Below are 57012 nucleotides of genomic sequence, written 5' to 3' on the forward strand. Positions count from 1 at the left end.
CATCGACGAGACCTGCGACTGCTACACCTGCGCCAACTACACCCGCGCCTACATCCATCACCTGTTCAAGGCAAAGGAGATGCTCGCGTCGACGCTGTGCACCATCCACAACGAGCGGTTCACGGTGCGGCTGGTGGATCGGGTGCGGGAGAGCATCGACGGCGGCTACTTCGACGACTACAAAACCGAGTTCCTCGGCCGCTGGCGCGGTCGCATCAAAGCCCCTGGGCTGTAAGGGAATTCGCTACGACCGCGCTGCGCGTTCCGGGCCGTGGCCCTTGGGCCCGCCTCACTCGTAGATGGCGGACCGTTCTCGCGGCCGGTACGAGGGCTCATGCTTCTTCAGGAAGGCGATGCAGCGGTAGCTGATCGGCAGCACCATCATCTCGACGAGGGTCTTCCAGATGAAACCCACCAGGGTGTAGTTGAAGTAGTCGCCCCAGGTGTGGATGCCGATGGCGGTGGCGGCGATGGAGCAGAACACGAAGGTGTCGCCGAATTCGCCCGCCACGGTGGAGCCCAGCAGCCGGGCCCACAGGTGCTTCTCCTTGGTGCGCTCCTTGATGAGCACCAGGGTGGCGGAGTTGAGGAACTGACCCACGAAGTAGCCCGCGATGCCGGCGAACGCCAGCTGCGGGGTGTGGCCGAGCACGTCCCCGAACGCCGAACCGTTCTGATCCAGGTCTCCGGTGGGCAGCTTGATGACGATCTGGAAGCAGGCGATCATCAGCAGCAGCGCGCCGAACCCGTAGTAGACGATGCGGCGGGTCGCGCGGAACCCGTAGACCTCGCTGAGGACGTCGCCGATGACGTAGGCGAGCGGGAAGAGGAAGAATGCGCCGTCCATGGTGAGCGGCAGCACGGTGATGGGGCCGAAGGACACATGGTGTCCGGTGAAGAATTGGACGCCTTTGGCGACACAGACGTTCGAGATCAGCAGGACAGCGGTGAAGGCCACCGCCACTGGCGTAAAGTATCCCCCCGCCGCGTCCGCGAATGCCGCGTGTTCGGGCGTGGGGTGCCCAGATCGGTCGGTGTCGACCTTTTCGATTTCACTCACGCCGAAAAGTATCCCTGCCTCGACCGATGGGTACGGACCGATGGGTTGCCCTAGGCTGAGCGAATGACGAATCCCGGCGATTCCGACGAGTGGTGGAAGCAGTACGGAGGTGAGGGCGTGACGCCCGAGACCCCGCCCGCAACGCCACAGCAGCCGGCCCCGCCCCCGGCCGGCTACACCTCCGCTCCGCAGTACCAGAATCCGCCGCTGACCCCGCCGCCGCAGCCGGTGTATCCGAATTATCCGCAACCGCAGGCGAATCCGACGCCGCCCTATCCGGCCGCCGGGCAGCAACCTCCGGCCTACGGGTATCCGGGCTATCAGCCCTACGGCTACGGTCCGCCGGTGCAGCAGACCAATCCGCTGGCCATCGCCTCGCTGGTGGTGTCGATCATCGGCGTGCCGACCATGTTCTTCTGCGCCTTCCTGCCGGTCGTCTCGATCGTCGGCCTGGTGCTCGGCATCGTGGCGCTGAACCAGCTCAAGAACACGCAGCAGCAGGGCCGCGGGCTGGCGCTGGGCGGCATCTGGGTGGGCGCCATCAGCATCGTGATCGGCCTCGCGCTGTTCCTGATCCTGATCATCGCGGGATCGACGGGGTCATCCTGACGGAGGGCTTTGCGCAGCGTTGAGAAAAGGCTGTGCGCAGCAATGAAAATGGGGACGCATCCGTCGGGATGCGTCCCCATTTCGCGCTCAGCGGAGCTGGGCTCAGCCCCTCAGCACCTGGGTGCCGCCCGCGAACTTGTCGTGCCAGCCCTGCTTGTTCGGGTCCTGCTCGATGGTGATCGCGATGTAGATCATCAGGCCGATGCTGACCAGGTTGCCGAGGCAGTAGACGACATCGGCCAGCACGAAGATGTTGCGCTTCAGCGAGGTCTGGATGTCCAGCGGCGCGCCACCCGGGCCGATGACCCGCAGTCCGAGCAGCTTCTTGCCGAGGGTCTGGCCACCGTTCTGGGTCTCCATCAGCACGAAATAGGCGGTGATGATCACAGCGGAGAGTGCCGCGCCCAGGATGCCCGCGCCGATTCCGCCACCCATGGCGCTCTGGAGGATCCCGACGACGATGCCGGTGGGGATACCGGCGATGAGGTAGTCGATGATGCGCGCGGCGAAGCGGATCCACAGGTCACCGGGCTGCGCGCCACCGAAACCGCCGGCGCCGAAACCGGGCTGGCCGCCGCCCGGGTAGGGCTGGTACGGCTGCTGGCCGTAGGGCTGCTGCTGGCCGTAGGCGTCGGACTGACCGAACGACTGCGGCTGCTGCCCGTACGGGTCGGGCTGCTGGCCGTAGGGCTGCTGGCCGTACGGCTGCTGGCCGTAAGGCTGCTGCGGCTGCTGGCCGTAGGGGTCGGGCTGCTGGCCGTACGGCTGCTGCGGCTGCTGGCCGTAGGGATCGGACTGCTGTCCGTAGGGCTGCTGACCGTACGGCTGCTGGGGCTGTTGCGGCTGCCCGTACGGCTGGCCACCCTGCGGATACTGGTTGGGGTCGTACCCACCGCTCGTCATTGTTTCGCCGTCCTCGTCGAATTCGTTCGGGATCTGGTCGAGTGCGTACGTTACGGATACGAACTGGGTTGCAACAACCCGTCGGGGTCGAGTGTCCACGGTTCGCGCGGCACGCTTTCCGGATCGAATTGTGCCAGCAAGGCGGACGGCGTAGTTGCGCCCGTGTAGCCCAATGACGCCGCGAGCAGCCCCAGCACGTGTTGCGGGGATTCGCCGAGGGCCAACCGATCGCGCAGGGTGACCGCGCCGTCGCGCTTCGCGAGCCGTTGCCCGGAAGTGTTGAGTACCAAGGGGACATGGGCGTATTCGGGCACGGGCAGCCCGAGCAGGGTCGCCAGATACGCCTGCCGTGGTGTGGAGGGCAGCAGGTCGTCGCCGCGCACCACCTGGTCGATGCCCTGCCCGGCGTCGTCGACCACGACCGCGAGGTTGTAGGCGGGGGTGCCGTCGCCGCGCCGCAGCACCAGATCGTCTACCGCGCCACGATATTCGCCGAGCAGGCGGTCGGTGACGGTGAATTCGCCGACCTCGGCGCGCAGCCGCAGCGCGGCGGGCCGGCCCGCGTCGCGCCGGTGCTGTTTCTCGTGCTCGCTGAGGTCGCGGCAGGTCCCCGGGTAGGCGCCCATCGGGCCGTGCGGGGCGGTCACCGCCTGCTGGATCTCCTTGCGGGTGCAGAAGCATTCATAGGTGTGGCCCGCGGCGGTCAGGCGCTCGATGGCGGCGTCGTAGAGCGGCAGCCGCTGTGACTGCCGCACCACCGGTGGATCCCAGTCCAGCCCGATGGCCGCCAGATCCTCCAGCTGTCGCTGTGCCGCACCCTTTTTCACCCGATCCAGGTCCTCCACCCGCATGAGGAATCCGCGGCCGGTGGAGCGGGCGAACAGCCAGGCCAGCAGTCCGGTGCGGAGGTTGCCCAGGTGCAGGTCGCCGGACGGACTGGGCGCGAAGCGGCCCACGCCGCGCGTGGTCGGACCGTGGCCGGGATGGGGATCCCGACCGCCGGTTGTTGCTGTGGCGGGGTCGGTGGGCACGGTTGTCGATGGTAGTTCGCATACTTTGCAGCGCCGCTGGTCCTTCGCACTCTTGCGGGCGCACACACCGGACGCGGTGTGACAGCAGGCTTGCGAATTCAGTGCGGGATTGTGAGCCGGGGCCGAAGATCGTTGTCGGAGATGGGTTTTCCCTGGTCGAGCGCGGTGAGCAGGGCGTGCGCGCGGGCCTCCAGGCCGGATGTGTCGATGTCGTAGGGCGCGGGTCCGTATGCGGCGAGACGCTGTGCCGCACGTTCGAGCAGGGTGCGCGCTCCCTTCGGATTCCCGCGCTGAATGTGGGTGAGTCCAACGGCAAATTGCGCGAGGCCCTGCCACAGCGATTTCTCGGCGAACGGACCGCTCTTCCAGGCGGCCTCGAGGACCTCGTGGGCGTTGAAGGCCAGGCCGTCGTCGAGCAGGCGCTGGGCATAGTCGAGGGTTTCGAGAGGCGGCAGGTCGAGATCATCGGGTATGCGGGCGACACCGGCGCTGCCGAATGGGAGGGGTCGCCCGAAACGGTCACGAGGTCGGGCATTCCGGGCGCGTCCGTTCTCGTCGCGGTCCCGTCCGGTGTCGTCCTGGGTCGGATTGGGCATGCTCTCCATGATTCCCCATGGCCGGTGCCGACGGTGCGCGCGGAGTTTGCCTGCGGGTGCGCGAATGGCTGGGTAACGGAATTCGGACTTCTGAAATTGAATAGCCTCAAATTAAAGCTAATTCCGTGCAAATAATTAGCTGGCTAACCTTGCTGCAAATTTGCTGGTTGAAAACGAAAGAATGCGATCTCCCTATGACGAACCCTGCTAGGGTTTAGCGCGGGAACGGCCATCGGGTATGCATTCCCATCGCGAAGTGCAGAGAACGGGTTGTACGGAGCGTTTGCGTGCGACCGGCTGCACACCTGGGATTCGTGATTCTGGATGGATCCCGAGGTCGCCAAGATCGATGCCAGCAAGATTCCAAGCTTGACGCAGAAAAGGAGCTAGTACCGTGAAGGTGGATTTCACCGGCGCCGTGTGGCGCAAGAGCAAACACAGCGGGCCCAACGGTAACTGCGTGGAGGTCGCTTTCCTCGGAGACGGAAATGTCGCGATCCGCGACAGCAAGGACCACGGTGGCGGGCCGATCCTGGCCTTCACCCCCGGCGAATGGGATGCCTTCGTGGCAGGCGTCTCCGATGGCGAGTTCAAGCGGGCCTGACCGCTGCACCACCGGGAAGAAATTGAAGCCCCCGAGTCCCGGAGACTCGGGGGCTTGTTTTTTGCTCCTCCGCTTCGCTTCGGGGCGGGTTCGCGGCCCTGAGGTCTCGATTCTTCCCTCCTCCGCTCCTCCAAGGCGCAGGTCTATGGAGCCGTTCGCTCCCCCGCTCCGAGGCGGAGGTCTATCGAGCCGCAGTCCAGAATCGAGACGGCCGCGAACCATCGGGTGCTGTTTCAGTGGGTGCGGTCCTGGGCGTCGCGCAGCACTGTCAGCTGCGCGTGCTCGGCCGCGTGATCGTTGGCGGCATTGAGTTCGCGCTCCTCGGGCGGATCGGGCCAGAAGAACGCCCCGGTGCCGGGGCGGCCGGCGATGCCGAGTTCGTTCATTTTCCGGGGTACGCGGGCGCCCTGGTATTGCAGGGGAATCGGATGGCCGTGCTCGTCCACCGGTCCCAGCGGCTGGTGCACCTCGATGTACTCACCGTGCGGAAGTCGCCGCACCACACCGGTTTCGATGCCGTGCTCGAGCACGCTGCGGTCGGCGCGCTGCAGGCCCACGCACAGCCGGTAGGCGGTGGTGTAGGCCAGCGGCGGGACGGTCAGCAGCGCGATGCGGAAGGCCCAGGTGGTGGCATTGAGCGAGATGTCGAACTTGAAGGCGATGATGTCGTTGACGCAGGCCAGGGTGAGGATCAGGTAGAAGCTCAGCGACATGGCCCCGATGGCGGTGCGCACCGGCACGTCGCGCGGTCGCTGCAGCAGGTTGTGCCGGGCCCGATCGCCGGTGAGCCGCTTCTCGATCCACGGGTAGGTGATGATCAGCGTGAAGATGAGCGGCATGAACAGTGCCACCGAGAACGCGCCCGGGACGGTGTGCCCGAAGGGATACGCCTCCCAGGCCGGGAACAGGCGCAGGAAGCCGTCGGTCCACATCATGTAGAAGTCGGGCTGGGTGCCGGCGGAGACCTGAGAGGGGTTGTAGGGCCCCAGGTTCCAGATCGGATTGATCTGCAGCAGCCCGCCCATGAGCGCCAGCACGCCGAGGGTGAAGGCGAAGTACGCGCCCTGGTCCAGGGAGAAGACCGGCACGATGCGGGTGCCGATGACGTTCTTCTCGGTGCGGCCCGGGCCCGGGTACTGGGTGTGCTTCTGGTACCAGACCAGCGCGATGTGAACCCCGATGAGCGCCAGCATGATTCCGGGCAGCAGCAGCACGTGCGCGATGTAGAGGCGCGGGATGATGATGCTGCCGGGGAAGTCTCCGCCGAACATCAGCCAGTGCAGCCAGGTGCCGATCACCGGGCTGCCCAGGGTGATTCCGGCGAAGGCGGCGCGCAGGCCGGTGCCGGAGAGCAGGTCGTCGGGCAGCGAGTAGCCGAAGAAGCCCTCGAACATGGCCATGATGAACAGCAGTGCGCCGATCACCCAATTGGCCTCGCGGGGCTTTCGGAAGGCACCGGTGAAGAAGACCCGGCACATGTGGATGATCATGGCCGCGGTGAACAGCAGTGCGGCCCAGTGGTGCACCTGCCGGACGAAGAGTCCGCCGCGGACGTCGAAGGAGATGTTCAGCGCGCTCTCGTAGGCGCGCGACATGGTGACCCCGCGCAGCGGCTGGTAGGCGCCGCTGTAGGTGACGTCCTGCATGGACGGGTCGAAATACAAGGTCAAATAGACGCCGGACAGCAGCAGGATGATGAAGCTGTACAGCGCTATTTCACCGAGCAGGAACGACCAGTGGGTCGGAAATACCTTGTTGATCGATCTTTTGAGGAAAGCGGCGCCTTTGTAGCGCTCGTCCATGCCATCGGCTTGTTGCGCAAGTCGACCGGCGAGCCTGTTGGTGGTTGCCATCGCGGTCACCCCGCCCCCGGGAGAATGGTAAGGCTTCTACTACAAACGGTAGCACCCAGAGCCGCTGCGTCGTATGGGGTTTCGCTATGGTCATCGGGTGAAATCCCTGGCTGCCCGGGACGCCACCATGTACTGGCTGTCCGCGCGTACGCGTAACGACCTGTTCCTGCTCTACTGCTTCGCCGACACCGGACGCGAGGCCGGCGAGCTGCGGGTGGCCGTCGCGAACCGAGTGGCCCGCACTCCGGATTTGCTGATACGCGTGCTGGATACTCCTGCAAACATTGCGTATCCGCTTTGGGCGACTTGTGAATTCACGAACGAGCAGTTCGTCGACCATCATCTCTCCGACGCCACGTGGGCGAATGCCACTGCCGCCATGGGTGATCTGCTCGGCGCGGACCTGAATGCGAACGACCGCCCCTGGCGGCTGCACGTGTTCCGAAATGTCCGGGACGTCCCGGGATTCGCTACCGGCGAGTCCGCCCTGGTAGTCGTGCTCCAGCTATCCCACGCCCTGGCCGACGGCCGCCGCGCCGCCGCGATCGCGCGAGCGTTGTTCTGCAGCAGTGAACTTCCGGCATCTGCCGCCGGGGTGCACTCGAGCCGACTGGTCGATCGGTTCCTCCCACGCAGCATTCGTGATGCCGTGACGAGCGTCTTCGCCGCTACTGTCGCGCTGCCCGGTATTCCGCTCGGCATGGCGCGCACCGTCGTTCGCGGTCTGGCCGCCGCCCGGGCCCAGCGCCGGCTGGCCGAGCTCACGGTCGCCGGGGAACTGCCGCCACCCGCACCCGATACCGAACCGACGGTGCTGAACGGCACCGGCGCACCCCCTGCCGCGCATATCGTGCGAATGCTGGTGTGCGACAAGAACCGGCTGCGGGTACCGGACCACTCGATAACGGTGGTGGCGCTCACCGCCATTTCCGTCGCGTTGGAGACCTATCTCTCGGAGCGTGGCGCCGCGGTCGCCGACCTGCGCGCCCAGGTCCCCATGGCGATCGCCACCGCGGCAGGCGGCCGCAACGGCTACCGCGACCTGTCGGTGGATCTGGCCGTCGCCGCACCCCTGCCGCGCACCCGCGCCGACCGCATCGCCGCCGACCTCGCCGCGCGCCGAACTCGCGCCGCACATCCGCTCCAGGACGCGCAGGATACGGTGACCGCCGTCCTCCCCGCCCCGCTGCTGCACCATGACGTGACGCATGCCCCGATAGATATGCTCCCCGAACGAGTTTCGGGTCATATCGTCGTCTCCAGCGTCGACCGGGGTCCCGCGGACCTCCGATTCGGCGGCGGCACAGCCCGATTCACGGCCGGCTTCCCGGCCCTCGGCACGGTCATGCATCTGACCCACGGCATCCACGGACTCGGCGACACGGTCACCGTCTCCATCCACGCGGACCCGGCTGTAATCCCCGACGTGGACCGTTACAGCGCCCTATTGGATTCGGCGATCGACGAGATCGCCTGCGCACTGCGGGAATCCGGCGCCACGGGCTGACCGGGCCAAGGGGGCTGGATGTGTCGCGGGGCTCGATATGCGGAAGGCTCCGGCCGGACCGAGTCCGGCCGGAGCCCCGCGGGCCCAGCAATGCTGCCTGTTTGCCCGAATCACCTCTGATGCTTTCGATCAAGCGAATGGATCGTCGAGTTCAACAGCGGGTCAGACCATACCGTTGACCAATGGATGCTCCGAGACGCCCTCGGGGACGCCCCATTGACTATGTGCGAGTGCTTCGAAAACGCAGATCAACAACAATTTTCGCGCGCGAAGCCCAGAATTGACTTCGGATTCGGCACTTGCTTCCTGGCTGCGCATAGCGACCACTGGGCTGCGCCGTGGTCCGGGCTCGGACAACATCCAGAACACTTCCGGCCCCATCAGTGTCGAGCGTCCGCCCGTCTCGCTGAACCACCGACCGGAGTATTCGATCATCAGATCGGTGAATGCTTCGACGTTGCCGACCGCGTCGGTGAACTGTGTCATCGCACCCGATCGATCCAGACTGTTCTGGATGATCGAAGCCAGTCGGCTCGCGATTTCCCGGAACTGATCTACTCCTTGGTCCTGCCACATGGTCATCGCCATTCTTCGCTCCAGAGAGGTTTCAGAGGTGACTGAGGGGCCGATCGAGCTGCATCCGCCATTACATTTGCGCGGCGGTCATCGAGACCTGGGGTCGTTCGACGGTGTCCGGCCCAGCTGACCTGTGCTGTCCGCCGATGCTTGCGGTCTGCCCTCGGGAGTGCCCGGGCCCGATGGATTCGAGCGGGTAGAGCCTGGGCTGATGCGCTGCAAAGGGTTCCGTGGAGCGCTCCGGATCCCGTGAGGCGAACGACTCGGCTTCGAGCTCGGTGGCCTCGACGTCGGCTTCGAGCTCGGTGGCCTCCAGGTCGGCCGCCGCCTCGGTGGCCTCGAGCTCGGCCGCCAGCTCGGCCGCGACCTGCTTGCCGCGTTGCCAGAGCATCAATGTGAGGTGCACCGCGAACAGCATTGTCAGCGGCATGCCGGCGTAGATGAACATGGCCACAACGCCGCCACCGATCTCGTGGGCGTACTGGATGTTCCCGGCGATCGAGAGCAGGGTCGAAAGAACGAACAACACGGTCGAGTACCACCAGCCCGCGCTCCATTGCCGGAACGAGGCGGTGGCGATGATCGAACCGACCACCAGGCCGTCGATGGCGATCGGCACATTCGAGGCAAGGTCGGGCGGTACCAGATTGCGTATCGAGAGTTGGTGCAGAGCGGCGAAAGACATTTGAAATGACTTGACTGCTACTACGCCTGCGACAATTAGCGAAGCATGTGCCAACCGGGGTCTGAACGAGCTCAGTCGTCCCATGACGCCCCCCGCCCTGTGCAGCGGGGCCGCGTGCACGTCGCCATCTGTGGATCTCGCCGATGTGATCTCCATCATGGCGGCGAGGGTACTGTGCGGCCGGTCCCGGAATTTGCACCTCACCAGTTTCAGATTCGGGGCTGTGCGGACGCGCGCAACGGAGCTCTCGTCCGTTAGCCACCTACTCACTCGAATCCCGTGGGCTGCAACACATCACGCATGACCGCACCGATCACGCGACGCAACCACTCAACCGATAGGTGTTTCATGCCAATTATCCGTTTTGGTCGGTCATCTCGTTGTGCCCTGGCGAGAACCCAACTGCAACTTGGCCAAAGCCCATCGCGTGATCTCCATCGGTGTGCCCTCGAGCGAACCGTGCCACCACCGACACCACGAAAGTCGTTGTGTCCGCGATGAACAGCGCTGAGGTGGGCGCGATCACGCTGATATGGGCACGATCAAGTAGGACACCGGCCAGTGCCGGGCCCCCGATCCGCGCGATCCGGCCGTTGCGATCCATGGGTCGCGACCAGCGCGTGCCGCTCGTCCCACCTTCACCGGATCGGGCACCGGAGCGCGGAGGGAAGGATCGAAGACCGCGGCTCATGACCACCGGGCCGGGATATGCGGAAGGCCCCGGCCGGACTGAGTCCGGCCGGGGCCTTCGAAGCGGAGGATAGGGGATTTGAACCCCTGAGGGCTGTTAACCCAACCCGCGTTCCAGGCGAGCGCCATAGGCCACTAGGCGAATCCTCCGCCGAGCAATATACCGGGTGCCCCCCTGGTGGAAGCAAATGCCGTGGTCGGCGGCTACTTCTTCTTCAGATTGTCGAGGGCTTTCCGGGCCTGGTCCTTGCAGACCTGGGCGATCTCGTCCTTGCTGACGTCCTGGCCCTTGGCCATGCGCAGGCGGATATTGACCTTGACGGAGGCGTTGTCGTCCTTGACCGCGACCGTGTAGTCGGTGGTGGTCCAGTAGGTCCAGTCGTCGACCTTGGCCGACCAGTAGCCCGCCTCGCCGATGCCGTTCACGTCGCCGGCGGTGCGGCCGCTGCCGGTGGTGCCGGTGTCGGACGTCTTCCAGGTGTCGTATTCGGGCCGGTTGTAGGCGCTCGACGAGCCGCTCAGGAAGGACACGTCGAGGGTGAGGTCGGCGGTGTTGGTGGTGTACTTGTCGGTCTTGCTGGCCTCTTCGTTGCCGGCGCGGCATTCGAAGCGCCCGCCCGAGTAGTCGGTGGGCTTGGTCTCGGAGTGCTCGGGGGTGCCCTTGGAAGTGGGCACCCACTTGCTGAGGACCGAGGTGTCGATCACGCTGCAGCCATTGGTGACGCCGTCCATCGTGTACTTGCCGGCGTTCTTCTTCTTGTCGTCGCCCAGCGGCGAGGGTCCGTCGCCGCCGGAGAGGGCGACCGCGCCGATGATGACGCCGACGATCACCACCAGGCCGATGACACCGCCCACGATCCAGCCGGTCTTGTTGCCACCCGAGCGGGGCGGCTGCGCCGGGTAGCCGTAGGCGGGCGCGATCGGCGGGGTCGGCGGCGGGGTGTACTGCTGCTGTGGGTAGCCGCCGGACATCGGTTGCTGCGCGTAACCCCCGGAGGCCGGCTGCTGCGGGTAGCCGCCCGACATAGCCTGCTGCGGGAATCCCCCCGACGCCGCCTGCTGCGGGAATCCCCCCGACGCCGCCTGCTGCGGGAATCCCCCCGACGCCGCCTGCTGCGGGTAGCCGCCGGAGGGCTGGCCGGTCGAAAGCGGCTGGGCGGGCGGCGTGTATGGCGGAATGCTGCCGGCGGTGTAGTTCAGCATGGTCGGGTCCGCGCCCTGGACCGGTTGGCCGGCGTCGGTTCCGGTGGGCGGAGTGGCCCACCACTGCGCGGTCTCCTGGGCTTTCGCCGGGTCGTGCGGCCCACCCGATCCTGGATCGGAACTCGTCATCTCGTCTTTCCCCTCCGGAATTTCGCGGGGGACCCCGCTCATCGCAGGCATCGTATCGACCCCCTGCCGCACGGGGCGCGGTGAGCCGCTACACTGGCCGACGGATCCAGCGCGGCGCGCATCCTGTGAACTCCCCCAGGGCCGGAAGGCAGCAAGGGTCAACGGGCTCTGCCGGGTGCGCTGGGTCCCCTTTCATTTTCGGGGCCCGATCGGGTGGCGGCGGAACTGTATATATCCCTGCCGAATCGGAGCGGCCGCCTAGTAACGTGGTCGGTTGGGTTCGCGGTGCGCGCAACCCTGGACAAACATCCCACGCCATTGGAAAGGCTGTCAGATGCCTCGGCAGACGCAATTCGGTTTGATGAGCCATGCGGAACGCGTGACGGAACACGAGACGCAGACCGCGAACTACGCGAAGCTCAAGACCGAGAAGCTGACGCTGGACATTACGAGGGGGAAGCCCTCGCCCGAGCAGCTGGACCTCTCGCAGGAACTCCTCGAGCTGCCGGGCACCGCCGACTACCGCGACGCCAACGGCACCGACGTGCGCAATTACGGTGGCCTGCACGGCCTGCCGGAGCTGCGTGCCATCTTCGCCGAGCTGCTCGGCATCCCGGTGTCGAACCTGCTCGCCGGCAACAACGCCAGCCTGGAGATCATGCACGATCTGCTGGTGTTCTCGATGCTGCACGGCACCGCCGATTCGGTGCGCCGCTGGGCCGACGAACCGGTGCTCAAGTTCCTGTGCCCGGTGCCGGGTTACGACCGGCACTTCGCCATCACCGAGTCGCTGGGCTTCGAGATGATCCCGATCCCGATGAGGGGCGACGGCCCGGACACCCACCTGATCGCGGAGCTGGTGGCGTCCGACCCCAGCATCAAGGGTCTGTGGGCGGTGCCGAACTACTCCAACCCGACCGGCGTCACCTTCTCCGAAGCCGTTACCCGCGAACTGGTTTCGATGCCGACGGCCGCACCGGACTTCCGCCTGTTCTGGGACAACGCCTACGCCGTGCACCCGCTCACCGACACCGCGGAGCCGGTGCTGGACGTGCTGGGCCTGGCCGCGGCGGCGGGGCACCCGAACCGCCCGTTCGTGCTGGCCTCCACCTCGAAGATCACCTTCGCGGGTGCGGGCGTGAGCTTCTTCGGCTCGTCGACCGCCAACCTGGAGTGGTACCTGAAGCACCTGGGCAAGAAGACCATCGGCCCGGACAAGGTGAACCAGCTGCGGCACCTGCGCTTCTTCGGCGACGCCGAGGGCGTGCGGGAGCACATGCAGAAGCACCGCGCCATCCTGGAGCCGAAATTCAAACTGGTGCTGCGGATTCTGGAGGACCGGCTGGGCGCCTCGAAGGTGGCGTCCTGGACCGAGCCCAAGGGCGGCTACTTCATCAGCCTGGACGTGCTGGAGGGCACCGCGAGCAAGGTGGTGGCGCTGGCCAAGGATGCGGGCATCGCGCTGACCCCCGCCGGATCGTCCTACCCGTACGGAAAGGACCCGGAGGACAAGAACATTCGCATCGCGCCCAGCTTCCCGTCCGAGCGTGAGCTGGAGCAGGCGATGGACGGCCTGGCCACCTGCGTGCTGCTGGCCGCGTCCGAGAAGCTCATGAATTTGTAAGGCGCACAACGAAACAAGCGGCGCGCACCCCGAAACGGTGCGCGCCGCTCATGTTTCCCGGGTCAGTGCGGCTTGTGGGCCAGCACCGCGAAGATGGTCACCGACAGGTGGATGTCGCCGCTGGCGGCGCCGGCCGCCAGGTCGGCGAGCAGCTGATCGCGCTGGCGCTCGGTAATGGCGCTGCGCGCGACGGCCCGATCCGCCACGCGGGCGACGAGGGCGCCCGCACCGACGCGGCCGTCCTGCACCAGCGCGTGCGAGCCGATGTCGTCGACGACCAGCCCCGCCTTGGTGAGCTGACCCGCCAGGCGGCGGCCCGCATAGGGATTGGTGGTGCCCGCGATCATGGTCTCGATGACCTCGTGCACCACGTGCCGGTCGCCCGGATGCACGATGGCCGTGCCCCAGTCGCTGTCCATGACCACCACGCGCCCACCGGGGCGCAGCACCCGGGCGATCTCCCCGGCGGCCCGGGCGGGTGCGGTGAGGTGCTGGAAGACACGCTCGCACAGCGCCACGTCGAAGCTCTCGCTGCCGACGGGCAGACCGTAGGCGTCACCGCTGACGAATTTGGCGGCGGATCCGGTTTGGGCGGCGCGACGTTCGGCGGCGCTCAGCAGGTGCGGGTCGGGTTCGACGCCGAGCGCGGTGCCGGTGGGGCCGACCAGGTCGGCGAAGGTCAGCACCTCCGACCCGGAGCCGGACCCGATGTCGACGGCGCTCTCGCCGGGCCGGGTGGCCAGGGCCTCGTGGGCCCAGGCGCGCAGGCTCCGGATGCCCGGCAGCGCTGCCTGTAGATCCTGAACATCGACGAGCTGGTCTCGTCCATCGCGGTCGAAACGGTCCGGTCGCAGTCCGGACCCAGCGGCAGGGTGCGCCGCGGCTCGCACTGAAGAATTAGCCATGGTGTCGGGCATGGCCGCAGCCTAGTCCTTTTGCGGGCACGGCGTGACCCGCGTCACCGCGACCGGGGATGAATGGGATGATCGATGCATGGTGAGCCGCACGATGTGTATTGCGCAGGAATCCGATGCCGACGAGCTGCTTTCGACCGATGATTTCGCCCTGTTGGTCGGAATGATGCTGGATCAGCAGTTTCCGATGGAGCACGCATTCCGCGGCCCGTGGAAACTCGCCGACCGTATGGGCGGGTTCGATATCCACAAGATCGCCGCCGCCGATCCCGAGGAATTCGAGGAGCTGGCCGCGACCCCGCCGGCCATCCACCGCTACGGCCGGTCCATGGGCCGGCGCGTCCAGGAGCTGGCTCGATTCATTGTGGAGAACTACGACGGCACGACCGCGGCGTTGTGGACCGAGGGTGATCCGGACGGCAAGGAAATCCTGAAGCGGCTGAAGAAGCTGCCAGGCTTCGGCGATCAGAAGGCACGGATCTTCCTGGCGCTCTTGGGCAAACAGCGCGGACTGACCGCCAAGGGCTGGCGCGAGGCCGCGGGCGCGTACGGCGAGGACGGTTCCCGCCGCTCGGTCGCCGATGTCACCGACGCCGAATCCCTCACGCAGGTGCGGGAATTCAAGAAACAGGCGAAGGCCGCCGCCAAGGCGAAGTAACCGGTGTCCGGTTCGCCTGGATCGAATCAAGCTGGTTTTTAATCTCCAGAAACCTTGGAGGTTGCTTAATGCTTGCCGCCGACAGTTCAGTTCGCGGCAGTGGGAAGCAGTACCAGCATGAAGATGAGGAAATTCGCCGGAATCGCGGCATTGACGATCGCGGCGACCGGCGTGACCGCCGGAACCGCCTATGCCGGTCCGGCCTCGGCCGACGACGGCGCGATCAACTACACGGCCCAGACCACCGATGCCGGCACGGTCATTCGGACCGACGCCGGTTCGATCGCGGTCGAGGACGGCGCGCTGAAGATCAAGGCCGCCAATGGAACCATCGTCGCGGGCACGGAATTGAAATTCCGCGTCGACGAATTCGAGTTCCCGATCGCGGCGCAGGTCAGCGACCGCACCGCCACCCTGACGCCGCAGCTCGACGTGGACCACGCGGTCTACAAGCCGGTCGCGCTGCCCTACGAGGACCAGGCTCCCTGGAAGACCCAGTACGACCGTGAGCAGGCCGCCTGGAACCGCCTGCGCGACACCATCAGCCTGGGCGCGACCGTGGGCACGCTGGTCGGCGGCCTCGGCGGCGCGGCGCTGGGCTGCATCGCGGGCATCGGCGTCGGCCTGGTAGCCACCGGTGCGCTGGCCACGCTGTTCGGCGCGGGTCCGCTCGCGGGCTGCGTGGTGGGCGCGGCGACAGTCGGTTTCCTGGGCACCATTGCCGGTCAATTGTTCGTCACGGCTCCGGTCGCGATTGCCGCTGCGGTGCAATACTTTACGACTATCAATCAGCCGTTTACCGCCCCTAAGTAGGCAATTTCGGCAACCGATGGGCAAAGATTCACCCGGGTGGAACCAACGTGCCACATTGCGTTTGTAAAGGCCGGTTTCCATCAACGCGTCCCAGGGGCTACACCTGACCTTGTTCCCCTGGGGCGCATCCGCTCATCTGAAGAGGAATCTCGAAACACATGCGTCTCAAGAAATTCGGCGCGGTTTCCGCGCTCGTCGTCGCCGCTCTGGGCGTCACCGCCGGCACCGTGAACGCGGCTCCGGCCGCTGACAACGGCGTCATCGACTACGCCGCCACCGCCACCGACACCAACGCCACCATCCGCACGGATGCCGGTTCCATGGTGGTCGAGGACAACACCCTCAAGATCAAGGCCGCCAATGGCACCGTGGTCGCCGGTACCCCGCTCACCTTCCGGGTCGACGACTTCGAGTTCCCGATCGCCGCGGAGATCTCCGATCACGCCGCGACCCTGACCCCGCAGTACGACATGGACCACGCGGTCTACAAGCCGGTCGCGAAGGACGTCGCCCTCCCCTACGAGGACCAGGCTCCCTGGAAGACGGACTACGACCGTGAGCAGGCCGCCTGGAACCGCATGAAGGACACCATCTCCCTGGGTGCCACCATCGGCACTACGGTCGGTGCCCTCGGCGGCGCGGCCCTGGGCTGCATCGCGGGTGCGGCTCTCGGCCTCGCGGTGACCGGTCCGCTGGCCACCCTGTTCGGTGCGGGCCCGCTGCTCGGCTGCGTTGTCGGTGCGTCCACCGTCGGCTTCCTGGGCACTCTGGCCGGTCAGCTGTTCGTGACCGCGCCGGTCGCGATCGCCGCCGCGGTCCAGTACTTCACCACCATCAACCAGCCGCACGTCACCGCTCCGGCTCCGGCCAAGTAAGAGCGCGGTTCTATCAGAGCGAGGGGCTCTATAGGCATCAGCAAATACCTCATCGGGACAGCCCGCTCGGCCGTATGGCCGGGCGGGTTTCCCATTTCAACTGTTCACCGGGCCAGCACCCCGGATACATATCTCGTTCGCGTCGGCCCGTTTCGATCATTCGGTCCATATCTGCGGACTGCCTGATGAGGAAACAAAGGAAAATGCGCTTCGAGAATTTCGCCGCGACCGCGGCGTTGGTCATCGCTGCCATGGGCGTCACCGCCGGCACCGTCAACGCGGCCCCCGCCGCCGACAATGGCGTGATCGACTACGCCGCAACGACTTCCGACACCAATACCGTCATCCGCACGGATGCAGGTTCCATGGTTGTCGAGAACGGCAACTTCGAGATCAAGGCCGCCAACGGCACTGTTGTCGCGAGCACGCCGCTGTCCTTCCGGGTGGATGAATTCGAGTTCCCCATCGCGGCGGACATCGCCGACCACACCGCGACTCTGACCCCGCAGTTCGATATGGACCACGCGGTCTACAAGCCGGTCGACCAGGCCAAGGATGTCAACCTGCCCTACGAGGATCAGGCTCCCTGGAAGTCGGACTACGACCGTGAGCAGGCCGCCTGGAACCGTATGAAGGACACCATCGCCACCGGTGCCACCATCGGCACCCTGGTCGGCGGTATCGGTGGCGCGGCCATCGGCTGTGTCGCGGGTGCGGTCCTCGGTCTCGCGGTGACCGGTGCGCTGGCCACCCTGTTCGGTGCGGGCCCGCTGCTCGGTTGCGTCGTCGGCATTACGACTGTCGGCTTCCTGGGCACCCTGGCGGGTCAGCTGTTCGTGACCGCACCGGTCGCCATCGCCGCGGCCTACAACTACTTCGTCACCATCAACCAGCCGCACATCGAGGCGCCGAAGTAACCATCGCGAGGATCCCCGACCCCCGTCCGGCGCCTGCCGGGCGGGGGTTTCGCATTGTCCCGCGGCGGGACCACGGCCGCCGACTTGCAATCGAGGTGAATGCAATCCTGTCGCGGCGTGTACAGCGGTGCTGGAGTGGGGTGATGGGCGAGCTGACCTCGATTCACGGCGCGGCTGCCGCGCTCACTCCGGTCGACGGGACCGATCTGCGGCGGACCTTTTCGCACTTTCCCAGCGGGGTGGTGGCCGTGTGCGCACGCATCGGTGGGACACCGTACGGCCTGGTGGCGAGCACCTTCGTGCCGGTGTCCCTGGACCCGCCGCTGGTGTCGATCTGCATTCAGTATTCGTCGGAGACCTGGCCGCGGCTGGAACAGGCGAGCCGTTTGGGCCTGAGCCTGCTCAGCAGCGAGCAGGAGCCGGCGGCGCGCGGGCTGAGCTCGCGGCGGGGAGACCGCTTCCGCAACGTCGACCTGCACGCCGGGAACGGGAACGCGGCCTTCGTCGCCGGGGCCACGGCGTGGCTGGAAACCTCGGTGTACGAACAGGTTCCGGCCGGTGATCACGCGGTGGTTCTGCTGCGGGTGCACCGGCTCGGCACGCACCCCGATTCCGAGCCGCTGGTCTTCCACCGCAGCGGCTTCCGCGCCCTCTACGACCCGTCCCCCGATCGCGACGAGGCCGCGGGCTGATTTCCCCGTTTCCACCGGAATTCCGGAAAACGACTGTCATGCAATTGAATTCACGTTGATCGGGACCGGCGACATGCGCCGCCGGAATTCGTAGTGTCGTCTACACCATCCAGAGCGATCGAGAGACCCGGCTCGCAGACATCGCAGCAACCCCCGCGCACGTGGTGCGGGTGCTTCCGCCGGGACCGATGGAGGACGAATCCATGAGTACGCTGGCGGCGCCCACGCAGACGGAGCCCGAAGCCGAACACCACGGCGGGGATCTGCCCGTCGTCCGCGCCCGCCACCCGTGGCGCTGGGTCACCGCGGTGATCGCGCTGGTGCTGGTCGCGCAGTTCGCGCACGGGCTGATCACCAATCCGGGCTGGGACTGGGGAACCTTCGCGCAGTATGTCACCGCGAAGTCGGTGTTGTCGGCGCTGAAGGTGACGCTGGAGCTGACCTTCTGGGGCACGCTGCTGGGATTCTTCCTCGGTGTCTGGCTGGCCGTGGGCCGGTTGTCGAAGAACCCGGTGCTGCAGGCGATCGCGTGGACCTATGTCTGGGCTTTCCGGTCGATCCCGCTGATCGTGCAGTTGCTTTTCTGGTTCAATCTGGCCTACCTGTACAAGACGCTGTCGCTGGGCATTCCGTTCGGGCCGGAGTTCGCGCGGTTCCAGACCAATGGCGTGATCAGCGGATTCACGGCGGCCGTCGTCGGTTTGGCGCTGCATCAGGCCGCGTATTCGGCGGAGATCATCCGGGCCGGGATCATCTCGGTGGATGAGGGCCAGTGGGAGGCGGCCCGGTCGCTGGGCCTGCCGTGGCGGCGGCAGTTCTTCACGATCGTTGCGCCCCAGGCGATGCGCGGAATTCTGCCGAATGCCGCCAATGAGGTGATCAGCCTCTTCAAGGGCACCTCGATCGTGTCGACGATGGCGATTGCCGAACTGTTCTATCAGGTGCAGGTCATCTACGGCCGAAATGGCCGGGTGGTGCCACTGCTCATGGTGGCCACGGTCTGGTACATCCTGCTGACCACCGTGCTGAGCGTCATTCAGTTCTATATCGAGCGGCACTTCTCTAAGGGCCGTCGTTCGAAGGCCGGTGATCGGCGATGACCGAGTTCGCGATCGAATTGCGTGGCATCCGAAAGTCCTTCGGCCGCAATGAAGTGCTCTCGGGCATCGACTTGGCGGTGCGTCCCGGCGAGGTGACGGTGATCCTGGGCCCGTCGGGTTCGGGCAAATCGACGCTGCTGCGCACCATCAACCACCTCGAGCAGGTGGACGGTGGCACCGTCCGGGTCGGCGGCGAGCTGGTCGGCTATCGGCGCAAGGGCGGCAAGCTGTACGAGCTGCACGAGCGCGAGATCCTGAAGCAGCGGGCGCGCATCGGATTCGTGTTCCAGAACTTCAATCTCTTTCCGCACCTGACGGTTCGGGAGAATGTGGCGCTCGCGCCCGTGGCCGCCCAGCGGCGCTCCAGGGCCGAGGTGAACGCCGAGGCGCTGGAACTGCTGGCGCGGGTCGGCCTGGCGGACAAGGCGGACGAGTATCCGAGCCGGCTGTCGGGTGGGCAGCAGCAGCGCGTGGCCATCGCGCGGGCGCTGGCTCTGCGGCCGGAGGTGGTGTTGTTCGACGAGCCCACCTCCGCGCTGGATCCGGAGCTGGTCGGTGAAGTTCTCGATGTCCTCGAGGATCTGGCGCGCGGCGGTTCGACCCTGGTGATCGTCACCCACGAGGTCGGGTTCGCCCGCGAGGTCGCCGACACCGTGGTGCTGATGGACGCCGGCCGCATCGTCGAGCAGGGTCCGCCCGCGCAGGTGCTGGACAACCCGTCGCACCCGCGCACCAAAGCCTTTCTCGCGCACGTCCTCTGACGTGTTCCCACTAGGTAAGGAAAAGCCCATGTCCCTGGCGAGCCGCCGCAGACGGACCCGAACCCTGATCGCCGTCACCCTGCTGAGTCTGCTGGTGGGCGGCTGTGGCAAGGGTGATGGCGGCACCAGCGACACGCGCAGTGTGAACGGCCTGACCTATGACCTGTCACCGGAGCAGAAGGGGCGCATTCACGCCGACAAGGTGGATTCGATTGCCGCACAGGTCCCGCAGACCATTCGCGACCGCGGCACGCTGGTGGTCACCGGCACTGTCGGCGCGACGCCGCCGCTGGGCTTCTATGCCACCGACGATCGCACCGTCATCGGCTCCGAGGTGGATGTCGCCACGCTGATCGCCGACATTCTCGGCCTGAAGGTGGAGCGCCGGAACGCGGACTGGGCACAGAACTTCGTGAAGATCGACTCCGGCGAGGTCGACCTGTTCGTCAGCAATGTCACGGTCACCGAGGAACGCAAGGAGAAGTACGACTTCGCCACCTACCGCAAGGACGATATCGCCCTGGAGGTGCCCAAGGATTCGACCTGGACCTATCAGGACCCGAAGTCACTGGCGGGCAAGAAGATCGGCGTCACCTCCGGTACCAATCAGGAGCAGTTGCTGGTGGCCTGGAACGACCAGAACGTGGCCGAGGGCCTGCCCAGGCTGGAACTCGCCTACTACCAGCAGCCCTCGGATTACTACCTGGCGCTGTCCTCCGGCCGGATCGACGGCTACGTGGGTCCCAACCCGGCGGCGCAGTATCACTCCGCGACGACCGGCAACAAGGTGCTCACCACCTGGTCCGGCGCGGGAGACGCACTGCAGGCCGAGATCGCGGCACTCACCCGCAAGGACAACGGGCTGATCGGCCCCGTGCGGCAGGCCATCCAGTACGCCATCGACCACGGGACCTACAAACAGGTCCTCGACCGCTGGGGCCTCGGTAACGAGGCCGTGCAGCAGTCGCGGATCAATCCGCCCGGACTACCCAAGAAGAAGGGATGAGCGTGTCGCGCACCGTATTCCACGTCGCACAGCACGATCCGCTGGCCGCGCCGCTGCTGGCGGAGCTGGCCATCGAATACAGCAGCCGCTACGGCCGTACCCCGGGTGAGGTGCACGCGGATCTGACCGGCTATTCGGCCGGCCATTTCGCGCCGCCGCACGGCGATCTGCTGATCGTGGTGGAGGACGGCGAACCGGTGGCGGGCGGCGCCTTCCAGCGCTTCGACGCGGAAACCGCGGAGCTGAAACGGATCTGGACATCGAGCGCGCACCGCCGCCGGGGGCTGGGCCGGTTCGTGCTGGAGCAGCTGGAGGCCGAGATCGCCCGGCGCGGTTACCGGCGCATCTACCTGACCACCGGTCCGCGTCAGCCGGAGGCCGTCGCGCTGTACACGGCCGCGGGCTACACCGCGCTGCCGCGCGACATCGTGAAGGAGGTCGGGCACGTGCACCCGTTCGAGAAGTACGTCGTCGCCGGCGAGCGCTCCGGCGACACCGAGGCGGTCCCGGCATGAAATTCCTGCTCCTGACCCTGATCACGCACACCCCCGATCCGGTGACGGGCACTGCCGAGACGCCCCGCCAGCGGTTGCGCCGCGTGGTCGACAGCGCCCGGCTGGCCGAGGACCTCGGCTACGACGGCTTCGCGGTGGGGGAGCGGCACGAGGATCCGTTCATCTCCGCCGCGCCGCCGGTGGTGCTGAGCCATATCGCCGCGGTCACCTCGCGCCTTGCCCTGTTCACCGGTGTCACCACGCTGAGCCTGCTGGATCCGGTGCGCGCGTTCGAGGACTACTCCACCCTGGACAACCTTTCCGACGGGCGCCTGGAACTGATCATCGGCAAAGGCAATGGCGCGGCGCAGGCCAAGCTGTTCCACGTCACCACCGACGACCAGTGGGATCGCAATCGCGAGGGCTACGAGCTGTTCCGCAAGCTGTGGGACAGCGACAGTGTCTCCTGGTCCGGCCGCTTCCGGCCGGCGCTGACCGAGGCCAAGGCGCTGCCCCGGCCGCTGCAGCCGCGCCTGCGCATCTGGCACGGCAGCGCGACCAGCCGGGAATCCGCGGATTACGCGGCGCTCCACGGGGATCCGCTGTTCTCGGCCAATGTCACCTATCCGATCGAGCCGTATGCCGAACTGGTGGACCACTACCGGGAACGCTGGGCGGCCTATGGGCACGATCCGGCCGAGGCGCTGGTGGGCGCGGGTACGGCGGGCTTTCTGGTGACCCGGACCTCGCAGCAGGCGGTGGACCTGTATCGCCCGGTCTTCGAGGCCCGTCAGGCCGTGGCCCGGAAATTCGGCGTGCCCATCGTCTTCGAAACGGTGGAGGATTTCGCCGAACGCTCCTCGGCGCTCATCGGCAGCCCGGAACAGGTGCTGGACAAGATGAGCCGCTACCACGAGCGGTTCGGCCACGAGGTGATCCACCTGAGCGCCGACGCCGACGGCCGCACCGAGGCCCAGCATCGCGAGAGCCTCGAGCTGTTCCAGGCCGAGGTCGCATCCGAACTGCGCCACCGCATTCCGAGCCGCCCGCTGGGCGGCGATCGCTACCCGTCCGGAGACCCCGCATGAATCACCCCCTCGCCGCCCGCGCGACCCGTCCCCTGGCGCTCGCGGGCGCGCTGGCCGCCACCCTCGCGCTGACCGCGTGCGGTGGCGGCGGTACCGCCGGCGGCAACGGCGAGCCGTCGGGCCCGCCGCAGTCCGGCGGCACCCTGCGCTACGGTCTGTCGTCGGCCCCGACCTGCTCGGATCCCGCGCAGTCCGGGACGAATCAGACCATCTACGTTACCCGGCAGATTGTCGACTCACTGGTCGATCAGGACCCGGAAACCGGTGCGCTGAAGCCGTGGCTGGCCGACAGCTGGACGGTTTCCCCGGACGCCAAGTCGTTCACGTTCCACCTGAAGGACGGCATTACCTTCAGCGACGGCACCCCGCTCACCGCGGACTCGGTGCGCAAGAACTTCGATTCCATCGTCGCGCTCGGTGGGGTGAAAGCGCAGCTGGGCGCGAGCTATCTGGTCGGATACACCGGCAGCACGGTGGTGGATCCGCACACGGTCCGGGTGGATTTCACCGCACCGAACGCCCAGTTCCTGCAGGCGACTTCGACACCGCAGCTGGGCATCCAGTCCGACGCCACCGTCGCGAAGTCCGCGGAGGACCGCTGCCTGGGCGCCAATATCGGCAGCGGCCCGTTCACCTACGCCGAATGGAAGCAGAACGCCTCCGCGACCCTGGTCAAGCGCGCCGGATACGCCTGGGGCTCCGCGGTTTTCGCCACTCAGGGCGAGGCCCACCTGGACAAGATCGTATTCACGGTGGTCCCCGAATCCGGGGTCCGGACCGGTAGTCTGGCCTCCGGCCAGCTCGATGCGATCAGTGACGCGCTGCCACAGGACGTCTCGCAGATCGAGGCGGGCGGCGGCCGGGTGCAGTTCACCGCGAATCCGGGTGTCCCGTTCGGTCTCCAGGCGAATGTCACCCGCGGCCCGCTGCGCGATCCCGCGGTACGGGCGGCGCTGGTGCCCGCCATCAATCGCAAGGAACTGGTGGACACCGTGCTGGGGCCGCAGTTCAAGGTCGCCAGCAGCGTCCTGGCCTCCAAAACACCCGGCTATGTGGATCTTTCGGCGCGCGTGAAGTTCGACCCGGACTCGGCGAAGAAGTTGCTCGACCAGGCGGGCTGGGTACCCGGTGCGGACGGCATCCGAGTCAAGGACGGTCAGCGGCTCGCCGCGGGCGTCATCTTCTCCGCGGTCTTCGCGGGCAATCAGGCCATTCTCGAACTGACCCAGCAGCAGTTGCGGGCCGTCGGTTTCGACCTCCGCCTGGAGCCGCTGTCGGTGGCGGAATCGAATGCGCGCCAGAACAACAGGGACTTCGACTTCACCTATTACAACTCCACCCGTGCCGACGGCGACATCCTGCGCACCGCCTTCGCGGTGGACCAGCGCAACCTGAACTTCCGCGGCCCGGCCGAACCGCTGGACTCCCTGCTGGCCCAGCAGCTGTCGGCGACCGACCCGGGCGTGCGGGCCCGCATCATCGGCGACGCCCAGACCGCGGTGCTCGACCAGGGCCTGTGGATTCCGACCATCGAGCTGTCCCAGGCTATCGGCGTGGGCAAGGGCGTGGCCGGGGTGAAGTTCGAGGCGTCGGCCCGGTTGCAGTTCCACGACACCTGGCTGCAGCGGTAATTCCATGGGCCGCTACGTGATCGGACGGGTGCTCCAGGCGGTAGGCGTGCTGTGGGCGGCGTTCACGCTGTCGTTCGTGGTGCTGTACCTGCTGCCGGGCGATCCGGTGGAGATAGCCGCCAATACCGCCACCGGCACCCCCGTGGACGCGGCGGCAATAGCGGAGATGCGGGCCAGATACGGCCTGGACCAACCGCTCTGGGCGCAGTACTGGACGGCGCTCACCCACGGGGTGCGCGGTGACCTGGGCCATTCCATCTTCAGCGGCCAGACCGTCGCCCGCGCCGTGGCCGAGGCGCTGCCCTCGACCCTCGCGCTGGCCGGGCTCGGCCTGCTGCTGGCGGCGCTCGGTGGTACCGGTCTCGCCTTGGCCGCCGCCTACACCGAGCGGCCCTGGCTGCGCGGATTGCTCACCGCGCTGCCGCCGATCGGGGCTTCCATGCCCGGCTTCTGGGTGGGATTGCTTTTGCTGCAGCTGTTCTCGTTCCGGCTGCGGTTGGTGCCCGCGCTCGGCGGAACCGGATTCAGCGGCACCATCCTGCCCGCGGTCACCATCGCCATCCCGGTCGGCGCGGTGATCGCCCAGGTGCTCTACAGCAGCCTGGTCGCCACCTGGCGGCAGCCGTTCGTGGTGGTCGCCTTCGCCAAGGGCGCGTCGCGCTGGTGGGTGCAGCTGCGTCACGTGCTGCGGCCCGCCGCGACCCCCGCGTTCACGGTGGCGGGCCTGTGGGTCGGCCAGGTGCTGGCGGGCTCGGTCGTCACCGAGACCGTGTTCTCCCGGCCGGGACTGGGCCGCCTCACCCAGGAATCGGTGCTGAACCAGGACATTCCGGTGGTGCAGGGCATCGTCGTGTTCGCCGCGCTGGTCTTCGTCACGGTCAACCTCCTCATCGACCTCGCCTATCCACTCTTGGATCCCCGTGTGGCGCACCGGGATACCCGCAAGGAGCGCGCCCATGTCTGACCTCCTGCCCGCTCACCTGATCCGGAACCTGCGGGACCACCTGCGCGTTCCCTCCGGCCCGCGCTCCCGGCTGCGCGTCATCACCCTGACCCACCCGCTCCTCGATCCCGGCATCGCCTACTGGGTCGGAGAAGAGGAGGCGTCCGATGCGTGAGGACCTGCTCCAGCGGCCGGCGCCTGCCGCGTGGTTGCGTGGGCATCTCGGGCTGCTGGCGGCGAGTGCCGTGGTGCTCCTGGTGCTGGCGTGGGCGGTCGCGCCGGCGGTATTCGCCGGTAGCGATCCCCTGCACGGCGTGCCGGCACAGAAGCTGCGCGGGCCCAGCGCGGGGCACTGGTTCGGCACCGACAATCTCGGACGGGACCTGTACGCCCGCGTGGTGCACGGAACCGGTCTCTCGGTGAGCGCGACCGTGTTCGCGGTGCTGCTCGGGCTGATCGTGGGCTCGCTACTGGGGTTGGTGGCGGGCACGGCGGGCGGCGCGGTGGACACGGCGATCATGCGGGTGGTCGACGTGTTGCTGTCCATACCGGATCTGCTGGTCGCGCTGGCCATGATCACCGTGCTGGGGCTGGGCACCCGCAATGTGGCCATCGCCGTGGGTGTTTCGCTCATCGCCCGGTTCGCGCGGGTGATGCGGGGCGAGGTGCTGCGGGTACGGCGGGCCCCGTATGTGGAGGCGGCCTTCGCCTCCGGGGTGCGGTGGCACACGGTGCTGTTCCGTCATGTGCTGCGCAATGCCTACGGTCCGGTGGCGGCGCTGGCGGCGGTGGACTTCGGGGTCGCGGTGCTGTTCGTGGCCTCGCTGAGCTTCCTCGGTTACGGCGCGGTGCCGCCGACGCCGGAATGGGGGTCGCTGGTGTCCGACGGCCGCGGTTTCCTGGCCACCGCGTGGTGGCTGACGACCATGCCCGGGCTGGTGATCGTCGTGCTGGTGCTGTCCACCCAGCGCATTGCCCGGGCACTGCAGAAGGACGGTGTCCGATGACCGATCTGCTGTTGAGTATCGAGGGGCTGCAGGTCGAATACCGCGGCAGCACCGGGACGACGGCTGCCGTGCGCGGTGTCTCGCTGGAGGTGCGGCGCGGTGAGACGGTCGCGCTGGTGGGCGAATCCGGTTCGGGCAAGTCGACTCTCGCGCACGCGGTGATCGGGCTGCTGAGCGGCGGCCGGATCACGGCGGGTGCGATCGGCTTCGCCGGCGAGCGCCTCGAGCACGCCTCGCAGCGGGCGCTGCAGCGAATCCGGGGTGCGCGCATCGGCCTGGTCCCCCAGGACCCGGGCACCTCGCTGAATCCGGTGCTGCGCATCGGCGATCAGGTGGGGGAGGTGCTGCGCATTCACGGCCGGGCGGATCGCCGCACCGCCCGGATCGAGGCGGTGCGGATTCTGGAGCAGGCCGGGCTGGATCGGCCGGAGGTGCGGGCCGGGCAATATCCCCAGGACCTGTCCGGCGGCCAGCGCCAGCGCGTGCTGATCGGCATCGCCCTGGCCTGTGGCCCCGAACTGGTGATCGCCGACGAGCCGACCAGCGCTCTCGACGTCACCGTGCAGCGCCGCATTCTCGACCACCTCGCGCAGCGCACCGCGGAATCCGGTACGGCGGTCCTGCTCATCACCCATGACCTGGCGGTGGCCGCCGAACGCGCGGACCGCATCGCGGTCATGCAGAACGGACTGATCGTCGAAACGGGCACGGCGGCAGAGGTACTGGGCAATCCACAGCACGAATACACGAAGCGGTTGATCGCCGCCGCCCCCACCCTCGATCGCGATCAGCATCCGCGCCCCGCCCGCGAGCACGCGACGCCGCTGGTGTCGGCGACCGGGCTGCGCAAATCTTTCCGCGTCACCAGGGATTTCACGGTCACCGCGGTCGACGACGTCTCCTTGGAGATCAATCGCGGCGAAACCCTGGCCGTGGTCGGCGAATCCGGTTCGGGCAAGTCCACCACCGCCCGCATCATCGCCCGGCTGGCCGCACCGGACGCGGGCACCGTCACCTTCGACGGACAGGACATCACCGCGCTGAAAGGGGCCGGGCTGCGTGCGCTGCGCCGCCGCGTCCAGGTCGTCTATCAGAACCCGTACGTGTCGTTGAACCCCAAGCTGAGCATCGGCACGATCGTGTCGGAGCCCTTGCAGGCGTTCGGAATCGGCGATCGCCGGTCCCGCCGTGCGACGGCCGCCGAACTCCTGGACCAGGTCGCGCTGCCGGGCGCCTACCTGGATCGCCGCCCCGCCGAACTCTCCGGCGGCCAGCGGCAGCGCGTGGCCATCGCCCGCGCCCTGGCCCTGCGCCCGGACCTGCTCGTCCTCGACGAACCGGTGTCGGCACTGGACGTCTCGGTGCAGGCCCAGATCCTGGATCTGCTCGAACGGCTGCAAACCGACCTGGACCTGGCCTACCTGTTCATCTCCCATGACCTGGCCGTGGTCCGCCGCCTGGCCGACCGTGTTGCCGTCATGCGCCAGGGGTGCGTGGTCGAAACCGGCACCGCGGCCGAGCTTTTCGGCAATCCGCAGAACGATTACACCCGCGAGCTGCTCGCGGCCGTCCCCCGGGCGACCCCGCCCGAGGTTCCCCTTCCGCTCGAAAGGACAGCCTGATGCCGCATCTCACTCCGCTGCTGCTGGGCCTGGAACTGTCCGGCACCGGCGTGCACCCGGCCTCCTGGCGGCGCGCCGACTCCCACGCCGAGGACCTCTTCGATGCCCGCTACTGGGTGGGCGCGCTGCGGGCCGCCGAGGACGCGGGCCTCGATCTCGCATTCCTGCCCGATGGATTCAGCCTGCAACCGGCGGGTGCGATCGGCCGCCTGGACGCCGTGGCGGTGGCCGCGCGCGCCGCCGCGCAGACCCGGCGCATCGGCCTGATCCCGCAGGCGTCGGTCACCCACACCGAGCCCTTCCACCTCTCCAAAGCCATTGCCAGCCTGGACTTCGCCACGAAGGGCCGGGCGGGCTGGGAGGTCACCGTGTCGGCGGGGGAGGCGGCCCTGTTCGGCCGCGAGCCGGAGCAGGACGACCGCTCCCGCTGGCGCGAGGCGGACGAGGCCGTCGAGGTGGTGTCGCGGCTGTGGGACAGCTGGGAGGACGACGCCGAGATCCGCGATACCTCCACCGGCCGCTTCATCGACCGCGACAAACTGCACTACATCGACTTCGCCGGTGAGCACTTCTCGGTGAAGGGCCCGTCCATCACCCCGCGTCCGCCGCAGGGGCAGCCGCCGGTGGCGGTGCGCGCGGCTGATCCGCACAGCACCCGGGTGGCCGTGCACCGCGCCGACCTGATCCGCATTGCCGTACCGGATCTCGCGACCGCCGCCGCCACCCGCGCCGAACTGCGCTCCGCGGTCGCCGCCGCCGGGCGCGACCCCAACCGGGTCCGGGTGCTGCTCGATATCGACATCCAGCTGGCGGACACCGTGGACGCGGCCGCCGCCGACGTCGCCCAGCTGGAGGACTGGATCTCCACCCCGGCCCCGGCGACGGTGTTCCACATCGGCACCACCGCCGAACTCCGCGACCTGCTGCGCGGCATCGAAAGCGACTGCGCGGCAGACGGTGTGGTGCTGCGCCCGCTGGCGCTGGCCGCCGCCCTGCCGCACCTGTCCGCTCTCGCCCCGTCCCTGCGCGAGCGTCTGGGCCTGCCGCGTCCGGCCGGCCGCTACGCCGGTGGCGCGCACGTCACCGCCCACGCCTGAGGAGCCATCATGCCGGATCAGCGGATACGCAAGCAGATTCACCTGGCCGCCCACTTCCCGGGCGTCAACCACCACACCGTCTGGACCGACCCGGACTCGGGCAGCCAGATCGATTTCGACTCCTTCGTGCACCTGGCGCGCACCGCCGAGCGCGGGCTGTTCGACTTCTTCTTCCTGGCCGAGGGCCTGCGCCTGCGCGAACACCGCGACCGCATCCACGACCTGGATGTGGTGGGCCGCCCCGACACCTTCACGGTGCTCAATGCGCTGGCCGCGGTCACCGACCGGCTCGGCCTGGCCGGAACCATCAACACCACGTACAACGAACCCTTCGAGCTGGCGAAGCAATTCGGGACGCTGGACCACCTGTCCGGCGGCCGCGCCGCCTGGAATGCGGTGACCTCCTCGGATGCCTTCACCGGCGAGAACTTCCGGCGCGGCGGCTATCTGGAACACGCCAAGCGGTACACCCGCGCGCACGAGGTGGTCGACGCCACCCGCGCGCTGTGGGACAGCTGGCCCGCCGACGCCCTCGTGATCGACCGGGAGCGCGGGTTTTTCGCCCGGCCCGTGCCCGAGGTGCACTTCAGCAGCGATCAGTTCGAGATCGACGGCCGGTTCGTGCTGCCACGCAGTCCGCAGGGCTATCCGGTGCAGATCCAGGCCGGCGACTCCGACGAGGGCCGCGAGTTCGCCGCCGCCAAGGCCGATGTCATCTTCAGCGCGCACGGCGAGCTCGAGGACGGGCAGCTGTTCTACCGGGATGTGAAGGACCGGCTCGCCAAGTACGGCCGCGGTCGCGACGATCTGAAGATCCTGCCCGCGGCCGGGTTCGTGCTGGGTGACACCGCGGCCGACGCGGCCGAACGCGCCGACCACATCCGCCGGCAGCAGGTGACACCGCAGACCGCCATCGCCTTCCTCGAACAGGTCTGGGGCCGTGACCTTTCCGCCTACGATCCGGACGGCCCGCTGCCGGACCTCGATCCGGTCGAGGATGTGAACATCACCCGCGGCCGGGTCCGGCACGCTCGCGATCCGCGCGCCATCGCCGAGGCGTGGCGGGCCAGGGCCGAGGCCGAGAAGCTCTCCATTCGCGAGCTCATCATCGCCACCAGCGCCCGGCAGCAGTTCGTGGGCACGCCCCGGCAGGTGGCCGCCGAGATCGACCACTACGTCCAGTCCGATGCCGCCGACGGTTTCGTGCTGGTCCCACATCTCACACCGACCGGTCTCGACGAGTTCGTCGAGAAGGTCGTCCCGGAACTGCAGTCCCTGGGCAGCTTCCGCACCGAGTACACCGGCGCGACCCTGCGTGACCACCTGGGTCTGCGCCACCCCCCACCACGGCACCGAAGGAGTCCGCGCCTCATGACCGCCACCGCCACCGAATTCGACCAGCAGTGGGCCACGTTCCGCGCCGAACGCGCCGCCTGGGCCCGCCAACCGCTGGGCTGGCTCAGTCTGACCGGCCTGCACTGGCTCGGGGAACACGACGAGACCGTCGACGGCCTGCCCGGTCGCTGGCGCGCCGACGGCGAAAACGTCCATGTGACAGTGCAATCCGAGGAGGCCGGGCAGCTGCTGCTGAACGGCGCGGCACTCGCCGGTTCGGCGGTGCTCACCCCCGGCGAGGGCGCCCCGGGCCTCGAGGTCCGCACCGGTGACCGCGTCATCGAGGTGATCCGCCGGACCGGGCAGTTAGCGCTGCGCGTCCACGATCCCGCGTCGCCGGCTCTGGCGGCCTTCACCGAGATCCCGGTCTACCGGCCGGATCCGGGCTGGGTCGTGACCGGCCGGTTCGAACCCTTCGAGGTGGCCCGGGTGGTCACCACGGGTGCGGTGGTCGAGGGCCTCGAACACCACCACACCGCCACCGGAACCGTGACCGTCGAACTGGACGGCGAGCAGCGGCAGCTCGTCGTTTTCGGCAACCAGACGCGCGGCCTGCACGTGCTCTTCACCGACGCCACCAGCGGCGTCACCACCTACGGCGGCGTGCGGCGGCTGGATCTGTCCCGGCCCGCCGCCGACGGCACCGTGGTCCTCGATTTCAATCGCGCGGTCAATCTGCCCTGCGCGTTCACCGACTACGCCACCTGCCCGGTCGCCCCGGCCGAGAATCGGCTCCCGCTGGCTGTCGAAGCGGGCGAACAGGATCCGCGGAAGGAGCACACCGCATGACCATTCCGCTATCCGTCCTGGATCTGGCCCCGATCAGCGCGGGCTCCACACCGCAGCAGGCGGTACGCAACAGCATCGATCTGGCCCGGCAGGCCGAACGCCTCGGCTATCACCGGTTCTGGGTCGCCGAGCACCACTTCGTGAAGGTGGCCGGTGCCGCGCCGACCACCCTCATCGGATTGATCGCCGCCGCAACCGAATCCATTCGCGTCGGGTCGGCGGCCGTGCAGCTCGGGCACCACACCTCGATCTCGGTGGTGGAGGCCTTCGGCACCATCGACGCCCTCTACCCGGGCCGGCTGGATCTGGGGCTGGGGCGCTCCGGTCACCGTGCGGACCAGGTACGGTCGGCGGGTGTGCCGCCGGTGCCCGCGCCGGATCGCCCCACCGAGGTACGCGACGGCGTGGTCATCCCGCCCCCGTTCTTCCCCGGCCAGCTGCTCGACTTCTCGAGGGTGCGAGCGGGTTTGGGCGCGCTGCACCTGCCGGGCGCGCAACCGCTGCCCTACACCGAGCAGATCGCGGAGATTCTCGCGCTGCTCGACGGCACCCATGTCACGCCCGACGGCGTCGAGCTGCACGCCGTCCCCGGCGAGGGAGCCGACGTGCAGCCCTGGCTGTTCGGCAGCAGCGGTGGTGAAAGTGCGCAGCTGGCAGGGCGATTGGGCCTGCCGTTCGCGGCGAACTATCACGTCTCGCCGGGCACCGTCGTGGAGACCGTCGAGGCCTACCGCGCGGCCTTCCGCCCGTCCGCCCGCTTCCCGCGCCCGTACCTGGTGGTCTCCGCCGATGTGGTGGTCGCCGCGGACGACGCGACCGCCCAGCGCCTGGCCGCCACCTACGGCCACTGGGTCTACAGCATTCGCAGCGGTGCGGGCGCGGCGGAATACCTCGATCCCGACACCGCGCCGCCGCTGTCCGACCAGCAGCGCCGCCTGGTCGACGACCGGGTCACCACCCAGTTCGTCGGCTCCCCGGCCACCGTCGTCGAGCGCCTGCGCGCTCTCCAGCGGCTCACCGGAGCGGACGAAATCCTGGTCACCAGCGTGACTTTCGACCACGAAGACCGGGTGAACTCGCACCGTCTGCTGGCTCGCGAGTGGGGATTGTCCCCGCAGGCGCGCGCCGCCTGAGACCACCGCTGCCCGCCCGGAAGGGGACTCCGGGGCGGGCGGCGGGGAAACCCGCAGCGCGCGCAAGGGCCTCGCGTGCGTGCGGGACCGGGGGCCGGGCCGGACCGTGGACCGTCCGGCCCGACCCCCTTCGGACACAAGGAAATCCCCGCCGGATGCACCGGCGGGGATTTCGTCGTATCGGGCTAGCGGGTCCGAGTGGCCCGGCGCATGGCCGACAGCGGATCGGCGTAGAACACGCTCACCGAGGTCACCGCCGCCGCGAATTCCTGCACCCGTCCGCCGAATCGGCTGATCCGCAGATCCGCCGCGGGCAGGGTGGTCGACTCCGCGAAGGACTTGGCGACCCGTTCCATGCCGGGCCGCCAGCCGGTGAACGCCTGACCGCCCAGCACCACCCGGTCCGGATTGAACATGTCGCGCACCAGAGCCGCTGTACGGCCCAGGATTTCGGCCCGCTCGATGAGCAGGTCACGGGCGGCGGCATTGCCCGAGTCCGCGGCCCGGTACAGATCGGTGATCGCCGGGCGGCGCGGGGCCTCCGGCTTGGGCAGCACGCCCTTGCGCACCGCGCGCTCCAGCAGGGCACGCTCACCGATGGCGGCCTCCAAGCAGCCGCGCCGGCCGCAGGTGCAATCCACCTCCGAACCGGTCGGCAGGTGCGCGATCGAGCCGGGTCCGTTGGCGGGCGTGTGCACCCGATCGTGCAATGTCACTGCCACACCCGCGGTTTCGCGGGCGTAGACGAACAGGCTGCTGCCCGGTCGCGTCTCCTCGCCCGGCTCGCGCGGGGTGAGCAGCAGCTCCGCCGCCGCCATCGCCTCGACGTGCGCGGAGACCGAGACCGGCAGATCCAGCACGCTGCTGAAGACCGCCGCCACCGGCGCGGCCTGCCAGCCCAGGCGGGGATGGTCCACCACGCCCGCGGCGGGATCCACCCGCCCGGCCAGTGCCACGCCGGTCCACAGCGGCCGCCGCCGCGGCAGCCGGTCCAGGAACGCCTTGGCGCTGCGGGCCACTATGGTCAGCGCCGCGTCCTGACCAGTTTGGGGCGTGGCGATTTCGAGTCCGCCCAGAATGCGGCCGGACAGGTCCGCGGCCACGATGCGGGTGACGGTGAAGCCGATGTGCACACCCAGCGTCACGTAGGTGTCGGTGTCGACCTCGAACGGCACCCGCGGCCGGCCCACCGCGCCGGACGCGGTCAGATCGGCGCGCTCGCGCAGCAGTCCGGCCGAAAGCAGCGCGGACACTTGGCGATTCACGGTGGCGATGCTCAGACCCGTGGCCTGTGCGGCGATATCGCGGAAGATGGGTCCGCGGGTGGCGGCGCGCAGCACGGCGGCCGCCGGATTGTCGGTGATGCGCAGCTCCGGCGGCACCGCCGGGCGGGCCGGAGCCAGCCGTGCGGTCGCGGTGGAGACGGCGGTATGGGGACGTTCGAGCGTGGGGCTGGACATTTTTCGCAATCCTTGCTGCGGTCCCGCCTGCCGACAGGGGGACGAATGCCTACATGGAGGAATCAGCGGTGCAGCGAGGAACCCGGATCCGGGTGGGCGGTGATGCTCGAACGATCCGGGTCAGAACTCGACTGCGCGACGGCAGGGACAACACAGTTCCCGTTGCCGCGGCAGCCGAACGCCCAGCGCGATGGTCACGTACGTGACCCGCGGCGCGGAGAGAGGGCGACTGGCAGACATAGGATCAAAGTATCATTCAGATCACGACGAACGGAAGGTGCGCGCGTCCGTCCCGGCAGCCTCCGGCCTGTCGGCCCGCCTCGGCTGCAAACCATCCGAACCACCGCCCGTGTGACCGAATCTTTTGTACCGGTTGATATTTCACGCCACCGACCCGGTCGTGCGGAGCCGACGGAAAATGTGGTGCACGCCACGTCGCCGTCCCGCATCTCGAGAAAAGCGGGCCTGTCCCGACCCCACTCCGGACCCGGGTCCGGTGCACGCATTCCGCTCAGCGTGATTCCAAGTCCCCCACCGCGGGTCGCGGTGGCGCAATAGCTCGAATCACCGGCATTTCGGCAGGCCGCGCGCACGGCCGGGCGGCGTAGAAACGCACCGCCCGCGCGTCCACCCGGTGAGTGCCCCGGTGACCTCCCGCATCGCCTCTACAGTTCTGAAACCACAGGTCAAAGGCGTTGAGAGGAGTCGAGGTGTCGCCGGAACCGGTACCGCTGCGCGCACCCCTGCGCCGCGCCGATCGTGCCCGTCAGGTGGCGGATGTGCTGCGTCAGCAGATTCACGCGGGCGCGTTCGAAGGCGCGCTGTCCCCGGAGCAGGAGCTGGCCGCCGAATTCGCGGTGTCGCGGAACACGATCCGCGACGCTCTCGCCCTGCTCAAGGACGAGGGCCTGATCGAACGCGCCCCCAAGATCGGAACCCATGTCGCCCAGCGCAAGTACGACCACGGGCTCGACGCCCTGCTCGGTCTGAAGGAGACGCTGCGCGGGCACGGCGAGGTCCGCAACGAGGTGCGCGTGGCCCGGCGGCTCCTACCGCCGCCCGCGGTCGCCCGCAAGCTGCGGCTCGAACCCGGCGAACAGGCCGTCTACATCGAGCGCCTGCGATACCTCGGCGACCTGCCGCTGAGCCTGGACCTCACCTATCTGGCCCCCGACATCGGCGACGAGGTCGTCACCCGCGATCTCGAGACCAATGACGTCTTCGCCCTCATCGAGCAGATCAGCGGCGGACCGCTCGGATCCGCCGATCTCGCGCTCGAGGCCATTACCGCCGATGCCCATTCGGCCATGACCCTGCAGATGCCGGAGGGCGGCGCGCTGCTGCTGCTCGAGCGGCTCACCAAACTCGAGGACGGCCGCCCGGTCGACCTGGAATACATCCGCATGCGCGGAGACCGGATCACCATGCGCGGCAGCCTGATCCGGCCACCGGAGCGCTCACCGGGTGCCGAAGCGGGCACCGACTGGAGGTTGATCTAGATGGCTGTGGTCGAGCACCGGGCCGACGTGCCCGTGACCATCGACGAATCACTGTGCATCCAGGGCTGCACGCTGTGCGTGGAGATCTGCCCGCTGGACTCGCTGGCGATCAACCCGGACAACGGCAAGGCGTACATGCACGTCGACGAGTGCTGGTACTGCGGCCCCTGCGCGGCCCGCTGTCCCACCGGTGCCGTCACCGTCAATATGCCCTACCTGCTGCGTTGAGGAAAACCCATGCTGTCGACCCTTCGTGAGAACCGCCCCGCCCGACTCGCCACGGCCGCCCTGGCCGCCGCACTCGCCCTGACCGCATCCGGCTGCTCGCTCGAGAGCACCGGCGGCGGTGACACCGTCAAGGTCGTCATCGGCTATCAGTCCAAGACCATCAATACCGTCACCGCCGGAACCCTGTTGAAGGCCAAGGGCTTTCTGGAGCAGCGCCTGAACGGCCTGAGCGCCGCGGGCGGCAAGAAGTACGCGGTGGAGTGGCAGGACTACGACACCGGCGCGCCCATCACCGCGCAGATGGTGGCGGAGAAGATCGACATCGGCTCGATGGGCGACTATCCGCTGCTCATCAATGGCTCCCGCACCCAGGCGAGCGAGCGATCGAAGACCGAGCTGGTCTCGATCACCGGCTACAACCCCAAGGGCGCGCTCAACATGGTGGTGGTCGCGCCCGACTCCAAGGCGCAATCCCTGAACGACCTGGCCGGACAGAAGATCTCGGCCAGCGTGGGCTCCGCCGGGCACGGCACCCTGGTGCAGGCGCTGACCCGCGCGGGTATCGACCCGAAGTCCGGGGTCGAGGTGCTCAATCAGCAGCCCCAGATCGGTTCCTCCGCACTGGAATCCGGGCAGGTGGCGGCGCTGTCGCAGTTCGTGGCCTGGCCCGGGCTGCTGGTCTTCCAGAACAAGGCCAGGCTGCTCTACGACGGCGCGGAGCTGAACGTCCCGACCTTCCACGGCGTGGTCGCCCGGCGCGACTACGCCGCGCAGCATCCCGAGGTGCTCGATGCCTTCCTGCAGGCCCAGCTGGACGCCACCGATTTCATCCACCAGCACCCCCTGGACGCGGCGCAGGTGGTCGCCGACAACGCCGGGCTGGCCCCGGAGGTCGTGTACCTCTACAACGGGCCGGGCGGAACCTCCTTCGACACGACGCTGAAGCCCTCGCTCATCGCCGCGTTCAAAGGTGATGTGCCGTACCTGAAGTCGATCGGCGACTTCGCCGACCTCGACATCGACAGGTTCGTCGATCCGGCCGCGTTGAAGCAGGTCTACCAGGAACGCGGCCTGAACTACGACGCCGAGCTGGCCAACACCGCCAACCCGGCGCCCATCACCGGCACCGACCCGGTCGCCGGGCGGTCCGTCACGAATCCCGCACTGGCGAGCGAGATCTGGTTCGCCGGCCAGGACACCACCCAGCCCGCCGCGGACCCCACCAGCCTGCTGCGCGCGGTGAAACAGGCGCGCGCACAGGGCAGGACGGTGCGTGCCGCCTACGTTCCCGACGCCGAGCTCGGCACCCGCTGGTTCGCGGACAAGGCGCTGTGGGTGCACGACGGCGACACCTACCTGCCGTTCTCCACGCCCGCGGCCGTGCAGCGCTACCTGGCACAGCACCCCAGCGGCAAGACCATCGGCTACGACGACGCGGTGAACGAGGTACGGCAGTGAGCGCGCCGGGCACGGCCGGGGCGGTGCGGTCATGAGTGCCACCGCCGTCGCTCCCCTCGAAGCGGTACGCACCGTTCCCGAGCCGGCGGGCGCCCCCGCTCGGGCGCGCGCCGGACGGGCGTTGTGGTCCTCGCGGCTGATCCGCATCCTGTCGGTCCTGGTCGCGATCGGGGTCTGGCAGTTCCTGACCTCGCAGCACATCCGGCTCTGGGTGCGGTTCGACACCCTGCCCACCGTCACCCGGATCGTGCACGCGTTCCGGCACCAGCTGGGCACCGACACCTACTACCTCGACCTCGGCCAGTCACTCATCCGTATCCTCACCGGCTTCGGCCTGGCCGCCGTGCTCGGGGTGAGCAGCGGTGTGGCGCTGGGCCGTTCGCGCTGGTTCGCCGACATCCTCGGCCCGCTCACCGAACTCGCGCGGCCCATCCCGGCCATCGCCATCGTGCCCGTCGCCATCCTGCTGTTCCCGGACGACGAGGCTGGCATCGTGTTCATCACCTTCCTGGCCGCCTACTTCCCGGTAATGGTCGCCACCCGGCACGCGGTGCGCGCGCTGCCGACCATCTGGGAGGAATCGGTGCGCACCCAGGGCGGCACCCGCTGGGACGTGCTGTGGCGGGTGGTGCTGCCCGGCAGCCTGCCTGGCGTATTCAGCGGCCTCTCGGTCGGCATCGGCGTGGCCTGGATCTGCGTCGTCTCCGCCGAGATGATCTCGGGCCGGCTCGGAGTCGGCTACCGGACGTGGCAGGCGTACACCATCGTCGACTACCCGGGCGTCTTCGTCGGCATCATCACCATCGGCGTGCTCGGCTACACCACCTCCGCCGCCCTGGAACTGCTCGGACGGCGCGTCACCCACTGGCTGCCGCGCGGACAGGAGACGGCGAAATGAGCACCGCTGGAATCGGTTTGACGCTGGACCGGCTGCGCCTGTCCTACACCGGCGCCCCGGTCATCACCGACTTGTCGCTGCAGGTGCGCCCCGGCGAGATCCTGATCCTCACCGGTCCCTCCGGCTGCGGCAAGTCCACGGTGCTGCGCGCCCTGGCCGGGCTGCTGCGCCCCGACGCCGGCCGGGTGCTGGCCGACGACGTCGAGGTGGCCGGCACCGATCGCGACCGCGCCGTCGTCTTCCAGGACAATGCCCTGCTGCCCTGGAAGAGCGTGCGCGCCAATATCGAACTGGCGCTGAAACTCCGGGGCGAACCCCGCGCCGGCCGACGCGCCCTGGCCGACCGCTGGATCGAGGAGATCGGCCTCACCGACTTCGCCGGCTTCCTGCCCAAGTCACTGTCCGGCGGCATGCGCCAGCGCGTGCAACTCGCCCGCGGCCTGGCCGGTGCGCCCCGCGCGGTCATGATGGACGAACCGTTCGGCGCCCTCGACGCCCAGACGCGGAACACCATGCAGCGCCTGCTGATCGACACCTCGCGCACGCACCCCACCACCATCGTCTTCGTCACCCACGACGTGGACGAGGCGCTGCTGCTCGGCGACCGGATCGCCGTCCTGGGCCGCGCCGGGGAACCGCTGCGCGCCGTCCTCGACGTCCCCCGCCCGCGCGAACTCGGTGTGGACCGCACCGCCCTGCGAGCCGAAATCATTACCGCCCTGGACCATTCGGGCGTTCTCACGGAGGTACCCGTCTGATGGACATCCCCGATCTCGCCGACACCACCCGCCTCGACTGCGACGTGCTGGTGATCGGCGGCGGCACCGCCGGCACCATGGCCGCGCTCACCGCCGCCGAAGCGGGCGCGAACGTACTGCTGCTGGAGAAGGCGCACGTCCGTCACTCCGGCGCGCTGGCCATGGGCATGGACGGCGTCAACAATGCCGTCATCCCCGGCAAGGCCGAACCCGAGAACTACGTCGCCGAGATCACCCGCGCCAATGACGGCATCGTCAACCAGCGCACCATCTATCAGACCGCCACCCGCGGCTTCGCCATGGTGCAACGGCTGGAGCGCTACGGCGTGAAGTTCGAGAAGGACGCCTACGGCGAATACGCCGTGCGCCGGGTGCACCGGTCCGGGTCGTACGTGCTGCCCATGCCGGAGGGCAAGGACGTGAAGAAGGCGCTGTACCGCGTGCTGAGGCAGCGGAAGATGCGCGAGCGCATCAGAATCGAGAACCGGCTGATGCCCGTGCGGGTGCTCACCGAGCACGGGCGTGCCGTCGGCGCGGCCGCCTTGCACACGCGCACCGGTGAATTCGTCGCGGTCGGCGCGAAGGCCGTCATTCTGGCCACCGGCCCGTGCGGCCGCCTCGGGCTGCCCGCCTCCGGGTACCTCTACGGCACCTACGAGAACCCCACCAATGCCGGCGACGGCTACGCCATGGCCTACCACGCGGGCGCGGAGCTCTCGGGCATCGAGTGCTTCCAGATCAACCCGCTCATCAAGGATTACAACGGCCCGGCCTGCGCATATGTGGCCAATCCGTTCGGCGGATACCAGGTGAACGCGCTCGGTGAGCGCTTCGTGGACTCCGACTACTGGTCGGGTCAGATGATGTCCGAGGTGAAGCGGGAGATCGAATCCGCCCGCGGCCCCATCTATCTCAAGGTCTCACACCTGCCCGAGGAGACCCTGGACGCCCTCGAAGGCATCCTGCACACCACCGAACGCCCTACCCGCGGCACCTTCCACGCCAATCGCGGCCACGACTACCGCACCCACGACATCGAGATGCACATTTCCGAAATCGGTTTGTGCAGCGGGCATTCCGCCTCCGGCGTCTGGGTCGACGAACACGCCCGCACCACCGTGCCCGGCCTCTACGCCGCCGGTGACCTGGCCTGCGTCCCGCACAACTACATGATCGGCGCGTTCGTCTACGGTGACCTGGCCGGCGCGCACGCCGCATCCACCGTGAGCGAGGTCACCGCTCCCGGCGAGTTGCCCGCCGACCAGCTCGCGGCCGCGCACGAACTCGTCTACCGCCCGCTGCGCAATCCCGACGGGCCACCACAGCAGCAGGTCGAATACAAACTGCGGCGGTTCGTGAACGACTATGTGGCCCCGCCCAAGACGGCCACCAAGCTCTCGCTCGCCATCGAGACCTTCGACCGCATGCGCGACGACCTCACCGCCATGGGCGCGCGCACCCCGCACGAGCTCATGCGCTGCGCCGAGGTCACCTTCATTCGCGACTGCGCCGACATGGCCGCCCGCTCCTCGCTCACCCGCACCGAATCGCGCTGGGGTCTCTACCACGAGCGCGCCGACCTACCGGAACGCGACGACGTCGAATGGCGGTACCATCTCAACCTGCGCAAGACCGCCGACGGCCGGATGGAATTCCTGAAGCGGCCGGTCGCACCGTATTTCGTTCCGGTGCCCGGGTTGGACGACCTCCCCGGCACCGGCGACACCGTCGTCCCGGTGGACCAGCCCGCCCTCATCGGCACCCCGCCCAACCTCGGGGCGCAGGTGCGCTCCCACGCACCGGCCGCGGGCGTGGTGACGAAAGACGTTGTGGCACCCCGGATCGCGCTACTGCTGAGCCTGGACGCGCCCGGTATCCCGGAGTTGCTGCCCTTCCTGTCCGATGTGGATCCCCGGGTCCGCGCCACCGCCCTGGCGGTCCTCACCGAGCACACGCCCGACGGATTCGCCGACCAACTGATCGCGGCGCTCGCGGACGAGGACGCGGAAGTACGCTCGGCCGCCGTGTCCGGCCTGCGGGAACTCGCCGAAATCCTGCCCGCCGCAACCGGTCTCGCACGGCACCGTGATTCCCCGGACCCGATCGTGCGCGCCGCGGTGGTCGACCTGCTGCGCGCCCTGCGATCCGGTTCCGTGGAGCTCTTCGCCAAGGCCGCCGTCGACGCCGACCACCGCGTCCGCATCCAGGCCGTGCACGCCCTGGTCTCCCTGGACGACTGGACCGCCCTGACCGCCGCCGCGCACGACGACAATCGCGAGGTCAGAATTGCCGCCGCGCGCGGTCTGGCCACCATCGGACTCGGCGGCGCCGACACCGTCCGCGCCCTCACCACGGACCGCGACCCACTGGTCCGTGCGGCCGCGTTCACCGCGCTGTCGCGACTGGGCGCCGACTCCGACGCCACGGCACTGACCGCCGCACTGAGTGATTCGGCATGGCAGATCCGGGAGGGGGCAGCGCGCGGCCTGGCCGCGGTCGGACCGGATCGAGCGGTCGAACCACTCAGCCGGGCCCTCGCCGATATCCACCCCGACATCCGTAAGGCCGCGGTGCTGACCCTCAGCACCTGGCCCGAATCCGCCGCCGCCCTGGCCGCCCTCGAATCCGCTCGCGCGGACAGCGATGCCGATGTGCGCGCCTACGCCCGACGTGCGCTGGCGGTGCATGCCGGCGGCTAGGCCGTTACCACGCGACCCGGTGCAGCAGACCGACGGGCAGATATCCGGTGCTGATGCCGGGCCGCACACCCCGATCCACCGCCACACAGGCGACCGCCAGCAGCGGCCAGGCGATGAGGCCCTCCGGGTCCAGCCATCGCTGCGGGGTATCCCAGAAGCGCCGGTGGAACTCCAGGCCCTCCACCAGCGCAGTGTCGAATTCGGCTGCGTCGCCGCGTAATACGGCGTCCAGCAGGCACAGTGCCGAGTAGGCGATGGTGAGCGCGTAGTCGTCGCCCGCGACGGGCTGGGCGTCCACGGCGGCTTCGATACCGTCCACGATGACGGTCTCGGCCGCCGGATCGCCGGTCCACACCCGTTGCCAGGCCTCGGCCCACAGGTACAGGCACTGCTCCAGCGGATGCCCGGCCCGGGTGGTCGCGGACAGTGGATAACCCGGTCCGCCGGGCGCGCCCAGCAGAAACGCGAGCAGCTCGCGGTCACGGCCGATCAGTGCGGGCCACAGGCCGTTCAGTAGATCCGCCACCGTGGGCGGTGCGACCATGCCGCCTCCGGCCGCGACCGTCCACTGCGACCCGGCGAGCGTCACCGCGAAGGGCCCCTGCCCAGCGGGGAGCGCGACCGATCGCAACCGCGCCGCCTGCGCCACCGCCGAATCCGACACCGCCTGCCGCAGCGCGGCGGACTCGCCGCGCTCATCGTCCAGGCTCAGATAACCGGCGATGGCACGTGAACACCAGGCCACGTCGGCAAGCACCGTCTGCGGCTGCCCCGCAAGAAATTCGGCGCGCAGCGCGGTCGTCCGCACTCGGACGGCCCGGCCGAAACCGGCATCGGTATTGCGGATAGCTGTTGGATAGCCGACGTACTGGGTGCTGAGCGCGATATGGCGATCGATCATCGGACTGCGGAGACGATCGGGGCGACCAGCAGTTTTGCCGAATGATTGCTCACGGCGTGACAATAGCGAACTCCGCAACCTCGTACATCGGTTGGCATATCGGTCGTGCCGAGCGGGTCAGCGCTGGTCGGCGGTCCGGAACAACCCTTCGACGGCCGTGATGAAATACGGGAAATGCGCGCCGAAACGCTGCAGCGCGCGATCGCCCTCGAAGCCGCCGAACCAGTACAGGCCAGGGCTCCCGTCCGCCGTCGGATCCAGCTCGCGGAAGGTACGCACCCACTGGTCCCCGCGGCGCGCGGCCACCAGGAACGGCAGCGCCCGGGAGAACACCAGCTCCTGATCGGCGGCCGGAATGCGCTGCGGCGCAATCACGTCCAGCCCGCGCTGCATGGCCTGGACCCGATCGGTCAGCTCCCGGCCCAGCGCCGTGCGGGCGGGCAGATAGCGCGGCAGCAGCAGCGCCGCCACCCCGCCGAGCGCGATGGCCACCCCGACCAGGGCGTGCCGCTGCGGGCCGAAGGCCAGCGCCACGGTCGCGATGACCCCGAGCAGGATCAGCCCGACCCCGAGCCAGAACTCGAAACCCCTGCGGGTCCGGTCGATGAACACTCCGGCGGCCACGGCGTCCCCGATCAGTGCCGCCCGCACCGCGCTCGCATCCACCCGGCCCTTGCGCTCGGACAGCAGCACCGACTCGACGCCCTCCGGAATCAGCGCCGCGTACACCGCGCGCTCGTAGGCGGTCAGCTGCTCGTCGGGCAGATTCACCCGGGAGAAACGCCAATCCGAATCGCCGACGGCGCTCACCCACAGATAGTTGCGCACCGCCAGATCCACCACGGTCGACGCCATATCGGGCACATCGGCGTGGCCGTCGAGCAGCAGCCCGGCCGTGCTCGGCAGCATCCCGTCGGGCGAGGTGAACTGCACGTGGTCGCCCACGCGCACCAGCGGATCGAGCACCTCGGTGCCCGCCGGCACCGAGCGCCGCGACCACACCACATACCCGGCCGCCGCCGCCAGCGCCGCCAGCAGCACGCCGAACGCGGCGAACACCGGACCGGTCAGCGAGAAGGCGCCGGGCGCATTGTCGTCGCGCACATCGGCATTCGCCTTGACCGTGCTCGGCGGCAGCTGCAAGGTCACATCCAGGATGTCGCCCTTGTGCAGATCCGTCTTCTCCAGATGCGCGAACCCGTCCGGCTCCACACGAATATCCGTGCAGTCCTGCGGATTTCCGGGCGGGCCCACCGTGCACCTGGTGATGCCCATGCGGAAGCTCGGGCTCGACACCGTCACATTGATCGACGCCACATCGGTATTCAGCACCCCGGTCCACTGGAACACCTGCGCGCCCGAAGCGTCACTGACGGTGTTGTGCACCGTGTACTTGAAGGTGGCCGAACCCGGCCGGGCCTCGATGGTGAACCGGTCGTCGGCGACCTTGGCATCGCCGTCCCCGTCGGCGGACACGTCGGTCACCTGAAAATTGCGCTGCACGCCCGAGCCCACCTGCACCCGCAGCGGCAGCACCTGCCGAAACTCACCGCCTTCGGGCACTTTCACGGTTTCGGTGACCCGCAGCAGACCGTCGTCGCCCAGATTCACCTCGGCGGTGATATCCACACCGGCCGGCTGCGCCACCGCGGCCGGCGCCGCCACACCCGCCACCGCGAGCAGCAGCGCGACCAGGGCGGCCCCCCGAAAAATCTGCATGACTGGCTACTCTAGCCAGCTTGCTATCCTTCCTCAGCGGCAAGTCACAGGTCTATGGAGCCGGCAGGTTATCTCTGAGGAACGAGGGGGTGCGGGGGAGATGACTCGCCCACCGTCCGAACACGGACCGACACCCCAGGGCCAGCGTCCCGTGCCACCACGCGGAACCCCACCGCTGCAGGGCAATCCACCGCAGCCCGCCGCGCCGCAGGGCTTCCCCGTCGTCCCGCGGCAACAGCCGGCCGGTGGCCCGCCACCGGGCGGCACACCCCCGCCGGGCGGGTCGAAGCAGCCGCCCGGATACCAACGGCCGCCGGGATATTCACCGCAGCCGGGCCGGCCCACTCCGCCGCCGCCCGGGTATCCATCACCGCGCCCGGGATATCCGCCCCCGCCCGCTGCGAGTGCGCCCCGGCCGGGATATCCACCGCACCAAGGCTTTCCGTCGCCCGCCTACGGCCAGCCGCCTGGTTACCCGGCCCGGCCCGCCTACCGCGCGCCCATGCCGCCGCCCACCGCCGCCCCGCCTACCGGTGCGATCCCGATGACCCGGCCGGCGCCGCCGCGCCGCGGTCGGATCGGTGTGCTGGTGGTGATCCTGGTCCTGCTGGTGACCGGCGTGCTGCTGCGCACCGCCATCACCACCGGCCTGAATTCCATCAATGCCGGCTCGACCGTCAAGACCAGCTACTCGGGGGATACCGGCGAGAACCACGGCGTCGCGGCCACGGCGGACAACCCGCTGCTCACCGATGCCGATTACACGCTGCTACCCGCCAAGTGCGCCTACACGCCGTGGGGCACCCAGGTCGAGGTGGCGCGCAAGTTCTTCGAAACCGCGGCGGACTGCCTGCACTCCACGTGGAAACCGTTGTTCGACAAGATCAATCTGCCGTTCCAGGCGCCCAAGCTGAACGTGTCCGCCGACACCACCGGAATCACCACACTGTGCACCGGGAACAGCACCAATTTCGCGGCCTTCTACTGCTCGGCGGACATGACCATCTACATGCCCATCAGTCAGCTGCAAACCGATCTCTTCGGCAGCAACTGGGTCGTCTACCTGTCCGTGTTCGCCCATGAATACGGCCATCACGTCCAGGCCCAGTCCGGCATTCTCGGCAAGGTGCACCAGCAGCGCCGCGACGCCGGTTCCCGCAGCGACACCGGCCTGGAACTGTCCCGCCGCACCGAATTGCAGGCCCAGTGCTTCGACGGCATGTACCTGTCGTCCTCCAGCAATGGCGGCTCGCTGACCAGCGCCCAGATCGGCGTGGCCCGCAATGACGCCTACCACCGCGGCGACGGACCCGGCGACATGCGCGACCACGGCACCGCCCAGAACATGGGCGGCTGGTTCGAGATCGGATACGACAAGGACCGCACCCTCCAGTGCAATACCTTCAGCGTCCCCGCGAGCAAGGTGAACTGAACCGGACCGCAAAAGCATTCGAGCCCCACTGCGAGACGCAGCGGGGCTCGAAATATCGCGCAGCTCAGTGCCCGTGCGGCTTACCGATCCGGCTCGGCGCGTACCCGTGCACGCCCTCGGCGTAGGCGGTCTCCGCGTGCAGCGCGAAGTCGATGCCGCCGATCTCGTCCTCCTTCGTGATCCGGAAGCCGATCAGCTTGTCCAGCACCTTGCCCAGCAGGAAGGTCACCCCGAAGGCGAAGGCCGCCACGGTCAGCACGCCCACGGCCTGCTTACCCAGCTGACCCAGTCCGCCGCCGTAGAACAGGCCCTTCTCGCCGTTGGGGGTCATGACCGCCGTGGCCAGGAATCCGATGAGCAGCGTGCCCACGATGCCGCCCACGAAATGCACGCCCACCACGTCCAGCGAATCGTCGTAGTTGCCCTTGAACTTCCAGCTCACCGCGAACGAACACACCACGCCCGCAACCAGACCCACGATCACCGCGCCGATGGTGTTCACCTCGCCGCAGGACGGCGTGATGGCGACCAGACCGGCCACCGCGCCCGAGGCCGCGCCGAAGGTGGTCGGCTTGCCGTCGCGCCGCGCCTCGACCACCAGCCAGCCCAGCATGCCCAGACAGCCCGCCACCAGCGTGTTCAGGAACACCGCGGAGGCAATGCCATTGGCCGCCAGGGCCGAACCCGCATTGAAGCCGAACCAGCCGAACCACAGCAGGCCCGCACCCAGCAGGACGAACGGCAGATTGTGCGGCCGCATGGCATCGGTCTTGAAGCCCACCCGCGGTCCCAGCACCAGTGCCATGGCCAGTGCCGAAGCGCCCGAGGCGATCTCGACCACCAGGCCGCCCGCGTAATCCAGCGCGCCCAGCTTGGCCAGCCAGCCGTCCGGCGTCCACACCCAGTGCGCGATCGGCGCGTACACGATCAGCGCCCAGGCCGGAACGAAGATCATCCACGCCGAGAACTTGGCGCGGTCGGCGATCGCGCCGCTGATCAGCGCCACGGTCAGGATCGCGAAGGTCAGCTGGAAGGTGACGAACAACAGCTCCGGCACCGCCGCCCCGCTCTTGTCCACCACGTGCAGCGTGTTCGGATCGATTCCGGCCAGCCCGAAATGCCCGAGATTGCCGATGATCCCGCTGCCCGCGTCATCCCCGAAGGCCAGGCTGTACCCGAACAGCAGCCAGGCCACCGCCACCAGCGGAATCGAGATGAAGCTCATCATCAGCATGTTGAGCACACCGCTGGACCGCACCATTCCGCCGTAGAAGATCGCCAGTCCGGGTGTCATCAGCAGCACCAGCGCCGTGGCGGCCAGCAGCCAGGCCGTCGCCGCCGGGTCGAGGTGGGGTGTCATGCGGTAACTCCTTCCACGCGGTGATCGCGTTGCGTGGAAGTTACCGAATCCTCACGTTAAGGCGCTGTTACAAAAATGAGGCCTTGGATACCTGCCGTTAACAGCCCTAGCTGCGACGATCCTTGACCTTTTTGGTCAGCGCGCGCAATCCGCGCGGGCCGGGGACCGGATTGCCGTCGTCGAGCGCCATCCATTCGGCGGTCACGAGCCACTGCTGCTGGACCCGGGCGTCGGCTGTGTCGTTGAACACGCGCCGCCCTCGATCGTCGCGCAATTCGTAGGCCAGCACCGACCAGCGCGGCGGGCGGCCGTGCTCGGCCACCTGGTCCCGCAGATACGCCGCCACCAGCGTGCCGATGGTGTTGACCGGTCGCAGCGACACCCGGTTACCGTACCGGGCGGCATGGAAACGCCTTCCGGCGCACAGGGATCGGGGCGCGGCGTTGTAGGCGATCCAGCCCGCGCGCTGGGCGCGCTCGATCAGCCACAGATGCTTGATGGCGGTCGGCGGGATATCGCCCACTCGCTCGCGGATCAGGGCGATCGCCGGTTCGGAGAGCAGAATGTCGCGCCGGGTCGGACCGGTGCCGTGCACGAGCCAATAGTTGTCGGTGAGTTTCGCCAGCACCCGTCCGAAATCGTCGATGCTGCGCTGCGCTCGGCGGCCCAGCCGCTCGATGCGGTCGGCCTCGGCCCGCATGTCGTTCTGCACGATGAGGGTGTGGATCGCGGCCAGGGTCGGCACCTGGCCGCGCTGTAGCAGTTCCAGAATCGCGCCCGCGGTGGCCGGATCGGCGGCGGCGGACACGGGTAGGGATTCGCGTCGGATGTCGTAATCGTGCGGGCTGATGGCCCGGCTTAGCAGTCCGACCGCGGCGGAATCGCCGGCGAATTCGGTACTGGAGAGCCAGGCTGCGGCGATGTCGTCACGCGACTGCACGAGGCATGTCCTCCGGGAGATTTGGTTGTGCTCCGGCCGGGATGAGGGACCGGCCGGGGCGACCAACCTGATGAAGGTTTGGCTACCGAAGTTGCCGTCGTCCACGGTAGCCAAGCGATTGCGATCTTGCCGCATCGTTTGACTGGATCGTTATGTCCGCTCTGTGGAGCTGAAACAGAACGTAAGTTTGTATCTGGTGAAGTAGCAGGTCCAGGGTCTTGGACAAATGGCCGCTATGGAAGCGCTGACAATTTGCTGTCGGACTTGTCGAGATATCCGTTCGGGTCGGTCGGTTCTGACCGGGCCTCAGGAATGAGTGTGATTTACGCCATAGTTCGAGCGGGCGGCCGGACGGATGCGACGTACGGGACGACCGGACCGGCGGCGCGGCACCGCCTGTCGGTGCGCCCCGGTAACCTCTCCCCGTGGCTCTGTACCGGAAGTACCGACCGGCAACGTTCGCTGAAGTGGTGGGTCAGGAGCACGTCACCGATCCCCTGAGTATCGCGCTCGACACCGGGCGGATCAGCCATGCCTATCTCTTCTCGGGACCACGCGGTTGTGGCAAGACCTCCTCCGCGCGCATCCTCGCGCGCTCGCTGAACTGCGTACAGGGCCCGACCTCCAAGCCGTGCGGCATCTGCTCGTCCTGCGTGGCGCTCGGCCCGGGCGGCTCCGGCAATCTCGACGTCATCGAGCTCGACGCCGCCAGCCACGGCGGTGTGGACGACACCCGCGAACTGCGCGACCGCGCCTTCTACGCCCCGGCCGAATCCCGGTACCGCGTCTTCATCGTCGACGAGGCGCACATGGTCACCACCGCGGGCTTCAACGCGCTGCTCAAGATCGTGGAGGAGCCGCCCGCCCACCTGATCTTCGTCTTCGCCACCACCGAGCCGGACAAGGTGCTGCCCACCATCCGCTCGCGCACCCACCACTACCCCTTCCGGCTGCTCCCGCCCGCCACCATGCGCGGACTGCTCGGCAAGATCTGCGACCAGGAGGGGGTGCGGGTCGAAGAGTCGGTGTACCCCTTGGTGATTCGCGCCGGCGGCGGCTCCCCGCGTGACAGCCTCAGCGTGCTGGACCAGCTGCTGGCGGGCGCGGGCCCCGACGGCGTCACCTATCCGCGCGCGGTCTCGCTGCTCGGCGTCACCGACGTCGCCCTGATCGACGACGCCGTCGAGGCGCTGGCCGTCTCCGACGGCGCGGCCCTGTTCGGCACCATCGACCGCGTGGTGGAGGCGGGCCACGACCCCCGCCGCTTCGCCACCGACCTGCTCGAGCGGCTGCGCGACCTGATCCTGCTCCGCGCCGTCCCCGACGCCACCGACCGCAACCTGGTCACCGGCCCCGGCGACGTCATCGACCGCATGCGCTCGCAGGCCGAGCGCCTCGGCGCCGCCACCCTGGCCCGGCACGCCGAACTCCTGCACGAGGGCCTCGGCGACATGCGCGGCGCCACCAATCCCCGCCTGCTGCTCGAGGTCATCGGCGCCCGCATGCTTCTTCCGGCGGCTTCGGATGCCGAAACCGCCACCCTCCAGCGCCTCGAGCTGCTGGAGCGCCGAATGGCAAGCGGCGCAATCCCCGCCGCCCCGCAGCAGGGGCAGGCCGCCCCGGCTGCACAGGCCGCAGCCTCGTCCGCCGCTCCCGCTGTGCCGCCGGCCGGTGGCGACAACCGCCGGCGCGGAGCCGAGGCCCTGGCCGCGCTGCGCGCCGAAAAGTCCGGCACGCCGGCAGTTCCCGCCGCCGAGACCGGGTCCGCGCCTGTCGCTCCCGCGCCGGCGGCCGATCCCGCATCGCAGGCCGTCACCGGCGGCACCGCGGTCCGGCCGCCTGAACTGAGCCCGGTGGGCAGCGCCGCAGCGCAGGTTGCGGCGACCCGGGTAGCGGAAAGCCCTGCGCCGCAGCCGGTTCCGGTCGCCGCGGAACCCGTGACCGCACCGGCGGCCCCCGAGCCGGAGCCGGTGTCGGCCGAATCCGTTGCGCCGGTTGCCGATCCGATCGCGGCCACACCGGTCGCGGGGCCGGTGGCCGCGCCCGCGCCGGTCGTGACTCCCGAGCCCGAGCCTGTCCCCGCGCCCGAGCCGGTTGCCGTGCCTCGGCAGGCCGCCTCAGCCGAGCCGGTCGCGGCACCGTCTCAGGTCGCTGCTCCGGCGGACGCCGCGCCCGTGGGCGACGCGGTGCTGCAGGAGATCGAGGCGGCATGGGCGGACATCCGGGCCAAGGTGCGGGACTTCGGTGCCGCGGTGCAGGCCCTGCTGACCGGCGCCAGTGTCGCTCGGGTCGAAGGGGAGACGATCGTTTTCGCACATCTGCACGCGCCGCTGGCGCAGCGGTTGTCGCAGCCGCAGAACCTGGACGCGGTGCGGTCGGCGGTCCGGGCCGTGCTGGGGCGCGACCACGATGTGCGGTGGGAGGTCGGGGGACCGGCCGCCGGTGGCGGATCGGCGGCCAAGGCAGCGGCGGGGCGGGCCCCGGCGGGCGGGCAGCCCGCGCCCAAGAAGGCCGCACCGAGGTTCTCACGCCCGAGTCAGGCCAAGGCGGCCGCGGCCGCACCGGTCGCCGAGCCTGCGGCGGCCGCTGGGTGGGGGAGCACCTCCGCACCCGCCGCGCCCGCCGCTCCGGCGCCGGCGGATCCGGGTCCGGCGGGCGGTGATCCGTTCGATGCGAACAGTGCCCGGTTCGCGCCGCCGGACGAGGATATTCCGCTGCCTGACGGGCCGGATCTTCCGGACGATCCGGGGCTGGGGGACTACTCACCGGTAGGTTATGACGGCGTCCCACCTGCTACTACGCCGGAGGAGGAGCGGGAGATGCTGGAGGAGTCGGCGAAGCCGGTGCCTCCGGAGGAGCGCCGCGACCCGGATGAGGTGGCGCTAGCGCTGCTGCGGTCGGAGTTGGGGGCCACACCTCTCGAGGGTTGACAGTTCCCCTGAGGGCCGACTTAAGTTAACCGGAGTTCGCATAGTTCGGTACTATGATCGGGTGGCCGTGAGTATCGGTTTCGCGAGGTTCTAAGGTATGCCCAGGCGTACGGGTTACTGAAGCGTCAAGAAACCTGCTCGTGACGATGTTTGTACACCGTCAGGCGGTCGGTTGTAAGGCCGGTCGGCGAGGTTATGGCCATGGCACTGCCCGCACAACGCGGTGACGGCGCACCCAAGAGAGGAAAACTCCGATATGACCACAGAGGCCTACATTTACGAGGCCATCCGCACCCCGCGCGGCAAGAACCGCGGCGGTGCGCTGCACTCGGTCAAGCCGATCGACCTGACCACCGGTCTGGTCCAGGAGCTGCGGAACCGGTTCCCGAACCTGGACGAGGATCGCATCTCGGACATCATCCTGGGTGTCGTCTCGCCGGTCGGTGACCAGGGCGCGGATATCGCCCGTACCACCGTCCTCACCGCGGGTCTGCCCGACACCGTCGGCGGCTTCCAGATCAACCGCTTCTGCGCCTCCGGCCTCGAGGCCGTCAACCTGGCCGCCCAGAAGGTCCGCTCCGGCTTCGACGACCTGGTCCTCGCCGGTGGCGTGGAGTCCATGTCCCGCGTGCCGATGGGTTCCGACGGCGGCGCCATGTTCATGGACCCGAAGACCAGCTACGACAGCTACATTGTGCCGCAGGGCATTTCGGCCGACCTCATCGCCACCATCGAGGGCTTCACCCGTGATGACGTGGACGCCTACGCCGTCCGCTCGCAGGAGCTGTCCGCCAAGGCCTGGGACAACGGCTACTTCTCCCGCTCGGTCGTCCCGGTCAAGGACATCAACGGCCTGACCGTCCTGGACAACGACGAGCACATGCGCCGCGGCACCACCACCGCCGACCTCGGCAAGCTGAAGTCCGCCTTCGCCGGCATCGGTGAGATGGGTGGCTTCGACGCCGTCGCCATGCAGCGCTACACCTACGTCGAGAAGATCGACCACGTCCACACCGGCGGTAACTCCTCCGGCATCGTCGACGGCGCCGCCATGGTGCTGGTCGGCTCCGAAGAGGCCGGCGCCGCGTCGGGCCTGACCCCGCGCGCCCGCATCGTCGCCACCGCCACCTCCGGCGCCGACGCCACCATCATGCTCACCGGTCCGACCCCGGCTGCCGAGAAGGCGCTGGCCAAGGCCGGTCTGAAGCGTGAGGACATCGACCTCTACGAGATCAACGAGGCCTTCGCCTCCGTCGTCCTGAAGTTCCAGAAGGATCTGCAGATCCCGGACGAGAAGCTCAACGTCAACGGCGGCGCCATCGCCATGGGCCACCCGCTCGGCGCCACCGGCGCCATGATCACCGGCACCATGGTCGACGAGCTGCACCGTCGCAACGCGCGCTACGCGCTGGTCACCCTCTGCATCGGCGGCGGCATGGGTGTCGCCACCATCATCGAGCGCGTCTGACGCCCACCGACTTTCATCTTCAGGAGACACAAACACAATGACCGAGAACATGATCGGCTGGGAAAAGGACGCCGACGGCATCGTCGTGCTGACCATGGACGACCCGAACCAGGGCGCCAACACCATGAACCAGCTCTACAAGGACTCCATGCGGGCCACGGTGGACCGCCTGGTCGCCGAGAAGGACGACATCACCGGTGTCGTCATCACCTCCGCGAAGAAGACCTTCTTCGCCGGCGGTGACCTCAAGAACATGATGCAGACCACCCCGGCGGACGCCGCGGCCATCATGGAAGAGCTGACCTTCATCAAGGACGACCTGCGTCGTCTGGAAACCCTTGGCAAGCCGGTGGTTTCGGCCATCAACGGCGCTGCCCTGGGCGGCGGCCTGGAGATCACCCTGGCCACCCACCACCGCATCGCGGCCGACATCAAGGCCGTGCAGCTGGGCCTGCCCGAGGTCTCCCTCGGCCTGCTCCCCGCCGGTGGTGGCGTCACCCGCATCACCCGCATGCTCGGCATCGCGAACGGCCTGATGGGCGTGCTGCTGCAGGGCCAGAAGTTCACCGCGCAGAAGGCCAAGGCCACCGGCCTCATTCACGAGACCGTCGCCACCATCGAGGAGCTGGTCCCGGCGGCCAAGGCGTGGATCAAGGCGAACCCCGAGGGCGGCGTGCAGCCGTGGGACGTCAAAGGCTACAAGATCCCGGGCGGCACCCCGTCCAGCCCGGCGCTGGCCGCCAACCTCCCGGCCTTCCCGGCCAACCTGCGCAAGCAGCTCAAGGGCCAGAACATGCCGGCCCCGCAGGCCATCATGGCCGCCGCGGTCGAGGGCGCCCAGGTCGACTTCGACAACGCCTCGCTGATCGAGTCGCGCTACTTCGTGTCCCTGCTGACCGGTCCGGTCGCCAAGAACATGATCCAGGCGTTCTTCTTCGACCTGCAGCACATCAACAACGGCGGTTCGCGTCCGAAGGACGTGCCGAAGCGTGAGATCAAGAAGGTCGGCGTGATCGGCGCGGGCATGATGGGCGCGGGCATCGCGTACGTCACCGCCAAGGCCGGCATCGACGTCGTCCTCAAGGACGTCACCATCGAGGCCGCCGACAAGGGCAAGGACTACTCGGTCAAGCTCGAGCAGAAGGCGCTCTCGCGTGGCAAGACCACCGAGGAGAAGTCCAAGACCCTGCTCGACCGCATCAAGCCGACCGCCGACGCGGCCGACTTCGCGGGCGTGGACTTCGTCATCGAGGCCGTGTTCGAGAACCCGGAGCTCAAGGCGAAGGTCTTCGGCGAGATCGAGGACATCGTGGACGCCGACGCGCTGCTCGGCTCCAACACCTCGACCCTGCCGATCACCCTGCTGGCCAATGGCGTGAAGCGGGCCGAGGACTTCATCGGCATCCACTTCTTCTCACCGGTCGACAAGATGCCGCTGGTCGAGATCATCAAGGGCGAGAAGACCTCCGACGAGGCGCTGGCCCGGGTGTACGACTACACCCTCGCGATCCGCAAGACCCCGATCGTGGTGAACGACTCGCGCGGCTTCTACACCTCGCGCGTGATCGGCAAGTTCATCAACGAGGCCATCATGATGCTCGGTGAGGGCGTCGACCCGCAGACCATCGAGCAGGCCGGTCTGCAGGCGGGCTACCCGGCGGCGCCGCTGAAGCTGTCGGACGAGCTGAACTTCACCACCATGCAGAAGATCTACAAGGAGACCGCCGAGGCCGTCGTGGCCGCGGGTGGCGAGATCGACGCCGCCTCCGGCGCGACCGCGCAGATCCTCGACAAGCTGGTGGGCGAGTTCGACCGCAAGGGCAAGGCCGGCGGCGCGGGCTTCTACGACTACGTCGACGGCAAGGCCACCGGTCTGTGGTCGGAGCTGCGCTCCACCTTCGAGACCTCGACCGAGCTCCCCGAGGGCGTCACGCTGCAGGACCTCGAGGACCGCATGCTGTTCGCCGAGGCCATCGAGACCCAGAAGTGCTTCGACGAGAACGTGCTGACCTCGACCGCCGACGCCAACATCGGCTCGATCTTCGGCATCGGCTTCCCGGCCTGGACCGGTGGCACCCACCAGTTCATCGTGGGCTACCCGGGTGGACAGGAAGCCTTCGTGGCCCGCGCCGACGAGCTGGCCGCCAAGTTCGGCAGCCGCTTCGAGGTTCCGGCTTCGCTGCGCAAGTAGTACCGGCGCTCCAGCGCTGAAATACCCGGCCCGGGTCGCGAATACGCGCCCCGGGCCGGTTGTTTTACAGGTTGCGGGGCGAGGATCGACCGGGACGCCGCGGCTGGGTGAAAGGGTCCACATGCCCGTGCGGTCCGCGCTACGTTGGAAGTTGCGCGTGAGAACACCGGAGGCAGATCCAGATGAATCCACAGGCGCGCCCGGGCGGCTCGCGGAGTGAGCAGGCCCCTCCCGAAAACTCCACGCAGTCCTACCTTCCCGTGACCATCGACGACGAGCTCGAGGCCATGGGCCTGTTCGACGCGGAGGAGATCGGGCGGGGCGGTTTCGGGGTGGTCTATCGCTGTGCGCAGCGCGCCCTGGACCGGGTGGTGGCGGTGAAGGTGCTGTCCACCGAGATCGACGACGAGAGCCGGGAGCGGTTCCTGCGTGAGGAACACGCCATGGGCCGGCTGTCCGGGCATCCGAACATCGTCGACATCCTGCAGGTGGACGTGACGCCCAGCGGGCAGCCGTTCATCGTGATGCCCTACGCCACCCGCGGCTCCCTGGAGCAGGTGGTGCGCGACAGCGGACCGCTGTCCTGGACGGATTCGCTGCGGGTCGGGGTGAAGCTGGCGGGGGCCATCGAGACCGCGCACCGGGCCGAGGTGCTGCACCGGGATGTGAAGCCGGCCAACGTGCTGCTGAGCCGGTACGGGGAGCCGCAGCTCACCGACTTCGGAATCGCCCGTATCCCAGGGGGTTTCCGCACCTCGACCAGTCTGATCACCGGTTCGCCCGCGTTCACCGCGCCCGAGGTGCTCAAGGGCGACGAGCCGACCGTGCGCTCGGATGTGTACGGGCTCGGTTCCACCCTGTTCGCGCTGCTGACCGGTCACGCCGCCTTCGAGCGGCAGGCCGGGGAGAAGATCGTGGCGCAGTTCCTGCGCATCACCAGCCAGCCGGTGCCGGATCTGCGGGAGCTCGAGATCCCGGCCGACGTGGCCGCGGCCATCGAGGCGGCCATGTCGCCCGATCCGCGCGAAAGGCCCAGCAGCGCAGTGGAATTCGGTGAGCTGTTGCGCACCGTGCAGGGCGAGCACGGGCAGACGCCGGACGAGATGGCATTGATCGACGGTAACGAGACCGGAGTCGACGGCGCGGATTCCGCTGCCACCGGGACGTATTCGCGCCGGCGCTCACGCACCGTGATCACCCCTCCGCCCACCCGCTCGCTGACCTTGCGCCCGCAGGGCAATCCCAGCGCCGTCTTCGGACCCGGCGCTACCGCGGTCGTCGGCAATACGCTGCCGCCCACGGCCACAACGAAATTCCTGCCCCCGACCCCGCCGCGCGAGCCGATTCCGCGGCCCCGGCTGCTGGAACCGCTGCGTGCCGGCGGTCGCCGCCGGCTGGCGGTCATCCACGCCCCGGCCGGATTCGGCAAGCGGACGCTCGCCGCGCAGTGGTGCGCCGAGCTCACCGATCGCGGGGTGACGGTGGCCTGGATCGGGATCGACCGTGACGACGACAACGAGGTGTGGCTGCTGGCCCACATCATCGCCGCCATCCGCAAGGTGCGGCCGGAGATCGGTGTGGGGCTCGAGCAGCTGCTGGAGGAGCGGCCCGCCGAGGCGGTGCCGTACGCGGTGTCGGCGCTGATCGACGAAGTGCACGCGAGCGGCAGCCCGGTGGTCGTGGTGGTGGACGACTGGGATCGGATCACTGACGCGGGGGCGCAGCGGGTGATGGAGTCGCTGCTCGACAACTGTTCGCACGACCTGCGTTTCGTCATTACCAGCCGGGAGCGGGCGGGGCTGCCGCTGAGCCGCCTGCAGGTGGCCGACGAACTGGTGGAGATCGGATCCGGCGAGCTGCGGCTGACCGCGGCGGAGACCCGGCAGATCCTGGTCGAGCACCTGGGGCTGGAGCTGAGCGACAAGCAGGTGGAGCAGATCCACACCGCCACCGACGGCTGGCCCGCCGCGATCCAGCTGGCGGGGCTGTCGCTGCGCTCGGCCGATCACGACGTGGACCGCCTGATCACCGGACTCTCCGGCGACAACCAGGCGATTCGCGAATATCTCGCCGAGAACGTGCTCGGCGCCATCGAGCCGCGCATGCTCGAATTCCTCACCGCCATAGCGGTTCCCGAGCGCGTGAACGCCTCGCTGGCCGAGGCGCTGTCCGGTGCGAGAGACGCCGCCGATCTGCTGGATCAGGCCGAGCGGCGAGAACTGTTCGTGCACCGCGTCACCGACGATCCGAGCTGGTACCGGATGCAGCCGATGGTGGCCGAGCATCTGCGCGCCCGCCTGGACCGGGCTCGGCCCGGGCAGCTGAAGAAGTTGCATGGCAAGGCTTCTCGCTGGTTCGCCGAGCACAATCTGATCAAGCAGTCGGTGGATCACGCGCTGGCCGCCACCGATCTGAAGTACGCGCTCGACCTGGTCGAGAAGGGCGGCATGGACCTGATCGACAGCTCCCGGCTGGCGACCCTGTTCGGCACCGTGTCGAAACTGCCGGTGCAGCAGGTGACTTCGCGTTCCAAGCTGCTGATGGCGCTGGCCCGGGCGAATGTGAACCTGCAGCAGTCCGGCGCGGCCCGGACCGCGCTGGGGCGGTTGTCGAACATGCTGGCGCGCAGTGGCACCGACGACGCCGAGGCAGTGAACCAGCGCTGTCAGGCCGCGGTGCTGGCCGCGGCCGATCAGGTGGCGCGCGACCGCACCGAGGGCGTGCTGGAGAAGATCACCGAATGCCTGAAGCTGGCCGACGACCTCCCGGCGTGGACGGTGTCGACGGCCGCGAACCTGGCCTCCTTCGTGCGCCTGTGCGACTTCGACTTCGAGGGCGCCCGGAACATGCAGGAGTGGGCCGCGCCCTATCACGTGCGGTCGGCCGATCCGCTGGGCGAGGTGTTCGGCCGCTGCGCGCAGGGCGACGCCGCCTACGAGCAGCTCGATATCGATACCGCCACCCGGTGTTTCGAGCAGGCGTGGCAGATCGCCCGCGACCGCGCGGGGTCCCGCTCGAACTCGGCGCGGGTGGCGGCCGCGCTGCTGGGCGAGGTGGCCTACCGGC

49 protein-coding genes, 1 tRNA gene, 1 other RNA gene, 1 pseudogene and 1 riboswitch (2 of these 53 running past the window's edge) are annotated in these 57012 nt (G+C 68.5%); of the genes and pseudogenes, 36 read left to right on the forward strand and 16 right to left on the reverse strand.

What is annotated here, in order from left to right; translation table 11 throughout:
• Positions 1-235, forward strand: the final stretch of a protein-coding gene (tgt, locus tag ACQP1O_RS00980) for a tRNA guanosine(34) transglycosylase Tgt (RefSeq protein WP_433564060.1). Its footprint begins 1016 nt before the window's first position; 235 of the gene's 1251 nt are visible here — the last part of the coding sequence; its start codon lies off the left edge, out of view; its stop codon occupies positions 233-235.
• Between the two features lie 54 nt (positions 236-289).
• Here the strand turns inward: tgt and ACQP1O_RS00985 are convergent, their stop codons facing one another.
• Complete coding sequence (locus ACQP1O_RS00985; protein ID WP_433564061.1) at positions 290-1060, reverse strand: queuosine precursor transporter; 771 nt, start codon at positions 1058-1060, stop codon at positions 290-292.
• A 63-nt stretch (positions 1061-1123) separates the two neighbouring features.
• Between ACQP1O_RS00985 and ACQP1O_RS00990 the strand changes: the two genes are divergently transcribed.
• Entirely contained in the window at positions 1124-1669 is a 546-nt protein-coding gene (locus ACQP1O_RS00990; RefSeq protein WP_433564062.1) for a DUF4190 domain-containing protein, read from the forward strand.
• 102 nt (positions 1670-1771) lie between these two features.
• Here ACQP1O_RS00990 and ACQP1O_RS00995 read toward each other — a convergent pair whose 3' ends face one another.
• The 3 genes from ACQP1O_RS00995 to ACQP1O_RS01005 form a co-directional block, all read right to left on the reverse strand.
• A complete protein-coding gene (locus tag ACQP1O_RS00995) occupies positions 1772-2572 on the reverse strand; it encodes an RDD family protein (RefSeq protein WP_433564063.1) in 801 nt (266 codons plus the stop codon).
• A gap of 50 nt (positions 2573-2622) precedes the next feature.
• On the reverse strand, positions 2623-3528 hold the full coding sequence (gene gluQRS, locus ACQP1O_RS01000) for a tRNA glutamyl-Q(34) synthetase GluQRS (protein WP_433568014.1): 906 nt from the start codon (positions 3526-3528) through the stop codon (positions 2623-2625).
• 173 nt (positions 3529-3701) lie between these two features.
• Complete coding sequence (locus ACQP1O_RS01005; protein ID WP_433564064.1) at positions 3702-4199, reverse strand: DUF309 domain-containing protein; 498 nt, start codon at positions 4197-4199, stop codon at positions 3702-3704.
• 394 nt (positions 4200-4593) lie between these two features.
• Between ACQP1O_RS01005 and ACQP1O_RS01010 the strand changes: the two genes are divergently transcribed.
• Entirely contained in the window at positions 4594-4803 is a 210-nt protein-coding gene (locus ACQP1O_RS01010; RefSeq protein ID WP_433564065.1) for a DUF397 domain-containing protein, read from the forward strand.
• A gap of 233 nt (positions 4804-5036) precedes the next feature.
• Here ACQP1O_RS01010 and qcrB read toward each other — a convergent pair whose 3' ends face one another.
• Positions 5037-6656 carry a cytochrome bc1 complex cytochrome b subunit gene (qcrB, locus tag ACQP1O_RS01015; RefSeq protein ID WP_433564066.1) on the reverse strand — a complete coding sequence of 540 codons (1620 nt, stop codon included), beginning with the start codon at positions 6654-6656 and terminating at the stop codon, positions 5037-5039.
• A 97-nt stretch (positions 6657-6753) separates the two neighbouring features.
• Between qcrB and ACQP1O_RS01020 the strand changes: the two genes are divergently transcribed.
• Positions 6754-8163, forward strand: a complete 1410-nt coding sequence (locus ACQP1O_RS01020) for a wax ester/triacylglycerol synthase domain-containing protein (RefSeq protein WP_433564067.1) — start codon at positions 6754-6756, stop codon at positions 8161-8163.
• Between the two features lie 162 nt (positions 8164-8325).
• Here ACQP1O_RS01020 and ACQP1O_RS01025 read toward each other — a convergent pair whose 3' ends face one another.
• The 5 genes from ACQP1O_RS01025 to ACQP1O_RS01045 form a co-directional block, all read right to left on the reverse strand.
• Positions 8326-8751 (reverse strand): hypothetical protein, encoded by a 426-nt coding sequence (locus ACQP1O_RS01025; RefSeq protein WP_433564068.1) that lies wholly within the window; start codon positions 8749-8751, stop codon positions 8326-8328.
• A 58-nt stretch (positions 8752-8809) separates the two neighbouring features.
• Complete coding sequence (locus ACQP1O_RS01030; RefSeq protein ID WP_433564069.1) at positions 8810-9583, reverse strand: DUF2637 domain-containing protein; 774 nt, start codon at positions 9581-9583, stop codon at positions 8810-8812.
• 196 nt (positions 9584-9779) lie between these two features.
• A complete protein-coding gene (locus tag ACQP1O_RS01035) occupies positions 9780-10028 on the reverse strand; it encodes a hypothetical protein (RefSeq protein WP_433564070.1) in 249 nt (82 codons plus the stop codon).
• Between the two features lie 150 nt (positions 10029-10178).
• A tRNA-Ser gene (locus ACQP1O_RS01040) sits at positions 10179-10264 on the reverse strand.
• A gap of 54 nt (positions 10265-10318) precedes the next feature.
• Entirely contained in the window at positions 10319-11488 is a 1170-nt protein-coding gene (locus ACQP1O_RS01045) for a hypothetical protein (protein WP_433564071.1), read from the reverse strand.
• A gap of 57 nt (positions 11489-11545) precedes the next feature.
• Here ACQP1O_RS01045 and ffs point away from each other — a divergent pair.
• An RNA gene (gene ffs, locus ACQP1O_RS01050) (signal recognition particle sRNA small type) lies at positions 11546-11640 on the forward strand.
• Between the two features lie 140 nt (positions 11641-11780).
• Positions 11781-13070, forward strand: coding sequence for an aminotransferase class I/II-fold pyridoxal phosphate-dependent enzyme (locus tag ACQP1O_RS01055; protein ID WP_433564072.1), 1290 nt, complete (start codon positions 11781-11783; stop codon positions 13068-13070).
• A 62-nt stretch (positions 13071-13132) separates the two neighbouring features.
• On the opposite strand, the gene ACQP1O_RS01060 is transcribed toward ACQP1O_RS01055, so the two are convergent.
• The gene (locus ACQP1O_RS01060; RefSeq protein WP_433564073.1) at positions 13133-13987 is read right to left on the reverse strand and encodes a methyltransferase domain-containing protein; all 855 of its coding nucleotides are present in this window, start codon (positions 13985-13987) and stop codon (positions 13133-13135) included.
• 76 nt (positions 13988-14063) lie between these two features.
• Here ACQP1O_RS01060 and ACQP1O_RS01065 point away from each other — a divergent pair, with 76 nt between their 5' ends.
• From ACQP1O_RS01065 to ACQP1O_RS01155, 19 genes and pseudogenes are all read left to right on the forward strand, one after another.
• Positions 14064-14642 carry an HhH-GPD-type base excision DNA repair protein gene (locus ACQP1O_RS01065; protein ID WP_433564074.1) on the forward strand — a complete coding sequence of 193 codons (579 nt, stop codon included), beginning with the start codon at positions 14064-14066 and terminating at the stop codon, positions 14640-14642.
• A gap of 117 nt (positions 14643-14759) precedes the next feature.
• On the forward strand, positions 14760-15455 hold the full coding sequence (locus ACQP1O_RS01070) for a hypothetical protein (RefSeq protein ID WP_433564075.1): 696 nt from the start codon (positions 14760-14762) through the stop codon (positions 15453-15455).
• Positions 15456-15613: 158 nt separating this feature from the next.
• Positions 15614-16330 (forward strand): hypothetical protein, encoded by a 717-nt coding sequence (locus tag ACQP1O_RS01075; protein WP_433564076.1) that lies wholly within the window; start codon positions 15614-15616, stop codon positions 16328-16330.
• A gap of 203 nt (positions 16331-16533) precedes the next feature.
• A complete protein-coding gene (locus tag ACQP1O_RS01080) occupies positions 16534-17247 on the forward strand; it encodes a hypothetical protein (RefSeq protein WP_433564077.1) in 714 nt (237 codons plus the stop codon).
• A 143-nt stretch (positions 17248-17390) separates the two neighbouring features.
• Positions 17391-17939 carry a flavin reductase family protein gene (locus tag ACQP1O_RS01085; RefSeq protein WP_433564078.1) on the forward strand — a complete coding sequence of 183 codons (549 nt, stop codon included), beginning with the start codon at positions 17391-17393 and terminating at the stop codon, positions 17937-17939.
• Between the two features lie 102 nt (positions 17940-18041).
• Positions 18042-18134: riboswitch (SAM riboswitch) on the forward strand.
• Between the two features lie 8 nt (positions 18135-18142).
• On the forward strand, positions 18143-19039 hold the full coding sequence (locus ACQP1O_RS01090; protein ID WP_433564079.1) for an amino acid ABC transporter permease: 897 nt from the start codon (positions 18143-18145) through the stop codon (positions 19037-19039).
• A complete protein-coding gene (locus ACQP1O_RS01095; protein WP_433564080.1) occupies positions 19036-19800 on the forward strand; it encodes an amino acid ABC transporter ATP-binding protein in 765 nt (254 codons plus the stop codon). The genes ACQP1O_RS01090 and ACQP1O_RS01095 overlap by 4 nt, the downstream gene beginning before the upstream one ends.
• 28 nt (positions 19801-19828) lie before the next feature.
• Positions 19829-20806 (forward strand): ABC transporter substrate-binding protein, encoded by a 978-nt coding sequence (locus ACQP1O_RS01100; RefSeq protein ID WP_433564081.1) that lies wholly within the window; start codon positions 19829-19831, stop codon positions 20804-20806.
• A complete protein-coding gene (locus tag ACQP1O_RS01105) occupies positions 20803-21321 on the forward strand; it encodes a GNAT family N-acetyltransferase (RefSeq protein ID WP_433564082.1) in 519 nt (172 codons plus the stop codon). The genes ACQP1O_RS01100 and ACQP1O_RS01105 overlap by 4 nt, the downstream gene beginning before the upstream one ends.
• Positions 21318-22388 (forward strand): LLM class flavin-dependent oxidoreductase, encoded by a 1071-nt coding sequence (locus tag ACQP1O_RS01110; protein WP_433564083.1) that lies wholly within the window; start codon positions 21318-21320, stop codon positions 22386-22388. The genes ACQP1O_RS01105 and ACQP1O_RS01110 overlap by 4 nt, the downstream gene beginning before the upstream one ends.
• Complete coding sequence (locus tag ACQP1O_RS01115; protein WP_433564084.1) at positions 22385-24019, forward strand: ABC transporter substrate-binding protein; 1635 nt, start codon at positions 22385-22387, stop codon at positions 24017-24019. The genes ACQP1O_RS01110 and ACQP1O_RS01115 overlap by 4 nt, the downstream gene beginning before the upstream one ends.
• A 4-nt stretch (positions 24020-24023) precedes the next feature.
• Entirely contained in the window at positions 24024-24983 is a 960-nt protein-coding gene (locus ACQP1O_RS01120) for an ABC transporter permease (protein WP_433564085.1), read from the forward strand.
• Positions 24976-25137, forward strand: coding sequence for a hypothetical protein (locus ACQP1O_RS01125; RefSeq protein ID WP_379393250.1), 162 nt, complete (start codon positions 24976-24978; stop codon positions 25135-25137). Before ACQP1O_RS01120 ends, ACQP1O_RS01125 begins: the two co-directional genes overlap by 8 nt.
• Positions 25130-25969 (forward strand): ABC transporter permease, encoded by an 840-nt coding sequence (locus ACQP1O_RS01130; protein WP_433564086.1) that lies wholly within the window; start codon positions 25130-25132, stop codon positions 25967-25969. The genes ACQP1O_RS01125 and ACQP1O_RS01130 overlap by 8 nt, the downstream gene beginning before the upstream one ends.
• The gene (locus ACQP1O_RS01135) at positions 25966-27591 is read left to right on the forward strand and encodes a dipeptide ABC transporter ATP-binding protein (protein WP_433564087.1); all 1626 of its coding nucleotides are present in this window, start codon (positions 25966-25968) and stop codon (positions 27589-27591) included. The genes ACQP1O_RS01130 and ACQP1O_RS01135 overlap by 4 nt, the downstream gene beginning before the upstream one ends.
• On the forward strand, positions 27591-28688 hold the full coding sequence (locus ACQP1O_RS01140; RefSeq protein ID WP_433564088.1) for an LLM class flavin-dependent oxidoreductase: 1098 nt from the start codon (positions 27591-27593) through the stop codon (positions 28686-28688). The genes ACQP1O_RS01135 and ACQP1O_RS01140 overlap by 1 nt, the downstream gene beginning before the upstream one ends.
• Positions 28689-28697: 9 nt before the next feature.
• Positions 28698-30063, forward strand: a pseudogene (locus ACQP1O_RS01145) (NtaA/DmoA family FMN-dependent monooxygenase).
• On the forward strand, positions 30060-30872 hold the full coding sequence (locus ACQP1O_RS01150) for a DUF1684 domain-containing protein (protein WP_433564089.1): 813 nt from the start codon (positions 30060-30062) through the stop codon (positions 30870-30872). The pseudogene ACQP1O_RS01145 and the gene ACQP1O_RS01150 overlap by 4 nt, the downstream one beginning before the upstream one ends.
• Positions 30869-32005: an LLM class flavin-dependent oxidoreductase gene (locus ACQP1O_RS01155; RefSeq protein ID WP_433564090.1), complete on the forward strand. Its 1137-nt coding sequence runs from the start codon at positions 30869-30871 to the stop codon at positions 32003-32005. Before ACQP1O_RS01150 ends, ACQP1O_RS01155 begins: the two co-directional genes overlap by 4 nt.
• A 185-nt stretch (positions 32006-32190) precedes the next feature.
• On the opposite strand, the gene ACQP1O_RS01160 is transcribed toward ACQP1O_RS01155, so the two are convergent.
• Positions 32191-33465: an ROK family protein gene (locus ACQP1O_RS01160; protein WP_433564091.1), complete on the reverse strand. Its 1275-nt coding sequence runs from the start codon at positions 33463-33465 to the stop codon at positions 32191-32193.
• A 710-nt stretch (positions 33466-34175) separates the two neighbouring features.
• On the opposite strand from ACQP1O_RS01160, the gene ACQP1O_RS01165 reads away from it, so the two are divergent.
• Genes ACQP1O_RS01165 through ACQP1O_RS01190 form a run of 6 tightly spaced genes read left to right on the forward strand, consistent with a single transcriptional unit; the run spans position 34176 to position 41005 of the window.
• The gene (locus ACQP1O_RS01165; protein ID WP_433564092.1) at positions 34176-34964 is read left to right on the forward strand and encodes a GntR family transcriptional regulator; all 789 of its coding nucleotides are present in this window, start codon (positions 34176-34178) and stop codon (positions 34962-34964) included.
• Positions 34965-35192: a 4Fe-4S dicluster domain-containing protein gene (locus ACQP1O_RS01170; protein ID WP_040853885.1), complete on the forward strand. Its 228-nt coding sequence runs from the start codon at positions 34965-34967 to the stop codon at positions 35190-35192.
• Positions 35193-35201: 9 nt separating this feature from the next.
• Positions 35202-36650, forward strand: coding sequence for an ABC transporter substrate-binding protein (locus ACQP1O_RS01175; RefSeq protein ID WP_433564093.1), 1449 nt, complete (start codon positions 35202-35204; stop codon positions 36648-36650).
• A gap of 31 nt (positions 36651-36681) precedes the next feature.
• Entirely contained in the window at positions 36682-37548 is an 867-nt protein-coding gene (locus ACQP1O_RS01180; RefSeq protein WP_433564094.1) for an ABC transporter permease, read from the forward strand.
• Positions 37545-38306: an ABC transporter ATP-binding protein gene (locus ACQP1O_RS01185; protein ID WP_433564095.1), complete on the forward strand. Its 762-nt coding sequence runs from the start codon at positions 37545-37547 to the stop codon at positions 38304-38306. Before ACQP1O_RS01180 ends, ACQP1O_RS01185 begins: the two co-directional genes overlap by 4 nt.
• Complete coding sequence (locus ACQP1O_RS01190; RefSeq protein ID WP_433564096.1) at positions 38306-41005, forward strand: fumarate reductase/succinate dehydrogenase flavoprotein subunit; 2700 nt, start codon at positions 38306-38308, stop codon at positions 41003-41005. The genes ACQP1O_RS01185 and ACQP1O_RS01190 overlap by 1 nt, the downstream gene beginning before the upstream one ends.
• Positions 41006-41009: 4 nt before the next feature.
• Here the strand turns inward: ACQP1O_RS01190 and ACQP1O_RS01195 are convergent, their stop codons facing one another.
• Positions 41010-41906: an immunity 49 family protein gene (locus ACQP1O_RS01195; RefSeq protein ID WP_433564097.1), complete on the reverse strand. Its 897-nt coding sequence runs from the start codon at positions 41904-41906 to the stop codon at positions 41010-41012.
• 117 nt (positions 41907-42023) lie between these two features.
• Entirely contained in the window at positions 42024-43625 is a 1602-nt protein-coding gene (locus ACQP1O_RS01200; protein WP_433564098.1) for a DUF2207 family protein, read from the reverse strand.
• Positions 43626-44127: 502 nt separating this feature from the next.
• Here ACQP1O_RS01200 and ACQP1O_RS01205 point away from each other — a divergent pair.
• Positions 44128-45057 carry a neutral zinc metallopeptidase gene (locus ACQP1O_RS01205; RefSeq protein ID WP_433564099.1) on the forward strand — a complete coding sequence of 310 codons (930 nt, stop codon included), beginning with the start codon at positions 44128-44130 and terminating at the stop codon, positions 45055-45057.
• A gap of 64 nt (positions 45058-45121) precedes the next feature.
• Here the strand turns inward: ACQP1O_RS01205 and ACQP1O_RS01210 are convergent, their stop codons facing one another.
• Positions 45122-46417 carry an ammonium transporter gene (locus ACQP1O_RS01210; protein WP_433564100.1) on the reverse strand — a complete coding sequence of 432 codons (1296 nt, stop codon included), beginning with the start codon at positions 46415-46417 and terminating at the stop codon, positions 45122-45124.
• 106 nt (positions 46418-46523) lie between these two features.
• Positions 46524-47357, reverse strand: coding sequence for a hypothetical protein (locus ACQP1O_RS01215; protein WP_433564101.1), 834 nt, complete (start codon positions 47355-47357; stop codon positions 46524-46526).
• Positions 47358-47782: 425 nt separating this feature from the next.
• On the opposite strand from ACQP1O_RS01215, the gene ACQP1O_RS01220 reads away from it, so the two are divergent.
• From ACQP1O_RS01220 to ACQP1O_RS01235, 4 genes are all read left to right on the forward strand, one after another.
• Positions 47783-50287, forward strand: a complete 2505-nt coding sequence (locus ACQP1O_RS01220; protein WP_433564102.1) for a DNA polymerase III subunit gamma and tau — start codon at positions 47783-47785, stop codon at positions 50285-50287.
• A 256-nt stretch (positions 50288-50543) separates the two neighbouring features.
• Positions 50544-51755, forward strand: coding sequence for an acetyl-CoA C-acetyltransferase (locus ACQP1O_RS01225; RefSeq protein WP_433564103.1), 1212 nt, complete (start codon positions 50544-50546; stop codon positions 51753-51755).
• 37 nt (positions 51756-51792) lie between these two features.
• Positions 51793-53946, forward strand: a complete 2154-nt coding sequence (locus ACQP1O_RS01230; RefSeq protein WP_433564104.1) for a 3-hydroxyacyl-CoA dehydrogenase NAD-binding domain-containing protein — start codon at positions 51793-51795, stop codon at positions 53944-53946.
• A 260-nt stretch (positions 53947-54206) separates the two neighbouring features.
• A protein-coding gene (locus ACQP1O_RS01235) for a protein kinase domain-containing protein (RefSeq protein ID WP_433564105.1) crosses the window boundary here: on the forward strand, positions 54207-57012 show its 5' portion. The gene runs 725 nt beyond the window's last position; the window shows 2806 of its 3531 coding nt (coding positions 1-2806); it begins with the start codon at positions 54207-54209; its stop codon lies off the right edge, out of view.

Source organism: Nocardia sp. CA-151230, from assembly GCF_050942175.1.
Classification (GTDB): Bacteria; Actinomycetota; Actinomycetes; order Mycobacteriales; family Mycobacteriaceae; genus Nocardia.

What these genes read in the sequence shown, in the direction of transcription:
- ACQP1O_RS01085 (WP_433564078.1), top strand. Translation starts at nt 17,391, where the DNA reads ATGGGCGAGCTGACCTCGATTCACGGCGCGGCTGCCGCGCTCACTCCG.
- ACQP1O_RS01155 (WP_433564090.1), top strand. Translation starts at nt 30,869, where the DNA reads ATGACCATTCCGCTATCCGTCCTGGATCTGGCCCCGATCAGCGCGGGC.
- ACQP1O_RS00995 (WP_433564063.1), bottom strand. Translation starts at nt 2,572, where the DNA reads ATGACGAGCGGTGGGTACGACCCCAACCAGTATCCGCAGGGTGGCCAG.
- ACQP1O_RS01175 (WP_433564093.1), top strand. Translation starts at nt 35,202, where the DNA reads ATGCTGTCGACCCTTCGTGAGAACCGCCCCGCCCGACTCGCCACGGCC.
- ACQP1O_RS01140 (WP_433564088.1), top strand. Translation starts at nt 27,591, where the DNA reads ATGCCGCATCTCACTCCGCTGCTGCTGGGCCTGGAACTGTCCGGCACC.
- ACQP1O_RS01060 (WP_433564073.1), bottom strand. Translation starts at nt 13,987, where the DNA reads ATGCCCGACACCATGGCTAATTCTTCAGTGCGAGCCGCGGCGCACCCT.
- ACQP1O_RS01075 (WP_433564076.1), top strand. Translation starts at nt 15,614, where the DNA reads ATGCGTCTCAAGAAATTCGGCGCGGTTTCCGCGCTCGTCGTCGCCGCT.
- ACQP1O_RS01110 (WP_433564083.1), top strand. Translation starts at nt 21,318, where the DNA reads ATGAAATTCCTGCTCCTGACCCTGATCACGCACACCCCCGATCCGGTG.
- ACQP1O_RS01170 (WP_040853885.1), top strand. Translation starts at nt 34,965, where the DNA reads ATGGCTGTGGTCGAGCACCGGGCCGACGTGCCCGTGACCATCGACGAA.
- ACQP1O_RS01035 (WP_433564070.1), bottom strand. Translation starts at nt 10,028, where the DNA reads ATGGATCGCAACGGCCGGATCGCGCGGATCGGGGGCCCGGCACTGGCC.
- ACQP1O_RS01190 (WP_433564096.1), top strand. Translation starts at nt 38,306, where the DNA reads ATGGACATCCCCGATCTCGCCGACACCACCCGCCTCGACTGCGACGTG.
- ACQP1O_RS01030 (WP_433564069.1), bottom strand. Translation starts at nt 9,583, where the DNA reads ATGATGGAGATCACATCGGCGAGATCCACAGATGGCGACGTGCACGCG.
- ACQP1O_RS01205 (WP_433564099.1), top strand. Translation starts at nt 44,128, where the DNA reads ATGCCGCCGCCCACCGCCGCCCCGCCTACCGGTGCGATCCCGATGACC.
- ACQP1O_RS01210 (WP_433564100.1), bottom strand. Translation starts at nt 46,417, where the DNA reads ATGACACCCCACCTCGACCCGGCGGCGACGGCCTGGCTGCTGGCCGCC.
- ACQP1O_RS01025 (WP_433564068.1), bottom strand. Translation starts at nt 8,751, where the DNA reads ATGGCGATGACCATGTGGCAGGACCAAGGAGTAGATCAGTTCCGGGAA.
- ACQP1O_RS01055 (WP_433564072.1), top strand. Translation starts at nt 11,781, where the DNA reads ATGCCTCGGCAGACGCAATTCGGTTTGATGAGCCATGCGGAACGCGTG.
- ACQP1O_RS01115 (WP_433564084.1), top strand. Translation starts at nt 22,385, where the DNA reads ATGAATCACCCCCTCGCCGCCCGCGCGACCCGTCCCCTGGCGCTCGCG.
- ACQP1O_RS01200 (WP_433564098.1), bottom strand. Translation starts at nt 43,625, where the DNA reads ATGCAGATTTTTCGGGGGGCCGCCCTGGTCGCGCTGCTGCTCGCGGTG.
- ACQP1O_RS01065 (WP_433564074.1), top strand. Translation starts at nt 14,064, where the DNA reads ATGGTGAGCCGCACGATGTGTATTGCGCAGGAATCCGATGCCGACGAG.
- ACQP1O_RS01225 (WP_433564103.1), top strand. Translation starts at nt 50,544, where the DNA reads ATGACCACAGAGGCCTACATTTACGAGGCCATCCGCACCCCGCGCGGC.
- ACQP1O_RS01005 (WP_433564064.1), bottom strand. Translation starts at nt 4,199, where the DNA reads ATGCCCAATCCGACCCAGGACGACACCGGACGGGACCGCGACGAGAAC.
- ACQP1O_RS01130 (WP_433564086.1), top strand. Translation starts at nt 25,130, where the DNA reads ATGCGTGAGGACCTGCTCCAGCGGCCGGCGCCTGCCGCGTGGTTGCGT.
- ACQP1O_RS01150 (WP_433564089.1), top strand. Translation starts at nt 30,060, where the DNA reads ATGACCGCCACCGCCACCGAATTCGACCAGCAGTGGGCCACGTTCCGC.
- ACQP1O_RS01080 (WP_433564077.1), top strand. Translation starts at nt 16,534, where the DNA reads ATGCGCTTCGAGAATTTCGCCGCGACCGCGGCGTTGGTCATCGCTGCC.
- ACQP1O_RS01230 (WP_433564104.1), top strand. Translation starts at nt 51,793, where the DNA reads ATGACCGAGAACATGATCGGCTGGGAAAAGGACGCCGACGGCATCGTC.
- ACQP1O_RS01090 (WP_433564079.1), top strand. Translation starts at nt 18,143, where the DNA reads ATGAGTACGCTGGCGGCGCCCACGCAGACGGAGCCCGAAGCCGAACAC.
- ACQP1O_RS01185 (WP_433564095.1), top strand. Translation starts at nt 37,545, where the DNA reads ATGAGCACCGCTGGAATCGGTTTGACGCTGGACCGGCTGCGCCTGTCC.
- ACQP1O_RS01095 (WP_433564080.1), top strand. Translation starts at nt 19,036, where the DNA reads ATGACCGAGTTCGCGATCGAATTGCGTGGCATCCGAAAGTCCTTCGGC.
- ACQP1O_RS01100 (WP_433564081.1), top strand. Translation starts at nt 19,829, where the DNA reads ATGTCCCTGGCGAGCCGCCGCAGACGGACCCGAACCCTGATCGCCGTC.
- ACQP1O_RS01180 (WP_433564094.1), top strand. Translation starts at nt 36,682, where the DNA reads ATGAGTGCCACCGCCGTCGCTCCCCTCGAAGCGGTACGCACCGTTCCC.
- ACQP1O_RS01070 (WP_433564075.1), top strand. Translation starts at nt 14,760, where the DNA reads ATGAAGATGAGGAAATTCGCCGGAATCGCGGCATTGACGATCGCGGCG.
- ACQP1O_RS01125 (WP_379393250.1), top strand. Translation starts at nt 24,976, where the DNA reads ATGTCTGACCTCCTGCCCGCTCACCTGATCCGGAACCTGCGGGACCAC.
- ACQP1O_RS01045 (WP_433564071.1), bottom strand. Translation starts at nt 11,488, where the DNA reads ATGAGCGGGGTCCCCCGCGAAATTCCGGAGGGGAAAGACGAGATGACG.
- ACQP1O_RS01120 (WP_433564085.1), top strand. Translation starts at nt 24,024, where the DNA reads ATGGGCCGCTACGTGATCGGACGGGTGCTCCAGGCGGTAGGCGTGCTG.
- ACQP1O_RS01195 (WP_433564097.1), bottom strand. Translation starts at nt 41,906, where the DNA reads ATGATCGATCGCCATATCGCGCTCAGCACCCAGTACGTCGGCTATCCA.
- ACQP1O_RS01135 (WP_433564087.1), top strand. Translation starts at nt 25,966, where the DNA reads ATGACCGATCTGCTGTTGAGTATCGAGGGGCTGCAGGTCGAATACCGC.
- qcrB (WP_433564066.1), bottom strand. Translation starts at nt 6,656, where the DNA reads ATGGCAACCACCAACAGGCTCGCCGGTCGACTTGCGCAACAAGCCGAT.
- ACQP1O_RS00990 (WP_433564062.1), top strand. Translation starts at nt 1,124, where the DNA reads ATGACGAATCCCGGCGATTCCGACGAGTGGTGGAAGCAGTACGGAGGT.
- ACQP1O_RS01160 (WP_433564091.1), bottom strand. Translation starts at nt 33,465, where the DNA reads ATGTCCAGCCCCACGCTCGAACGTCCCCATACCGCCGTCTCCACCGCG.
- ACQP1O_RS01105 (WP_433564082.1), top strand. Translation starts at nt 20,803, where the DNA reads ATGAGCGTGTCGCGCACCGTATTCCACGTCGCACAGCACGATCCGCTG.